Source organism: Bradyrhizobium sp. HKCCYLRH3097, from assembly GCF_051167875.1.
GTDB lineage: Bacteria > Pseudomonadota > Alphaproteobacteria > Rhizobiales > Xanthobacteraceae > Bradyrhizobium.
In genome coordinates this window covers 114,580-170,339 of the sequence record NZ_JBNPTX010000016.1, presented here as the reverse complement: position 1 = coordinate 170,339, position 55,760 = coordinate 114,580, and the positions used below count along the sequence as shown (strand labels likewise).

The 55,760-nt window shown below is 64.8% G+C and carries 54 protein-coding genes (2 of these 54 only partly in view); 29 read left to right on the top strand and 25 right to left on the bottom strand.

Annotated elements, in window-relative coordinates:
• The 5 genes from ACQR0U_RS30070 to ACQR0U_RS30050 form a co-directional block, all read right to left on the bottom strand.
• Window positions 1-1,560, bottom strand: the 5' portion of a protein-coding gene (locus ACQR0U_RS30070) for a GMC family oxidoreductase (protein ID WP_434842840.1). It extends 75 nt beyond the left edge of the window; 1,560 of the gene's 1,635 nt are visible here — the first part of the coding sequence; it begins with the start codon at window positions 1,558-1,560; the stop codon falls past the left edge of the window.
• A 63-nt stretch (window positions 1,561-1,623) separates the two neighbouring features.
• Window positions 1,624-2,217, bottom strand: coding sequence for a GNAT family N-acetyltransferase (locus tag ACQR0U_RS30065; RefSeq protein WP_316186792.1), 594 nt, complete (start codon window positions 2,215-2,217; stop codon window positions 1,624-1,626).
• 112 nt (window positions 2,218-2,329) lie between these two features.
• Complete coding sequence (locus ACQR0U_RS30060) at window positions 2,330-3,256, bottom strand: SMP-30/gluconolactonase/LRE family protein (RefSeq protein ID WP_315828293.1); 927 nt, start codon at window positions 3,254-3,256, stop codon at window positions 2,330-2,332.
• 171 nt (window positions 3,257-3,427) lie between these two features.
• Window positions 3,428-4,267 (bottom strand): AraC family transcriptional regulator, encoded by an 840-nt coding sequence (locus ACQR0U_RS30055; protein ID WP_316169158.1) that lies wholly within the window; start codon window positions 4,265-4,267, stop codon window positions 3,428-3,430.
• Window positions 4,268-4,345: 78 nt separating this feature from the next.
• Window positions 4,346-4,723: a hypothetical protein gene (locus tag ACQR0U_RS30050; protein WP_315718055.1), complete on the bottom strand. Its 378-nt coding sequence runs from the start codon at window positions 4,721-4,723 to the stop codon at window positions 4,346-4,348.
• Between the two features lie 134 nt (window positions 4,724-4,857).
• Here ACQR0U_RS30050 and ACQR0U_RS30045 point away from each other — a divergent pair, with 134 nt between their 5' ends.
• The gene (locus ACQR0U_RS30045; protein ID WP_315718054.1) at window positions 4,858-5,130 is read left to right on the top strand and encodes a hypothetical protein; all 273 of its coding nucleotides are present in this window, start codon (window positions 4,858-4,860) and stop codon (window positions 5,128-5,130) included.
• A 23-nt stretch (window positions 5,131-5,153) separates the two neighbouring features.
• Here ACQR0U_RS30045 and ACQR0U_RS30040 read toward each other — a convergent pair whose 3' ends face one another.
• From ACQR0U_RS30040 to ACQR0U_RS30030, 3 genes are all read right to left on the bottom strand, one after another.
• A complete protein-coding gene (locus ACQR0U_RS30040; RefSeq protein WP_315750227.1) occupies window positions 5,154-5,630 on the bottom strand; it encodes an HXXEE domain-containing protein in 477 nt (158 codons plus the stop codon).
• Window positions 5,631-5,938: 308 nt separating this feature from the next.
• Window positions 5,939-6,373: a cupin domain-containing protein gene (locus tag ACQR0U_RS30035; RefSeq protein ID WP_434842839.1), complete on the bottom strand. Its 435-nt coding sequence runs from the start codon at window positions 6,371-6,373 to the stop codon at window positions 5,939-5,941.
• A gap of 349 nt (window positions 6,374-6,722) precedes the next feature.
• Complete coding sequence (locus tag ACQR0U_RS30030) at window positions 6,723-7,376, bottom strand: glutathione S-transferase family protein (protein WP_315718051.1); 654 nt, start codon at window positions 7,374-7,376, stop codon at window positions 6,723-6,725.
• Between the two features lie 190 nt (window positions 7,377-7,566).
• Between ACQR0U_RS30030 and ACQR0U_RS30025 the strand changes: the two genes are divergently transcribed.
• Window positions 7,567-8,787 (top strand): polyhydroxyalkanoate depolymerase, encoded by a 1,221-nt coding sequence (locus tag ACQR0U_RS30025; protein WP_434840593.1) that lies wholly within the window; start codon window positions 7,567-7,569, stop codon window positions 8,785-8,787.
• On the opposite strand, the gene ACQR0U_RS30020 is transcribed toward ACQR0U_RS30025, so the two are convergent.
• On the bottom strand, window positions 8,777-9,820 hold the full coding sequence (locus ACQR0U_RS30020; protein WP_316166651.1) for an AraC family transcriptional regulator: 1,044 nt from the start codon (window positions 9,818-9,820) through the stop codon (window positions 8,777-8,779). The genes ACQR0U_RS30025 and ACQR0U_RS30020 overlap by 11 nt on opposite strands.
• Before the next feature lie 131 nt (window positions 9,821-9,951).
• On the opposite strand from ACQR0U_RS30020, the gene ACQR0U_RS30015 reads away from it, so the two are divergent.
• The 3 genes from ACQR0U_RS30015 to ACQR0U_RS30005 all read left to right on the top strand — a co-directional run bounded on the left by ACQR0U_RS30015 (window position 9,952) and on the right by ACQR0U_RS30005 (window position 13,132).
• Window positions 9,952-10,401, top strand: coding sequence for a cupin domain-containing protein (locus ACQR0U_RS30015; RefSeq protein ID WP_315718048.1), 450 nt, complete (start codon window positions 9,952-9,954; stop codon window positions 10,399-10,401).
• Between the two features lie 290 nt (window positions 10,402-10,691).
• Window positions 10,692-12,179 carry a flavin-containing monooxygenase gene (locus ACQR0U_RS30010; RefSeq protein WP_434842838.1) on the top strand — a complete coding sequence of 496 codons (1,488 nt, stop codon included), beginning with the start codon at window positions 10,692-10,694 and terminating at the stop codon, window positions 12,177-12,179.
• Between the two features lie 158 nt (window positions 12,180-12,337).
• Window positions 12,338-13,132, top strand: a complete 795-nt coding sequence (locus tag ACQR0U_RS30005) for a substrate-binding domain-containing protein (RefSeq protein ID WP_315718045.1) — start codon at window positions 12,338-12,340, stop codon at window positions 13,130-13,132.
• Between the two features lie 79 nt (window positions 13,133-13,211).
• Here the strand turns inward: ACQR0U_RS30005 and ACQR0U_RS30000 are convergent, their stop codons facing one another.
• The 4 genes from ACQR0U_RS30000 to ACQR0U_RS29985 all read right to left on the bottom strand — a co-directional run bounded on the left by ACQR0U_RS30000 (window position 13,212) and on the right by ACQR0U_RS29985 (window position 16,878).
• Complete coding sequence (locus ACQR0U_RS30000; protein ID WP_315718044.1) at window positions 13,212-14,009, bottom strand: transporter substrate-binding domain-containing protein; 798 nt, start codon at window positions 14,007-14,009, stop codon at window positions 13,212-13,214.
• 165 nt (window positions 14,010-14,174) lie between these two features.
• Complete coding sequence (locus tag ACQR0U_RS29995; protein WP_315718042.1) at window positions 14,175-14,408, bottom strand: hypothetical protein; 234 nt, start codon at window positions 14,406-14,408, stop codon at window positions 14,175-14,177.
• A gap of 149 nt (window positions 14,409-14,557) precedes the next feature.
• On the bottom strand, window positions 14,558-15,523 hold the full coding sequence (locus tag ACQR0U_RS29990; protein WP_434842837.1) for a hypothetical protein: 966 nt from the start codon (window positions 15,521-15,523) through the stop codon (window positions 14,558-14,560).
• Window positions 15,524-15,684: 161 nt separating this feature from the next.
• Window positions 15,685-16,878 (bottom strand): MFS transporter, encoded by a 1,194-nt coding sequence (locus ACQR0U_RS29985; protein ID WP_316201181.1) that lies wholly within the window; start codon window positions 16,876-16,878, stop codon window positions 15,685-15,687.
• A 62-nt stretch (window positions 16,879-16,940) separates the two neighbouring features.
• On the opposite strand from ACQR0U_RS29985, the gene ACQR0U_RS29980 reads away from it, so the two are divergent.
• Together ACQR0U_RS29980 and ACQR0U_RS29975 are read left to right on the top strand one after the other, a co-directional pair.
• A complete protein-coding gene (locus tag ACQR0U_RS29980; protein ID WP_315750222.1) occupies window positions 16,941-17,747 on the top strand; it encodes an AraC family transcriptional regulator in 807 nt (268 codons plus the stop codon).
• 126 nt (window positions 17,748-17,873) lie between these two features.
• Entirely contained in the window at window positions 17,874-19,223 is a 1,350-nt protein-coding gene (locus ACQR0U_RS29975; RefSeq protein ID WP_315718038.1) for a malonyl-CoA decarboxylase, read from the top strand.
• A gap of 852 nt (window positions 19,224-20,075) precedes the next feature.
• Here ACQR0U_RS29975 and ACQR0U_RS29970 read toward each other — a convergent pair.
• Entirely contained in the window at window positions 20,076-20,492 is a 417-nt protein-coding gene (locus ACQR0U_RS29970; RefSeq protein WP_434842836.1) for an SRPBCC family protein, read from the bottom strand.
• A 239-nt stretch (window positions 20,493-20,731) separates the two neighbouring features.
• Here ACQR0U_RS29970 and ACQR0U_RS29965 point away from each other — a divergent pair, with 239 nt between their 5' ends.
• Window positions 20,732-21,811, top strand: coding sequence for a serine hydrolase domain-containing protein (locus ACQR0U_RS29965; protein ID WP_434842835.1), 1,080 nt, complete (start codon window positions 20,732-20,734; stop codon window positions 21,809-21,811).
• Between the two features lie 46 nt (window positions 21,812-21,857).
• Here the strand turns inward: ACQR0U_RS29965 and ACQR0U_RS29960 are convergent, their stop codons facing one another.
• Window positions 21,858-22,085, bottom strand: a complete 228-nt coding sequence (locus tag ACQR0U_RS29960) for a hypothetical protein (protein ID WP_434842834.1) — start codon at window positions 22,083-22,085, stop codon at window positions 21,858-21,860.
• Between the two features lie 252 nt (window positions 22,086-22,337).
• Between ACQR0U_RS29960 and ACQR0U_RS29955 the strand changes: the two genes are divergently transcribed.
• Entirely contained in the window at window positions 22,338-22,589 is a 252-nt protein-coding gene (locus ACQR0U_RS29955; RefSeq protein WP_434842833.1) for a hypothetical protein, read from the top strand.
• 170 nt (window positions 22,590-22,759) lie between these two features.
• On the opposite strand, the gene ACQR0U_RS29950 is transcribed toward ACQR0U_RS29955, so the two are convergent.
• From ACQR0U_RS29950 to ACQR0U_RS29930, 5 genes are all read right to left on the bottom strand, one after another.
• Window positions 22,760-23,230, bottom strand: coding sequence for a DUF4265 domain-containing protein (locus tag ACQR0U_RS29950; RefSeq protein ID WP_434842832.1), 471 nt, complete (start codon window positions 23,228-23,230; stop codon window positions 22,760-22,762).
• A 92-nt stretch (window positions 23,231-23,322) separates the two neighbouring features.
• Complete coding sequence (locus tag ACQR0U_RS29945) at window positions 23,323-24,378, bottom strand: hypothetical protein (RefSeq protein WP_434842831.1); 1,056 nt, start codon at window positions 24,376-24,378, stop codon at window positions 23,323-23,325.
• A 402-nt stretch (window positions 24,379-24,780) separates the two neighbouring features.
• Window positions 24,781-25,035, bottom strand: coding sequence for a DUF3297 family protein (locus ACQR0U_RS29940; protein WP_315718031.1), 255 nt, complete (start codon window positions 25,033-25,035; stop codon window positions 24,781-24,783).
• Window positions 25,032-25,508 carry a glutathione peroxidase gene (locus tag ACQR0U_RS29935; protein ID WP_316201186.1) on the bottom strand — a complete coding sequence of 159 codons (477 nt, stop codon included), beginning with the start codon at window positions 25,506-25,508 and terminating at the stop codon, window positions 25,032-25,034. The genes ACQR0U_RS29940 and ACQR0U_RS29935 overlap by 4 nt, the downstream gene beginning before the upstream one ends.
• On the bottom strand, window positions 25,508-26,902 hold the full coding sequence (locus ACQR0U_RS29930) for an amidase family protein (RefSeq protein ID WP_434842830.1): 1,395 nt from the start codon (window positions 26,900-26,902) through the stop codon (window positions 25,508-25,510). Before ACQR0U_RS29930 ends, ACQR0U_RS29935 begins: the two co-directional genes overlap by 1 nt.
• A gap of 365 nt (window positions 26,903-27,267) precedes the next feature.
• Between ACQR0U_RS29930 and ACQR0U_RS29925 the strand changes: the two genes are divergently transcribed.
• Window positions 27,268-28,371, top strand: a complete 1,104-nt coding sequence (locus ACQR0U_RS29925) for a lactonase family protein (protein WP_434842829.1) — start codon at window positions 27,268-27,270, stop codon at window positions 28,369-28,371.
• Window positions 28,372-28,451: 80 nt separating this feature from the next.
• A complete protein-coding gene (locus ACQR0U_RS29920; RefSeq protein ID WP_315718027.1) occupies window positions 28,452-28,886 on the top strand; it encodes a group III truncated hemoglobin in 435 nt (144 codons plus the stop codon).
• Between the two features lie 54 nt (window positions 28,887-28,940).
• Here ACQR0U_RS29920 and ACQR0U_RS29915 read toward each other — a convergent pair whose 3' ends face one another.
• Window positions 28,941-29,198 carry a DUF6894 family protein gene (locus tag ACQR0U_RS29915; RefSeq protein ID WP_315718026.1) on the bottom strand — a complete coding sequence of 86 codons (258 nt, stop codon included), beginning with the start codon at window positions 29,196-29,198 and terminating at the stop codon, window positions 28,941-28,943.
• 305 nt (window positions 29,199-29,503) lie between these two features.
• Between ACQR0U_RS29915 and pqqA the strand changes: the two genes are divergently transcribed.
• The 10 genes from pqqA to ACQR0U_RS29865 all read left to right on the top strand — a co-directional run bounded on the left by pqqA (window position 29,504) and on the right by ACQR0U_RS29865 (window position 40,342).
• Entirely contained in the window at window positions 29,504-29,584 is an 81-nt protein-coding gene (pqqA, locus tag ACQR0U_RS29910) for a pyrroloquinoline quinone precursor peptide PqqA (protein ID WP_012029362.1), read from the top strand.
• A gap of 214 nt (window positions 29,585-29,798) precedes the next feature.
• Window positions 29,799-30,728, top strand: a complete 930-nt coding sequence (gene pqqB / locus ACQR0U_RS29905; protein WP_315750213.1) for a pyrroloquinoline quinone biosynthesis protein PqqB — start codon at window positions 29,799-29,801, stop codon at window positions 30,726-30,728.
• A gap of 20 nt (window positions 30,729-30,748) precedes the next feature.
• Window positions 30,749-31,504, top strand: a complete 756-nt coding sequence (gene pqqC / locus ACQR0U_RS29900; RefSeq protein WP_409977980.1) for a pyrroloquinoline-quinone synthase PqqC — start codon at window positions 30,749-30,751, stop codon at window positions 31,502-31,504.
• A 245-nt stretch (window positions 31,505-31,749) separates the two neighbouring features.
• Complete coding sequence (gene pqqD / locus ACQR0U_RS29895) at window positions 31,750-32,058, top strand: pyrroloquinoline quinone biosynthesis peptide chaperone PqqD (RefSeq protein WP_315718023.1); 309 nt, start codon at window positions 31,750-31,752, stop codon at window positions 32,056-32,058.
• The gene (gene pqqE, locus ACQR0U_RS29890; RefSeq protein ID WP_315750211.1) at window positions 32,055-33,248 is read left to right on the top strand and encodes a pyrroloquinoline quinone biosynthesis protein PqqE; all 1,194 of its coding nucleotides are present in this window, start codon (window positions 32,055-32,057) and stop codon (window positions 33,246-33,248) included. Before pqqD ends, pqqE begins: the two co-directional genes overlap by 4 nt.
• Window positions 33,241-34,230: a prolyl aminopeptidase gene (pip, locus tag ACQR0U_RS29885; RefSeq protein ID WP_316172470.1), complete on the top strand. Its 990-nt coding sequence runs from the start codon at window positions 33,241-33,243 to the stop codon at window positions 34,228-34,230. The genes pqqE and pip overlap by 8 nt, the downstream gene beginning before the upstream one ends.
• A 176-nt stretch (window positions 34,231-34,406) precedes the next feature.
• Window positions 34,407-35,078, top strand: coding sequence for a DUF4286 family protein (locus ACQR0U_RS29880; RefSeq protein ID WP_315750210.1), 672 nt, complete (start codon window positions 34,407-34,409; stop codon window positions 35,076-35,078).
• A gap of 458 nt (window positions 35,079-35,536) precedes the next feature.
• Window positions 35,537-37,336: an FAD-dependent oxidoreductase gene (locus ACQR0U_RS29875; RefSeq protein ID WP_316174845.1), complete on the top strand. Its 1,800-nt coding sequence runs from the start codon at window positions 35,537-35,539 to the stop codon at window positions 37,334-37,336.
• Window positions 37,306-39,156: a 2-oxoacid:acceptor oxidoreductase subunit alpha gene (locus tag ACQR0U_RS29870; protein ID WP_434842828.1), complete on the top strand. Its 1,851-nt coding sequence runs from the start codon at window positions 37,306-37,308 to the stop codon at window positions 39,154-39,156. Before ACQR0U_RS29875 ends, ACQR0U_RS29870 begins: the two co-directional genes overlap by 31 nt.
• Before the next feature lie 130 nt (window positions 39,157-39,286).
• Entirely contained in the window at window positions 39,287-40,342 is a 1,056-nt protein-coding gene (locus ACQR0U_RS29865) for a 2-oxoacid:ferredoxin oxidoreductase subunit beta (protein ID WP_315718016.1), read from the top strand.
• Between the two features lie 368 nt (window positions 40,343-40,710).
• Here ACQR0U_RS29865 and ACQR0U_RS29860 read toward each other — a convergent pair whose 3' ends face one another.
• Window positions 40,711-41,982: a TMEM143 family protein gene (locus ACQR0U_RS29860; RefSeq protein ID WP_434842827.1), complete on the bottom strand. Its 1,272-nt coding sequence runs from the start codon at window positions 41,980-41,982 to the stop codon at window positions 40,711-40,713.
• Between the two features lie 258 nt (window positions 41,983-42,240).
• Between ACQR0U_RS29860 and ACQR0U_RS29855 the strand changes: the two genes are divergently transcribed.
• Window positions 42,241-42,540 (top strand): VOC family protein, encoded by a 300-nt coding sequence (locus tag ACQR0U_RS29855; protein WP_434842923.1) that lies wholly within the window; start codon window positions 42,241-42,243, stop codon window positions 42,538-42,540.
• Between the two features lie 25 nt (window positions 42,541-42,565).
• On the opposite strand, the gene ACQR0U_RS29850 is transcribed toward ACQR0U_RS29855, so the two are convergent.
• The 3 genes from ACQR0U_RS29850 to ACQR0U_RS29840 form a co-directional block, all read right to left on the bottom strand.
• Window positions 42,566-44,104 carry a SpoVR family protein gene (locus tag ACQR0U_RS29850; protein ID WP_315750207.1) on the bottom strand — a complete coding sequence of 513 codons (1,539 nt, stop codon included), beginning with the start codon at window positions 44,102-44,104 and terminating at the stop codon, window positions 42,566-42,568.
• Window positions 44,101-45,378 carry a YeaH/YhbH family protein gene (locus tag ACQR0U_RS29845; protein WP_315718011.1) on the bottom strand — a complete coding sequence of 426 codons (1,278 nt, stop codon included), beginning with the start codon at window positions 45,376-45,378 and terminating at the stop codon, window positions 44,101-44,103. The genes ACQR0U_RS29850 and ACQR0U_RS29845 overlap by 4 nt, the downstream gene beginning before the upstream one ends.
• 225 nt (window positions 45,379-45,603) lie before the next feature.
• Window positions 45,604-47,547: a PrkA family serine protein kinase gene (locus ACQR0U_RS29840; protein WP_315718010.1), complete on the bottom strand. Its 1,944-nt coding sequence runs from the start codon at window positions 47,545-47,547 to the stop codon at window positions 45,604-45,606.
• Between the two features lie 602 nt (window positions 47,548-48,149).
• On the opposite strand from ACQR0U_RS29840, the gene ACQR0U_RS29835 reads away from it, so the two are divergent.
• From ACQR0U_RS29835 to ACQR0U_RS29805, 7 genes are all read left to right on the top strand, one after another.
• On the top strand, window positions 48,150-48,599 hold the full coding sequence (locus ACQR0U_RS29835) for a hypothetical protein (RefSeq protein WP_434842826.1): 450 nt from the start codon (window positions 48,150-48,152) through the stop codon (window positions 48,597-48,599).
• 80 nt (window positions 48,600-48,679) lie between these two features.
• Window positions 48,680-51,526, top strand: a complete 2,847-nt coding sequence (locus ACQR0U_RS29830) for a bifunctional transaldolase/phosoglucose isomerase (RefSeq protein ID WP_434842825.1) — start codon at window positions 48,680-48,682, stop codon at window positions 51,524-51,526.
• Window positions 51,527-51,540: 14 nt separating this feature from the next.
• The gene (gene gnd / locus ACQR0U_RS29825) at window positions 51,541-52,578 is read left to right on the top strand and encodes a phosphogluconate dehydrogenase (NAD(+)-dependent, decarboxylating) (protein ID WP_434842824.1); all 1,038 of its coding nucleotides are present in this window, start codon (window positions 51,541-51,543) and stop codon (window positions 52,576-52,578) included.
• A complete protein-coding gene (zwf, locus tag ACQR0U_RS29820) occupies window positions 52,575-54,098 on the top strand; it encodes a glucose-6-phosphate dehydrogenase (protein WP_315718006.1) in 1,524 nt (507 codons plus the stop codon). Before gnd ends, zwf begins: the two co-directional genes overlap by 4 nt.
• Window positions 54,099-54,100: 2 nt before the next feature.
• Entirely contained in the window at window positions 54,101-54,850 is a 750-nt protein-coding gene (pgl, locus tag ACQR0U_RS29815) for a 6-phosphogluconolactonase (protein ID WP_315718005.1), read from the top strand.
• A 22-nt stretch (window positions 54,851-54,872) separates the two neighbouring features.
• Complete coding sequence (locus tag ACQR0U_RS29810) at window positions 54,873-55,367, top strand: gluconokinase (protein ID WP_316166626.1); 495 nt, start codon at window positions 54,873-54,875, stop codon at window positions 55,365-55,367.
• Between the two features lie 20 nt (window positions 55,368-55,387).
• Window positions 55,388-55,760, top strand: the 5' portion of a protein-coding gene (locus ACQR0U_RS29805; protein ID WP_434842823.1) for an HAD family hydrolase. The gene runs 452 nt beyond the window's last position; 373 of the gene's 825 nt are visible here — the first part of the coding sequence; the start codon lies at window positions 55,388-55,390; the stop codon falls past the right edge of the window.

Genomic DNA, 55,760 nt, shown 5'->3' with positions numbered 1-55,760 from the left:
CGCGGCGTTGAGGTTGGCGGAGATCATGCGCGGCATGATCGAGGCGTCGGCGACGCGCAGGCCCTCGAGACCATGGACGCGGAGCTGGTCGTCGACCGTTGCCCAGGTCGAGTCCGCTGGGCCCATCCGGCAGGAGCAGCCGGGATGGAAGGTGGTGGTGGCGCGCTGCGTCGCCGCGGCCAGGAACTCGTCGTCGCTGTTCACCTTCGGTCCCGGGAAATCCTCATAGGCGTAGTACGGCGCGAGCGGGGCCGAGGCCAGCAGCCGGCGCGCCAGCTTCATGCCGGCGACGACCACGCGGCGGTCGAGCTCGGCGGTGAGATAGTTGGTCTGGATCAGCGGCGGCGCGAACGGGTCGGCGGAGCGGATGCGGACGTAGCCGCGGCTCTCCGGGCGCTGCTGCCAGGAAGCGACCGTCATGCCGGGCTCGTCCTCGAGCTGGCCCTGCACGCCCTCCTTGTAGCTCGCCGGCGTGAAGGTGAGCTGCAGGTCGGAGCGCTCGGCGGTCTCGCCGGAATGCCAGAAGCAGTAGACCATGGTCGGCGACAGCGACAGGATGCCGCGCCGCGTCACCGCCCATTTCAGCGCCTCGCCCCATAGATTGAGGCCGCGCGCGAGCTCGTTGACGGTCTTGATGTTCTTGACACGCGCCACCGTGCGCGGCGCGTAATGGTCCTGCAGGCCCTCGCCGACGCTGTTGAGCGCATGGCCCACCTCGATGCCATGCTCCTGCAGCAGCGCGGGCGCGCCGATGCCCGAGAGCTGCAAGAGCTGCGGCGAGTTGTAGGCACCACCGGACAGGATCACCTCTTTTCGCGCGCGCACCTCGACCGGCGCCCCGCCGCGCCCGCCGCGGCTGTAACGCACGCCGACCGCGCGTTTGCCTTCCAGCACAACGCCGGTGGCATGGGCGTGGGTGCGAACCTCGACGTTCGGCCGCTTGCTGGCCGGACGCAGGAATGCGGTCGCCGACGACACGCGGCGGCCGTTCTGGATGGTCCGCTGGACGTATGAGACGCCTTCCTGAATGGCGCCGTTGTAGTCCGGGTTGCGCGGGATACCGAGCGAGACAGCGCCATCCATGAAAGCCTCGCACAGCGTGTCCTTCCATTCCATGGTGGTCACGATGAGGTTGCCGTCGCGGCCGCGATACTGGTCCTCGCCGGCGCCGATGCGCTTCTCCATGCGCTTGAAATTCGGCAGCACGTCGGAATAGCTCCAGCCGCGATTGCCCATCTGCGCCCAGGTGTCGAAATCCTGGCGCTGGCCGCGATTGTAGACATGGCCGTTGATCGAGGAGGAGCCGCCGAGCGTCTTGCCGCGCGGCGCGTAGATGCTGCGCCCCGCCGTGTACGGCCCCGGCTCCTGCTGATAGCCCCAGTTGATGCTCTTCATGTAGAAGGTCTTGATGAAGCCGGCGGGCAGATGGATGTAGGGATGCCAGTCGCGCGGCCCCGCCTCCAGCACGCACACCGTGACCTCAGGGTCCTCGCTGAGGCGGCTCGCCAGCACGCAGCCGGCGGAGCCGGCGCCCACGATCACATAGTCGAAGGTATCCATCTGGTCGTTCGTCCCGGTCTCGTCATCATCAGCCGCGCGAGGCGGCAAGCGGCCATAGCGCGGTCAGCGCGGCTTGTCATTCAATTGGTAGTCGAGATGCGCCTTCACGGTCGGCCATTCGGCCGCGGTGATGCTGTAGACGACGGTATCCCGCAGCGTGCCGTTCGGCGCGATCTGGTGGCTGCGCAAAATGCCGTCCTGCTTGGCGCCGAGCCGCTCGATGGCGCGCCGGCTCTGGTGGTTGAAGAAATGGGTGCGGAACTCGACGGCGATACAGTCCATCGCCTCGAAGGCGTGCGCCAGCAGCAGCCGCTTGCACTGCGTGTTGAGCGCGCTGCGCTGCACCCGCTTCGCATACCAGGTCGAGCCGATCTCGACGCGGCGGTTGGCGGCATCGACGTTCATGTAGGTGGTCATGCCGGCGACACGGCCGTCGGCATCGAGCACCGTGAACGGCAGCATGCTTCCCGTGGCGAACAGGCCGAGCCTCCGCTCGATCTCCTTGGCCATGGTCTCGGGTTTCGGAACTGCGGTGTACCACAGCTTCCACAATTCGCCGTCACTTACGGCCTCGACCAGCGCGTCGTGATGGTCCGCCGACAGCGGCACAAGGCTCGCATGCGGGCCGCGAAGGGTGACTGGTTCAAGAAAGGGCATCAGCAGTGTCCGTCATTGCGAGGAGAGCGAGCGACGAAGCAATCCAGAGTCGCATGTGCCGCTCCGGATGGCTTCGCTGACGCTCGCGATGACGGAACTATCACGTAGAGCGTCACTTGTTCAGAAAATTCAGCGCCAGGCCCGGTCGCGGCCAGTCCATCGCCACCAGCTCACCCCTGCCCGACAGCGTGATGTAGGCCGTCTTCAGCTCGGGACCACCGAAGGCGATGTTCGTCGTGACTCGGTCACCGGTCGGCACCTGCTCTACCAGCGTGCCGTCGGGCGCGATGACGCTGATGCAGCCGGTCACCAGCGTGGCGACGCAGACATTGCCGTTCGCCTCGACCGCGAGCGAATCGAACATCTGGTAGCCTCCGAGCCCCGCGATCGGGCGGCCGCGCTCGCCGCGATAGATCACCTCGCGCGGCTTCACGGTGCCGGGCTCGGCGAGATCGTAGGCCCAGAGACGTGCGGTCGGCGTCTCCGCGATGTAGACCGTCTTCTCGTCCGGCGATAGCCCGATGCCGTTGGCCGGCAGAATGCCGTGGACGGCCTCGATGATCTCGCTCATGCCGGGCTTGAGGTAATAGAACGCGCCGACGTCCATGTCGCGGGCGCGGCGCTTGCCGAGGTCCGAGAACCACAGGCCGCCGTGACGGTCGAACACCAGATCGTTCGGCCCGCGCAGCGCGTGCTCGCCGCAGCGGCTGACGACGGTCTCGATCTTGCCGCTCTGCAGATCGACGCGCTGGATCGAGCCGCCGAGATAGTCCTCGGGCTGTGGGCCCGGCATGATCATCTTGCCGGTCGGAATCCAGGAAAAGCCGCCATTGTTGCAGATGTAGATCTTGCCGTCGGGCCCGAGGGCTGCGCCGTTCGGCCCGCCCGGAATCTGCGCCACGATCTCCTTGCGGCCGTCGGGAAACACCCGCGTCAGGCGCTTGCCGCGGATCTCGACCAGCACCACCGAGCCGTCGGGCATCACCACGGGCCCTTCCGGAAATTCCAGATCTGTGGCGAGCACGCGCATGTCGGACATCGGACGACCTCCCGCTTTCGTCGCCGCGCTGCGGCGCATGGTTGTTAGGCGTGAGTTATCGCAAAGCCGGCACGGCTTGCCAAGCAAGCGGCTGAGCGCGAGACCGCAGAGCAGCCCTGCTGAGGGAGACGCTTGCAGCGTGTCGACGCAAGTTGGTACCGCGCGCGATGTTTAGCGGATCACCGGCAGCCAGATTTCCAGGCCGCCATTGCCGGTGAGCGGGTCGAAACGCCGATCATAGCGCTCGAAGTTCGGCGCATCGGCGACCTCATAGCCCGACTGCGGCAACCAGCGATTCCAGATCGTGTGTACAGTGCGGCGGATCGACGAGACGTGGCCGGAATGCGTGAACACGGCGAACGTCGCCGCCGGAACCCGCACGCGGCTGAAGGTCCGAGGCAGGTCGGAAAAATCGGCCACCTCGACGCCCGCGATATAGTCGAAATTGCCGGCATCGTCGCCGTTGCAGCACACGCCATAAGCCACCACGCCGCGGCGCGCCGGAACCTCGTCCACGATCTCGTTGAAGCGACGCCACAAGGCCGGGATGCCGGCGCCATTGTCGACGCTGACGCGGTCGCCGAGGCCGGCGACGAGCAGCGGCTGCGCGGTGACGAAGCGTGGGGCGGCGAGATCATCGAGCGGGGTCTGGTCCATCAGGATCGGCTCCTGCAGTGCGAGGCCATCGAGGCGCGCACGGGCGCGCACCGCTTCCGGCGTGACGCCGAACTGGTCGCGGAACGCGCGCGTGAACGCTTCGTGGGAGCCGTAGTCAGCCTCGAGCGCGAGACTGAGAATGTCGGGTGCGCCAGAGGCCAGAGCCCGTGCCGCCTCGCTGAGACGGCGCAGCCTGACATAGCGCATCACCGAGACGCCGGTCGCCGCCGCGAACGCGCGCACGATGTGGAAGCGCGACACGCCGGCGATGGCCGCGACCTCATCCAGCGTCAATGGCGCCGACAGATGGCTCTCGATGAACCAGAGCGCTTTCTGGGCCGGGTTGGTGGACACGCCTCTCTCCTATCGAAGCGCCCGATCCTGCGCGCGGAGATCCACATGCGCTTGATCGTTGTTGCGCTGCGGGCCGTGCTATTTGCCGGCCGGCTTCGCCGGCGCCGCGTCCTTGGCGGCCGGCGCATCGGCCTTCTTCCTCAGCTCGTCCGCAAGTTTCGCCTGCGACGCCTTGAGTTCGTCGATCAGGCCCTGCTGCGAGATCAGCGCAGCCTTCAGCGCCTGGATCTGCCGATTCGCCGCATCGAGCTTCTGCTGCTGATCGAGCGATTGCTTGGTCATCGTCTTCTGCAGGAAATCGATATTGCTCTGCAGACATGATGTCCGTCGATCCATCGCCTTTTCTGCAGTGCAGATTTCGATGCCCGGAATATCCTGCGCATGTCCGGCAGAACTCACACCTGTCGCGAGCGCGCTCGCGGCAAAGATGATTCGCGCGGCAATGAATTTTCGCATCACAATTTTCTCATTGGCTTGCCCAACACATGATTTTGCGTGGAACTGACGGAGTTTCCTGATTGATACCATACTGAGACCTCAATCGCGCATTGAAGTTCCGGCTGGGACCCGTTTTTAGGGAGATGGACAGAATGGCTACGCGCGAAAAACGGCTGGCGCAATTCGACGGCAGCGGTGAGCCGCCGCCCGGACAGACGGTCGAGGTGCTGTGCGAGGATCACAGCGGCACCTATCAACTGCCGTTCCCCTGCTTCTACATTGATGGCAAATGGCACAACAAGGAATCCGGCGGCGCGCTCGAAGCCACCGTCATCGGCTGGCGGTTCCCGCGCGCGCGATTTGACGAGCGCAATGGACGCCGTCCGCAGCCGAGCTTCGTTGCCGATCGCGCTTCGTCTTATTGATCATGCCGGGCCCTGAGTTCTGCTCAGGGCCGGTCTTGCCGAAAATATGGTTTTGAACGCAGATTGAGCATCACGACCGGATAGGCCATCAGCAGCGAGCCGGCGACGATCGCGAGGGCAGCCGTTCCAACGTCGAGCACACCGTCACCCCACGCTCGCCGCCACATCGCAATTGCAATCGGAAAGAACAGAATCAGCGCCGTCGCCAGCCCCGGCGAGAATCTGCCTCCGCTGCGCAGGAACGGCAGGATGTGGAAGAAGACGGCGTTGATGATCATCAGCGCCGCGTAGGTGAGCGCAGCCGGCGGCCACGTCTCGGCAAGCTCTGCCTGCACCGCGCCGAGCACGACCACCAGCGCGTTCGTCACGTAGAAGTCGCTCCACTCGACCGGCAGCTTCATCACCGCCCGCGCCCAATTGCGCCAATCGAACGTGTATTCCTCGAGAATATGCGCGCCGTAGGCCGCGAGCGCGAGCCAAGCCAATGTGGTCAATGTCATGATCGATGCTCCCCTCGCGGGTGATGGACCGGCGCCAGACCAGTCGCAAGGGGCAATGTAGAGCACCCAGGCGCGAGACAGGCAGCGCGCGTGCCGTGTTTCAAAATGCGACGGCGCTGCCTCGCAGTCTTAATCCTTGGAACGCTGCTGGAACGAATCGCGTCCGAATCGGATGCCGCATCGGGTGCGCGATCTGTTCACGCTAGATGTCGGACACAACGGAGACGACCCACCACATCGTGAGGGGAAGCCTCCGGCCGCTTGCCGCAACCGGATGCCAAAGACTAACGAAGAAGGAGATCGGGCGCTCAGGCCCAGGGCGTGACCGGCGGCACGTTGTCGGTCGCCGGCGGCATCTCGACCGTCTTGAAGTCGGCCGGGCTGACGATCTCCATATATTCCATGTCAGGGGAATAATCGTAGAGGTAGTGCACGATGCCGGAACGCTGGTGCACGACGTCGCCGGCCTTCACCAGGGTCGGCTTGTCCTCGTACATGAAGCGGGCCCAGCCCTTCATCATGATGACGATCTGGAAATCGCAATCATGGCGATGCCAACCTGTGCCATCCACCGGCGGACAATCCGGATTGGCCTTGACGAGGTGGCAGATCACCTGGCCGCCGGTGGCGTCGGCGATGCCGAGATCGCGGTACAGGAAGAAGTCGCGCAACCCACCGCCCTTGTAGTCGGTGTCCTCGGGCTTCACGTGCGAGAACTTGGTCACCACTGCATGCTGGTTCATGACGGCCTCCACCGGTTGATCGCGACATCGGCAACCGTTGCGGCCCAACGATCGGCCACAGCGGCCACCACGTCCGAAAGCGGATTGTGCCATGCGAAAACCACGCCACGCTCTGTCTGCAACGCAGAGATCGGCAGGCCAGGGCGGCATCGTGAGCCGAACTGATTGCCAACAACCGGGTTTTGGCCGACGCCACACGGCAATGGTGACGTGCTGACAGCTCGCGCCACGCGCCGAGAAGACGCAAATCCGGCTTCAAATTGAGCAGCCGCTGCCCGCGGCGTGAGCCGTTCTCGCTGGAGCCGCGGCTGCAAAGGGCCGCGGGCACGCGCCGCTGACGGCAGAACACCTAGTACTCGACCTCCAGCTCCTCGATCTCCTCGGGCTCGGCCTTGGCGGCCTCGATCCATTGCTGCATCTCCGGCATCGCCATGATCAGGTCGGCATAGGCCCTGAGCCGCGGCTCGAGCTTCACGTCATAAGTCACGAAGCGCGTCACCACCGGCGCATACATCGCATCCGCCATGCCACGCTGGCCGAACAGAAATGGGCCGCCGGATATGTCCAGGCAGTCGCGCCAGATCGCCCAGATGCGATCGATGTCGGCCTGCGCCCGCGTCCAGACCTTGAAGCCCGGAAAGTGGCCCTTGAGATTGACCGGCAGCGACGCCCGCAGGGTCGTGAAGCCAGAATGGATCTCGCCCGAAATCGAGCGGCAATGCGCGCGCTGGATGCGGTCGGCTGGCAGCAGGCCCGCCTCCGGAAAGGTCTCGTTGAGGTACTCGCCGATCGCCAGCGTATCCCAGATCGTCGCACCATCGTGGCGCAGGCACGGCACCAGGATCGAGGACGACAGCAGCAGGATCTCGGCGCGAGCCGATGCGTCGTCCGGACCGACGATCACCTCGTCAAAATCCAGTCCGGCAAACCTGGCGAGCAGCCAGCCGCGCAGCGACCACGACGAGTAATTCTTGCTGCTGATGGTCAACGTCGCTTTGGCCATGTCGCCCTACCCTCTTGCCGCATTGTCGTTTGTCGTTCGCCCATCGTGCCGCTCGTGCGACCGGCATCATGCGCGGAGCCGGATACGTCGGAGATATCATCGAGCAAGCGACATGCCAGTTCTTCAGGCAAGACTCGGCCGTTCTGGCTCCGATATTGCATACAGCAATGCATGTAATGGATCGGACGCGATGGCGCTGCTGTACCAAGCCTATCAGAACCACATGGACCTGACCGAGCCGTGGCGCCAGAGCGCGGCAGCCGCCATGCGCTATCTCAACCTGATCCCATCAGGGCTATCCAGCCGCGCCATGCGGCGTCTGTCCGCCGCGCTCGAGCTGATCTCCCGCTCAGCCTTGACCTACGCCCGCCCGGCGTATGGCATCGATAGCGTGATGGTCGGCAACCGCGAACTCGCCGTCACCGAAGAGGTCGCGTTCAAGACGCCGTTCGGCTCGCTCCTGCACTTCAAGAAGGACGCTGCGCCGGAGCAGCCCAAGGTGCTGCTTGTCGCGCCAATGTCCGGCCATTTCGCCACCCTGCTGCGCGGCACCGTGAAGACGCTACTGCAGGATCACGACGTCTATATCACAGACTGGCACAATCCGCGAGACATCCCGCGCGATCATGGCCGCTTCGGTCTGGAAGATTACACCGATCATCTCATCAGTTTTCTCAGCCAGCTCGGTCCGCGGCCGCACATGGTCGCGATCTGCCAACCGTCGGTGTCGGCACTCGCGGCCACCGCCGTGATGTGCGAGGACGACCATCCGTCGCGCCCCGCCACCTTGACCTTGATGGCCGGACCGATCGACACGCGGATCCAGCCGACCAAGGTCAACGAGTTCGCCAAGAGCAAGCCGATCGACTGGTTCGAGGACAACCTGATCCACTACGTGCCCTTTCAATGCAGGGGCGCCTTCCGAAAGGTCTATCCTGGCTTCGTGCAGCTCACGGCCTTCGTCTCGATGAATCTCGAGCGCCACGTCAAGCAGCACATGGATCTCGCCAACCATCTCGCCAAAGGCGAGGTCGAGAAGGCCGAAACGATCAAGACCTTCTACGACGAGTACTTCGCGGTGATGGATCTGCCGGCGGAGTTCTACATCGAGACGGTGCGCGACGTTTTCCAAGAGCATCTGCTGCCGCAAGGCAGACTGATGCATCGCGGCCGTCCCGTCGACCCGAAAGCAGTCCGGCGCATCGGCCTGATGACGGTCGAGGGCGAGCGTGACGACATCTGCTCGATCGGCCAGACGCTCTCGGCGCAGGACATCTGCACCAACGTACGCGCCTATCGCCGCGTCCATCACATGCAGGCCGGCGTCGGCCATTACGGCGTGTTCAGCGGCAAGAAGTGGAATAACGAGATCTATCCGCTGCTGCGGGATTTCGTGCACGTCAATTCGTGAAGCGACCGCGCTGCACGCGTTGCAGCGTGGCCGACGGCGCCTCCCCGAACTTGTTGCGATAGGCCCCCGCCATCCGCCCGAGATGGGTGAAGCCAAGGTCGAAAGCGATGTCGATGATCCGCGCCTCCGGTGGAGCCGCCATCAATTGCGCATTGAGCCGCGCCAGCCGGATGTCGAGCAGCATGTCGGAGATCGACATCCCGAAATGGCGGCGAAAGCCGCCCTGCAGCGCCCGGATCCCCACGCCTGACGACGCCGCAAGTTGCGCCAGATCGAGCGGTTCGGCTGCGTGCGCTGCCAGAAGATCACGCGCCCGGCGGACGGCCTGCGGCAATGTCTCGACCCGGCCGGAATGCAGCCTGATCGCCTCCGCCAGGCCATTGCCGGGCTGCTCGAACAGAATGTCCAGCAGCGTCTCGCGCCAATTGGCTGCCGCAACCGGTGGCAGGCCGCGCCCACCGCCGAGACGCTCGGCGAGGTCCGCGAGCTCGAGCATGTGAGCCCGGAGCCGCGAGCCAGGACATCCCGACAACGCGATTGCGGGATCGAATTCGATCGGTTGCACCGCGCGCCCGGACAGCGCTGCTGCGCGCTGTTCCACGAGACGGCGGTCGAGCAACAGGATCAACTGAGCGCAAGCGTCCCAGACCATCCGCGTGGGCAATGTCGGCGACAGCAGTGATGCCGCATGGTCTGGCGCCGTCGCGACCTCGCCGGCCCCGGCAAAGACCCGCGCGGTCCCCGCCAGCGGGAGCTGCAGCAGAAAGAAGCGGTCGAGACAGCCCGGATCGATGGTTACCGCACCGCCATAGGCGACGTAGTTGATGGAAAAGCCATCGAATGCCGCGCAATTATGCAGAGCGAGGAAATCGCGCGCAGTATCCGCCTCCGGTTGCAGCCCATGCGGACAGAAGATGCGGCCTATTTGTTCAGCCGCCTCATCGACATCGTGCGTTGCAACACGGCCATAGGCTGTAAGCCGCGGCACAGCCGGAGACTTCCAACTACGATCAGCGGCTGCATCTGCAGTCATGGCCTACGTCGCCCGTCGAGATCGTTTGAAACCTATAATAATTAGCAACTGACGTCGAGGGATTCGTTTTCTGGATAGACTCGGCGTCGCCCCGGCTTGATCCTTCCACGCGTGCAGCAAGGAGATCCGCCATGATCACACTCGAAAAAGGCATCACGCGCGCAGGTACCGGCTATGCCGGCAAGACCTGGAATATCCTGGGTCAGCTCTATTATCCGAAAGCCGTCACCGACTCCACGTTCGCCTTCGAGACCAACAGCGAGCCCGGGCAGTTCGTGCCGGTTCACGTTCATCCCACCCAGGACGAGTTCATCCTGGTGCAGGAAGGCGTCCTCGACCTCAAGCTCGACGGCGTCTGGGTCAAGGCGAATGCCGGCGACCTCGTGCGCATGCCGCGCGGCATTCCGCATGGCTACTTCAACAAATCCGACAAGCCGGCGCGCGCGCTGTTCTGGGTCTCCCCGATGCAGAAGCTGGAAGCGCTGTTCAACATGCTCGATAATCTCGCCGATCCAGCCGAAGTGGTGCGGATCTCGGCGGAACACGAGGTCGACTTCCTGCCGCCGGAGGCCAACGACTAGGCGGCAGCGCGGGCCCCAGCGGGCGCTCCCGCCCTTTGTTGCGGTACGAACGGCGCGCGATCATCGCTATCGGCTCCGTGCGCCTGCAGCATGAGCAGCGGCTGCGCTCCAACGAGATGCGATCGGCGAGATCCTTCTCGCCCTGATTTCGATGCTGCCGCATCCGTGGGCATCGCACGTCTCGGTCGCGCCGGGCGACCTTCGTCACCATCAAACTCTCGCGGGCTTCTGCAGCGCGGCGGGCGAATGCCGCCCGAACGCGGCTGCGCGCTCGACAACAAGGAGGTCCCATGATCAGCCGAAAGAATGTCTGTGTGATCGGCGCCGGTGTCTCCGGCCTGGCTGCAGCCAAAGCATTCACCGCCCGCGGGCACGACGTCGCCATCCTCGAGCGGAGCGCCGATCTCGGCGGCGTCTGGGAGCCCGCGCGGTCCTATCCCGACGTGCAGACGCAGAGCCCCAAGGAGCTCTATCGCTACACCGACAAGGCGATGCCGGATCACTACCCCGAATGGCCGAAGGGACCACAGGTCCATGCCTATCTTGCCGACTACGCGAAATCCCACGACCTCATCCGCCTGATGCGGTTGAACACGACCGTGCTTGCGATGCAGCGCCGCAGTGACGGCAAGCCTGGATGGAGCCTCGACCTCAAAACCGGAGACCGGACGAGCCGGGAGGATTTCGATTTCGTCGCCGTCTGCACCGGTCAGTTCAACGAGCCGCAGACGTTGTCGCTTGGCGGCGAAGATCAATTCGTGGCCGCCGGCGGCTTGATCCTGCATTCCTCGAAATACAACGATGCCGCGCTCACGAAGGGGCGCGACGTGGTGGTCCTCGGCGGCTCGAAATCGGCAACCGACATCGCGGTCAACGCCGTGCGCTCCGGCGCGCGCTCGGTCACGATCGTGCTTCGTGAAGCGGTGTGGCGCATTCCCTACTTCGTCGGCGGTCTGATCAACTTCAAGCGCATCCTCTATATCCGCGCCCAGGAGCAGATGTTCCCAAGCTGGGGCATCGGCCCGCTCTCGCGCCTTGCCCATCTGCTGGCCAAGCCGCTCGTCTGGGCCAATTGGCGCGGCCTGGAGAGCCTGCTCAAGACGCAGTTGAAGCTCGCCAAATGCAACATGGTGCCGAAGGGCAGGATCGAGGACGGCGTGAACTGCTCCGTCCCGATCGCGACGCCCGACTTCTTCCCGATGGTCGCAGACGGCCGGATCAAGGCCGTCTACGGCACCTTCGGCCATTACGAGCCGAACACCATCGTGACCAGCGGCGGTGAACGAATTCCGGCCGACGTCGCGATCCTCGCCATCGGCTACAAGCTCGGGGTCCCGTTTCTGTCGGATGCCGACCGCGCCAGACTGGTCGATCCGGACGGGCAGTACCGGCTCTATCGGCTGATCGCCAATCCCGATCTTCCCGACATGGGATTCGTCGGCTTCAATTCGAGCTTCTGCACCGTGCTCTGTGCGGACATGGCCGCCAACTGGCTGGTGCGGTATGCCGACAAACAGCTGGCGCATCAACCGAGCGAGCGCGAGATGCGCGACAACATCGAGATGATGCTGCATTTCAAGCGGATCGAGCGCCCTGCCGCGGGCGTGTATGGCGGACTTTGCGTCGCGCCCTATCACTTCAAGCATTTCGATGAACTGCTTGCCGACATCGGCGCTCAGCGCCGACGGCGCAATCCATTGGCCGAGATGTTCACGCCGCCCGATGCGGACGCGTATAACGACTTTCTCGCATCCGCGCCGGCCTATCAGGCCGGCTGAGGTGGCGGCGAACAGTCTCGCCGCGCTGCAGACACAGTGACGCCGCAAGCGCGACGCATTGCAGAGGGATGGCCGGCCCTGTGGAGCGCTGGCCTTCCCGACAAAGTCGGGCTATCCAAGGCGCCCCCGGCCTCCAGCCGTTCGCCTCGGAGCCTGCCATGATCCTCTCGACCCATCTCCGCACCATCGGTCTCGCCGCTTCGGCCGCGTTCCTCCTGACCACCGCGGCCCAAGCCGCAGAAGTCCACGTCATGATCTCCGGCGGCATGACCGCTGCGTTCAAATCCCTGGTGCCGGAATTCGAGCGGCGCTCGGGTCACAAGGTCACGATTGCCTACGGCCCGTCGATGGGAACAACCACGAATGCGATTCCCGTTCGCCTCGAGCGCGGCGAACCTGCCGATGTCCTCATCATGGTGGGCTACGCACTCAGCGATCTCACCACCAAGGGCAAGGTGACGCCGGATAGCCGCGCGGACCTCGCCAACTCGCCGATCGGCGTCGCGGTCAAGTCGGGGACGCCGCATCCCGATATTTCGAACGCGGAAGCCGTGAGACGCATGCTGATCGCCGCCAAGACCATCGCCTATTCGGACAGCGCGAGCGGCGTCTACGTCTCCACCGAGATGTTCGACAAGCTTGGCATCAAGGACGAGATGAAAGGCAAGGCGCGGATGATTCCGGCCACTCCCGTCGGCGAGATCGTCGCCCAGGGCGAAGCGGAGATCGGCTTTCAGCAGATCAGCGAGCTCAAGCCGGTGAAGGGCATCGACATCGTCGGGCCGCTGCCGGCCGGACTGCAGAAGATCACCGTGTTCTCCGCCGGCATCGCTACGGCCGCCAAGGAGCCGGAGGCCGGCGAGGCGCTCATCAAGTTCCTGCAATCACCGGACGCGCGTCACGTCATCGCGGAAAGCGGCCTCGATCCGATTGTGAGGCGGGCGCCGAACTGACGATGAAGCGTGCCGGCTGAGACGATGGCTCTCCCCCGCCGGTGGCGTGGGAGAGTCGGCCACGCAGCGTCGGGTGCGCTTACTGGGTGAGCAAAGTCGACTCGCTCAGATTGTTGGCGCCGTAGGCCTTCTTGAGCAGACCGTTCGCTTTGGAATCCGTCATGAACTTGGTGACGAAGGCCAGCGACTGCGGATGCTTCAGCGGCACCGCGACCGCGGTGTCCGTCTTCTTGAAGGTCTCGGCGAGCACCTTGGTGCCGGAAATCTGCTTGGCGATGAGATTCAATTGATCGCGCGCCAGCGCGAGCGCGTCGATCTCGCCGGCGCTGAGCAGCGCATAGACTTCCTCGTAGGATTTGAAGCCGGTGACGGTCGCCTTCTTCAGGAAAGCCTTGGCACCGCGCAGCACGGTCGTGTCGTTGATGGCCGCAACCTCGGTGCCGGCCTGGTCCAGCGCCGCGATGTTGGCGACGTCGAGACCGGCGCGGATGATGAAGGTGGTCTCGACCGAATCGTAGACCGGACCGAACGAGACCTTGGTTTCGCGCTCCGCGTCCTTCGGCATGAAGGCCACATCCCAGACGCCCCGAGCAGCTTCATCGGTGATCGCATTGGAATTCGGATGCTCGACGAACTCGACGGGCACACCGACCTGCGCGGCCATGGCCTTGCCGAGTTCGACCGGAACGCCTGAATAGCCGCTGTCCGACTTGACGCACCAGAACGCACCGCCGGCGGGGCCAACGGCAATGGCGACACGAAGCTTGCCGGTCGGCGCGATTTCTTCCTTCAAGCCGGCTGCGCCGGCGGCGTTGCCGGCAAACGTGACTACCGCAGCTGCCAGGGCTGCGTCACGCAGCCAGCGCCAAAACGCCATGGCCCTCTCCCATTGGATTGCAGGTTGGATACGAGCCGCACCTTGCCGGGAGCACCGTTAAATACAACTTACCTCGCTTGCGCAAAGCAGCATGCGACGCGCAAAACTTGCGCGTCGCAATTACGGTTTCAAATAACTCGATACCGAAAACCGATTAAGCGTCGCTTAAACGCAGCGCCGAACCGCGACGCCATTGACGATGACAGTGCGGCACGCCGCAGCCGCCACCGGCGGCTTGCGAACCACCACGGCGCCCGCCGCACCGGCGCAGCCGGCCCGCACGACGCCCCGAGCGCAGACCACGGCGTTGGCATCCGACATCGACACGAACGGCATCGCCGCCAGGATGAACAATCCGCACAGCGTGGAAATAATGGCACGTGAGACAATGGCGCTCATCTTCAAACTCCTGATCATGATCTCATTGGTCAAATATCCACCCCGTCGCGACCTTGCCTGGGACTTCCCCGCCCGACAATTGTGACAATTTGGGTGGATCGCGCTCGTATGCATCTCGGATGGTAACCATGGACGGCAGCCGCTCCGCATCAGCGATTGGCCGCGAACTGCGCGAGCATGCCCTTGCAGCCAGGCGTCAGCGCGCCGGCATTGGCCGCGAGGCACTGCGCGATTCGACCGCCACCCGGCTCGATGCCGCTGCACAACGCCCGCGCGTCGGCGCCGCAGGCGGCCCTCACGATGCGCAACTCCTCGAGCGGCCGCAGCGGTCGCAGCACCAGCGCCGGCGCCAGCGCCGGCGGTGCAGCAGTGGTTGTCACCGCGGGCGCGGCGACAGCCGCAGTCGCCGGCGCGGCGCCGCCGCGCGAAGACGCCATCGCCTGGGCGCAGGGAGCGGACAGCTTGGCCTTGTTCTGCTCCAGGCATTGCAGCGCCGCGGCGCCGCCCGGCGGCACGCTGCTGCAGACCTTGCGGTAATCGGAGCCGCAGGCACTCCGGATCGCGGCCACCTGCGCCTCGCTCGGTTGGGCTGCAGGCGCTGACGCCGCTGCAGCCGGCTTGGCCGCCGGGGACTGCGTAGGCACGGCCGCAACGGCCGCGGCCGGCTGCGCCGCGGCCTTCGGAGGCTCGGGAGGCTTGCTCGCCTCGGCGACGGCCGGCTTGGTCGGGGCGGACGGTACCGAAGCCGGCTTGGCTTCCGCGGCAGGCTTGGTTTCCGCCGGCGGCTTGGCTTCCGCCGAGGGCCTGGTCTCTGCCGTGGGCTTGACCTCTGCCGCGGGCTTGGCCTCTGCCGCGGGCTTGGCCTCCGCGGCAGGCTCGAGCGCCTTGACCGCCGTCTGACAAGATGAGGACAGGCTCGCGATGTTCTTCTGCAGGCATTGGAACGCCGCCGTGCCGCCGGGCGGCACGCTCGCGCATTTCGCCATGTAGTCGGACCGGCACGCCGACTTGATCGCATTGCGCTGCGCATCGCTCTGCGCCAGCGCCTGCGTTGCTGCAAGGCCGGCCGCCGCGGCCATCCCGAGCACCAGCATTCTCCTGAAGCGATTGATCATCGGTCGATCCTCAATGGTGTCGTGCTTCAATGACTTGTCGCCAGCGCAGCCGCCCGCATGGTGGCCAATCGGGTCTCATCAGTATGCGCACGCGCATATCGGCCCAGGCTGCGCCGGCGGCGGATGCCTGGCAATTGGGAAAATTTGGGTGGATCGCATTCTCACTCCGCCGGCGCCGGCCGCAGCGCCGGCTGCGCCGCCGGAAGCTCCGGCGGCAGGATCAGCGCGGCGATGACCGCAACCAGGCAGAGCGCGGCGAAGGCCTGCAGCATGGTGACGAAGCCGCCGCGCTCATACAGCCAGGCGACGAGGCCGACCGAGGCGCCGGCCGCGGTGAAGCCGATGAAATAGCGCACCGCATAGGCGCGCGAACGCCATTCCTCGGCCGTGTACTTGCCGACCATGGCGTCATTCACGGTGACCTGCCCGAACGCACCCATGACGATGCCGATCGAGGCCACGATCAGCGCCCAGTCGCGCGCGTCGGCGGCGAGATACAGCAGCGGCGCCAGCACCAGCGACAGCGGCAGCGCGATCGTCTTCAGCGCGTGGCGATCGAGCAGCCGCCCGATCGTGTACTGCGTCATCGCGCCGAACACGTAGACGCCGGCCGCGATCACGCCGAGCAGCGCCGGGCTCTGCGTCAACCCGGCCAGCCGCTCCGCGAACAGCTTTGGCAGCGCCACGGTGATCGCGTTGAACGTCGTGGAGATCGCGATCACCACCAGCAGCAGCGCCAGCACCACGCGCCACATCTGGTCGCGCGCGACACGGGCCTGCGCCGCCGCCTGCTTCGATCCGCGGCGGTCCTCATGCACGACCGACAGCGCGAACACCACGCCGATCGCCACCGTGATCACCCCGGGCACGATGAAGGCGAAGCGCCAGCCGAGATATTGCCCGACCACGCCGGTGACCAGCGCCGACGAGGCGACGCCGAGATTTCCGAACACCCCGTTCAGCCCCATGTCGCGGCCGAGCCGGTCGGCGTAGGACACCAGCATCGCGGTTCCCACCGGGTGATAGATCGAGGCGAACAGCCCGATCGCGAGCAGCGCCGCGCCGAGCTGCCACGGCGTCTGCACCAAGCCGACCGAGATCATCGACAAGCCGATGCCGAGATAGAAGATCAGCATCATGTGCCGCCGGCTCCAGCGGTCGCCGAGCCAGCCGGTCAGGAGCGACCCGGCGCCGAAGGCGATGAAGCCCGGCGTCGCATAGGGCAAGAGCTCCGCATAGGCCATGCCGAGCGCCGGGCCCATGATGATGACCGCGGCTGCGAAGATCAGCATCGCATAATGGTCGATGAAATGGGCCGCGTTGACGAAGCCGATGACGCGGCGGGCGCTGTTCATGGGAGCTGTCCTCGATTCCTGACGGATCGGTTATAGTCGACGCGACCAACGAGAAGCCGCCAATGACCATCGTGGACACGCCATTGAAGCCGCTCGGCGCCGACCGGGTGACGACCGAGCCCGGCGTCCATCTGATCGCGCGCCTCTATCAAAAAGGTGCGCGGCTCGATCCGCACATGCACCGTGAATCCCAGTTGATCTACGCCTCGCGCGGCACGATGCAGGTGACGACGCCGCGGGGACGCTGGCTGGTGCCACCGGACCGCGCGGTCTGGGTGCCGGCGCGCCATGGCCACGCCATCGACATGCTGGCCGACAGCCAGATGCGGACGCTGTATTTCGAGCTGGACTGGCTGAAGCGGGAGACACGGGGCGCGCGGCTCGACCGCGAATTCGTCGTGCAGGTGTCGCCGCTGCTGCATCAGGCGATCCTGGCGCTGTTCGCGGCGGACGGCGGGCCGGAGCGCACGGCGCTGCTGGTGCGGCTCGCTCTGCTCGAATTGCGCCGCGCCGAGGATTCCTCGACCTTCATCCCCTTGCCGCAGGATCCGCGCGCGAGACGTGCCGCCCAGCTCGTCCTCGCCTCTCCCGCGAGCGAGGAGGACCTGGCGACCCTGGCGGGCAAGGTCGGCAGCTCGGCCCGCACTTTGTCGCGGCTGTTCGCGGCGGAGACGCGGCTGAGCTTCAAGGCGTGGTGCCAGCGCGCCCGGATCGCCGCCGCGATCGAGCGGCTGTCCACCGACCGTCACCTCTCCGTCAAGCAGCTCGCCGCCGATCTCGGCTATGCCAGCGTACCGGCGTTTTCGCATGCCTTCAGGCAGGTTACCGGCCGCACTCCGACCGAATTCGCGGAGCAGACAGGTGCATGACTCGCCGGCCGCATATGCACACCGCGACGGCGGCGTTGACGATTTGTTATGTTTGAATGTCGCCAGCTTTGCCATAAATCCATGTAACATCGCCTTCATCACGCTCCGGGATTCGACCGACATCAGATGGCCAACGCCTTTTTCACCGACCTGATCACCACAATTTCCGAGCGAGGCCGGACGCTGCTGCGCGGCGGCGGCGCCCCTGTCGACAAGCATGATGCGAAAAGCCTGGCCGAGCTGTGCGAGGCGCTGGTGTCCGGCGCCGGCGAGGCCTCGGGCACGGCGATGGCCCGCGACGTTCTCGACGGCTATCACGATCTCGACCCCGAGGGCCGCAAGGCGTTCTTCACCGCGCTGGTGCATGATTTCGGGCCGGACAAGGCCAGGCTCGCCAAGGCGATCGACGACTGGCGCGCGACGCCATCGGACGAAGGCGCGAGCGCGCTGCATTTCGCCTCCGAGCCGCGCCGGCAGGAGCTGATCCGCCGGCTCAACCGCGCGCCGGGCGGCACGCCCGAGCTGGTGGCGATGCGCACCGATCTCCTGGATCTCATCAAGGGCAATCCGGAACTCGCTGCGCTCGATCGCGACGTCGTGCATCTCTTGAGCTCATGGTTCAACAGGGGGTTTCTCGTGCTGCGTAAGATCGACTGGTCGACGCCGGCGAACATTCTGGAGCAGATCATCCGCTACGAGGCAGTGCACGAGATCCACGACTGGGACGATCTGCGCCGCCGCATCGATCCGGTCGATCGCCGCTGCTACGCCTTCTTCCATCCCGCGATGCCCGATGCGCCCTTGATCTTCGTCGAGATCGCGCTGACCGAGACCATCCCCGGCGCCATCGCGCCGCTGCTCGCCGTCGATCGTCCGCCGGTGCCGGCCGACCGCGCCCGCACCGCCGTATTCTATTCGATCTCCAACACCCAGCGCGGCCTCGGCGGCATCTCGTTCGGCAACTTCCTGATCAAGCAGGTGGTCGAGGAGCTGAGGCGCGAGCTGCCGAAGCTGGACACCTTCGTCACGCTGTCGCCGGTGCCCGGCTTCATGCACTGGCTGAAGTCGACGACCGATGCGACCGAGGAGGATCGCAACGTGCTCAAGCTGCTGAACGAGCCGCGCTGGGTCGAGGATGCCGAGATGACCGCCGAGCTGCGCCCGGTGATCGAGCCGCTCGCCGCGCACTACTTCCTGAAGGCGCGGACGTCGAAGGGCAAGGTGATCGATCCCGTCGCCCGCTTCCACCTCGGCAACGGCGCGAGACTCGAGCGCATCAACTGGCTCGGCGACCTCTCGTCCAAGGGCCAGCGCGAATCCGCGACCGTGATGGTGAACTACCTGTATCGGCTCGAGGACATCGAGAAGAACCACGAAGCCTATGCCAATGACGGCGAGGTCGTGGCCTCGAGCGCGGTCAAGAAGCTGCTGCGCGCCGAGGGCCGGCGGCTGCTGGATATGCGGCTGTCGTCGTAGGGCTTGCGGCAGACTGCAGCACTGTCTCACATCCACCTCGCGCCATTGCTGGGCACGCCGCCCACTCCAAACTCCGTCGTTGCGAGGAGCGAAGCGACGAAGCAATCCAGAGTCTTTCGCGTCGCCCTGGACTGCTTCGCTTCGCTCGCAATGACGCCCGTGAGAGACTGTGCTTACGCCACAGCCACCGTCGTCATCCCGGCGAACGCCGGGATCCATAACCACAGGTCGTCGTTTGAGGCAGGCCAGTCGTTAGACCTCGCCAAGCCACATCCGCCGCGGCGTATGGGTCCCGGCGTTCGCCGGGACGACGATGAGGTTGGACCGGTTTCACATTTCAAACAGCTTGGGGACGCGCGATCATAGCCTCGCGGCGCATGGCGCCCGAGTTGCTGCGAAGCATGTCCCTCCGACAAATACAGAGGGCGCAGGGAAGACCGGGTGCTGGCCGCAACCCATGGCCCCCGTGCGTGAGAAAGTGCACGGGGCAGGAACCACAGGTACGACCGGTGCATTCCGGCCTTCCCTGCGCGATGGTTTGAACGGTGTCCTTCGTGCTCTCCCTGGGGATCGGCGTTCTTGCCCCCATTTTGCGACAACGCGCCTTTGGCGCGTTGCGCAGACCTCAGCGTCGAGAGGTCAGGACCACACGACTTCTCCGTCCGTAGCGACGCCGGTCGTCCACCGTCGCCGCTGCGGCCACCGCATCCCTGCCCCGACGTTCGTGACGACGCGTACGCCCCTCTGCGAAAAGGACAGGACATGCGCATCATTGCTGATTTTCGGAATTTGTCAAGATGAAAGATTCGGGCGCCGCTCGTGGCGCCCGTCGGGACCACGGCCCCCTCGTCCTCACGACGTCTTGCGTTTCGCCTCCACATGCCGCGCGAAGCTGTCGAGAATGGCCTGCCAGCCACCCTGCTGCTGCTCGATTGAATGGGTCGTTTCGGCATCGAAGGCGACACGAACGACAACGCCCTTCGGGCCGGGCTCGAAGTGGACCTCGGCCTTCCGGTCGCCGAAGGCATATTCGATCAGCTTGTGCTCGACGATCTTCGTGTAGGTCCCGGCAAAGTCGAAGCCCATGCTGCCGTCCTTGGCCTCCATCCGCGACGAGAACGCGCCGCCCTCTCTCAGGTCGACCGTAGCCTTGGTCGTATGCCAATCGTCGGAGGCCGCGTTCCATCTCACGATGTCGGCCGGCGTCGTATAGGCACGCCAGACCTGATCGATCGGGGCTGCGACGGTGGTTTCGACGGTTATCCTCATGAACATTGCTCCTGGTTCGATTTTGACGTCCCACTGCAGCTGTGCAGGAGTTGTGTCCGCCCAAGGACGATCCAGACTGGCCGATCCCGACAAGCCTTAGCGTTCGATGCGTCGCTGCACCGGCCGTCAGACCGACCTTCACCGGAAGGCGCCCGGCTGATATAAGCCGACATCCCGGTGAGGACGTTGTCTCAGTGCCCACTCGTCGCCAGATCCTGTCAGCCATAGGAGCAGCCGCCATGGGATCGCCGATCATGCCGGCGCGCGGGCACCGGGCTGCATTCGATTCCGACACATTCGCAGCCGGCGTCACCCAGCGACTCGATCAGGCGCTCGCTGAGCGGCGCGTGTGGAACATCCACGGCCTTGTCGTTCTGCAGAACGGCACGCTGATCGTCGAGCGCTATTTTGAAGGCCAGGATCGCGAGAGAGGCGTTGGCGATCTCGGGACGGTCAAGTTTACGGCGCAGACGCTCCACGACCTGCGATCCTGCTCGAAGAGCATCGTGGCCTTGCTTTATGGGATCGCTCTTCAGCAAGGCAAGGTCCCGACGCCGGAGGCGAGCCTGCTGTCCGGATTCCCGGAATATCGTGATCTCGTCAACGAGGATCGCTCGCGCTTGACCGTGCATCACGCGCTCTCAATGACCATGGGAACGGATTGGGATGAGAGCAGCTTGCCTTACGCCGATCCCCGCAACAGCGAAATCGCTATGGACGACGCCCCCGACCGCTATCGCTACATTCTGGAGCGGCCGATCGTCGACAGGCCCGGTGCGCACTGGACCTATTGCGGCGGAACAACCGCGTTGCTCGCCCGTTTGATCGCCAAGGGGTCGGGCAAGTCACTGCATGACTTTGCACGCGAGTTTCTTTTCGATCCGCTCGGCATGGGGCCGACACAATGGGCAGCCGGACCAGACGGCGAGCCATTCGCGGCGTCAGGCGCGCGGATGTCGGTCCGCGACTTCTCGCGGATCGGAACGTTGATGCTCTCCGGCGGGCAGTGCGATGGCCGACAGATCGTTCCCGCCGAATGGATCACGCGTTGCACGACGCCGGTGGTCAGCTCCGACGAGCTTCGCCGTTACGGCTATCAATGGTTTCTTCTCGATGTAGCTTTCGGCAAGCCGAAGGGATGGGCGGTCGGGCGCCTGGAGCGCATGTGGATGGCACAGGGCGAGGGCGGCCAGCGCCTGTTCATCATCCCTGCGCTGCAGCTCGTCATCGCCCTCACGGCAGGAAACTACGGCAGCGACGATCAGTGGATTCCGCCGACTCGCGTGCTCCGGGAAATCGTTCTGGCGAGCGTAGGCTAGCCTCGTACGCATCGACATTTCGAGTTGTAGCAGCGCGGCCCCCAACTCACGGCGCTGGACGACGTCCGGGCCGGTAGGTGACCCGCAGCACCTCGACCTCGCCGCCTGCGCGCGCGTTGAAATCATGCTCATGCCAGAACGTGCTCGCGGCGCATTTAAAGGCGATGGCGCCTGACGCCTCCGGACAGGGCTTGCCGCGCGCCCAGCCATAGGGCGCAAAGCCTTCGGGCGTGAGCGGCTCCGTCGTGACGTCTGTGCCAGTCGGCGTGATCAATAGTCCTTACTCATGAAATGGACGTCCAGGACGGCAGCAGGCTGACGCGAAGCAAGGACCGCGGGGGAGCGCGGCCACATCGCCGATCTCGACGAACAGATTTATGCAGCGTCACCGTAACTCGAGCTTGACGGCTCACTGCATGCGTGCAGCATTTGTGTTCGGCCCAAGGACGATCCAGACTGGCCAGTCCCGACAGATGGCAAGAGAATTCTTGCGTCCCGGGGACAGCCCATTGTCGGAGATGTTTGGATGGGGAAAGCCACACGAGCAGGGTTCATCGGCGTCGCAGGCCTGATCGGCTTCGCGCTGGGGGCCGCCATGCTTGGATACGCTGCTCTGGCCATCGGCTTTTTCGCTCTCAGTTTCGCGCCGGGAGGCATTCACAGCGACTGGAGCATCGTCGTGCTGTTGGGCATCGTGGCTGGCGTAGGTCTGGGCAGCCTCTTAGGAACTTGGGCAGCCGTACGGCTCGCCAAATTCCTGCTGAGGGAGAAGCAGTAACTGCGTCGTCTCCAAATGCGAGAGGTTTTGTGCACTGTCACTGATATCTCAGCAGCGTGCTCATCGCGGGGGGTAAGAGGTTGCGTTTCGATCCATAGCCCTGCGGCGGCAGAACGACCTTCACCTCCTCGGGTGTTCGGTGACGTGCTATCGCAATCCCGCCATCGAAATCAATGCGCCCACCAGTTTGTGAAGTTGCCATGATCGTCGTACACGTTCCCGAACTCCCATTGAACGGCGGGACCAGCCACCAAATTCATGATTGACTTGATCTTGTCTAGACCGAGACCGATATGAAGACTGAGAAGCAGGAGTGAGGCATCCTCACTGTTCTTTCCCACTTCGTACTTTCCATTCTCAGAAAGAACCGCATCGATCACCGCGTGCACGTCGGACCTATCAAGTGGTCCCTCGATGAAGACGCGAATAGACACTTGCCCGCTTCGCGACACGACCTCGAAGCGACCGGAATTCGGGTCGACAATTCTGACGATATCGTCCAATGCGACATCATAGGCGAACCCAGGAATGCTCCGGATTACATATTCCCCGTCCTGCCGCGTCATTTCCGCGAGCACGACTTCTCGCTTCATAGGCCCGGACACTGCGGCGATCGGCAGGCGTAGCAGCCGCTCCTCCATATCTACTCCCTCCCGCTACGGTCCACAGCTTCTGCTTAGCGATCGCCACTGGTGTTCGATAGGACGGCCATACATTCAGTTGATTGTCCAGCCTACGCAGCAGCTCGCTGCGGCCGCAACCGCAGCACCGCCGGCGGCAGATTGGCTGCCAGCCATTCCGCAATCGCCCCCTGCTTCCGGTGATACGCCAGTCCCACCGCGACCACCGCGACGCCGATCAGCGACAGTGCGAACGGGAACAGCAGCGAGTCCTTGAAGACGACGTCGGCGAGGTGGCCGAGATACATCGTGATGCCGATGGCGCCGAACACGGCGTAGGCGCGGCGGACGATGATGACGGCGATCGCGAGCAGGCCGACGTTCAGCAGGCAGTAGATGGCCTTGCCCAGCTCGGTCGCGCCTTCCGTGGCGCTGACGCCGCCCCATAAGGCCATCAGGCCGAACAAGTGCAGCCAGAAGCCGAAGTCGCGGCTGTGGCTGGTGTAGTCGACGATCCACGCCACCGCGAGAATGCCGAGGCCGAACCAGATCGACACCACGCGGCGCATCTCCCAGTCGAAATGGCTGACGTTGAAGATCCAGGGCGTGAGGTCCATCGACATGAACCACAGCGCGACCGACATGATCGCGACGATGAAGGGTACGCGATAGAAGCGCAGCGCGATCGCGCCCGCCGCGATGGTGGCGATCTCCATGAACAGCCAACTGCCCTTGATCCAGACGTAGAAGTCATGAACCGTGCCGGGCTTGCCGAACTTGCCCCACCAGCCGAATTCGGCCTGGACGCCGTAGACGGCGAGCGGTGCCATCGACACGGCGATGGCGATCAGCAGGCCGCCGGGGACGCGCAAGCTCCGGCGCCAGAGGTGGTCGCCGGCGAAGCCGAACGCGGCGGCATAGGCGAGCGCGCAGGCCGTCAGGGCGCGGCCCCCCATCTGCGAGAAGGCCACCGTCGAGAACAGGCCCATGGCGCCGATCACGATCAGCGCGCCAGCGTACCAGAGCAGATGCGCGGCATCGAATTTGGCGTGCGCCGCCGGACCCGCCTTCGCCTGTTGCTCGAGGTAGGTCAGCAACCGCTGCAACTCGTCGGGCCCGATCGCGCCTGCACCGGCGGCGGCGCGCAGATCTTGTTCCGAATAGGCCATCGTCATCACCCTCTGTGACCCCGCCGGGAGACGGCACGCAGGGGTCCGATCGCGCAAACGCCTGGGGACGTCGCGCGTCGGGACCGGTGCCGACGGGGCGGATATGGGTGAGTGTAGCGGATTGTGAGCGACGTTCAATATGATTTTGAACGACGCTCAAATATCTACGACCAACGTTCTAAAATACCCATCGCGACGCGGGGGCTAAAGCTGCTTCGACCCCGCCCTTCTCCGCACCGTCATGGCCGGGCTTGTCCCGGCCATCCATGTCGTGCACCTGGAATGACGACGGGGATGCCCGGGACAGGCCCGGGCATGACGAGTCCTGGGTTGGCGGTTTGCCTCATCGCTGAGGGCAGAGGTTGGCGGATACGACCACCAGAGGCCCGCGGCGCAGTCGCCTCAATCCTTGAAATACGGCTCGACCGGGCCGTGGACCTTGATGGTCAGCGGGTTGCCGTGGCGGTCCTTGGCATTCCCCGCGGCGACGCGGATCCAGCCTTCGCTGATGCAGTATTCCTCGACATTGGTCTTCTCGGCGCCCTTGAAGCGGATGCCGACGTCGCGCGACAGGATCTCCGCATTGTAATAGGGGCTCTTCGGATCGACCGACAGCCGGTCAGGAAATGGGGTCGCAGTCGTCTCGTTGTCGCTCACAGCAGTGCCTCGATCTCTTTCTTCAACGCCTCGGGCGTGGTGGTCGGCGCATGGCGCGACACCACATTCCCACGGCGATCGACCAGGAATTTGGTGAAATTCCATTTGATCGCCGAGCCCAAGAGGCCGGTCTTCTCGCCCTTCAGGAACTTGTAGAGCGGATGTGCATCGGTACCGTTGACGTCGATCTTCGCAAACAGCGGGAAGGTGACGTCGTACTTGCCGGCGCAGAACGCGCCGATCTCCTCGGCCGTGCCGGGCTCCTGGGCGCCGAACTGGTTACAGGGAAATCCGAGCACGGCAAAGCCCCTGTCCGCATAGGCGCGGTGCAGCGCCTCGAGGCCGCGATATTGCGGCGTGAAGCCGCAGGCGCTGGCGGTGTTGACGATCAGCAGCACCTGCCCCTCGAAGCGCTTCAGCGGCACCTCCTCGCCCTTCAGCGAGGTCGCGGTGAAATCATAGATGCTGGCCATCAGCCCAGCACCGGATCGATCGGCGACGGCGGGGTACCGCCAGCCTCGATCGCTTCGCCAGCGAGAAGGCACGCGTCCTCGCGAAAGCGCTGGCCGACAAGCTGGACGCCGACCGGGACGCGGCCGACCATGCCGGTCGAGACCGTCAGGCCCGGCAGGCCGAAGAACGGAATCGCGATCTGCGTGAGCTGGGCGTGCCAGACCTGCTGGAACGACTCCTCGTCCTTGCGGTCGAGCTGATCGGCGAACGGCAGCATGCCCGACACCGGCATCAGCAGCAGCGGATGCTGCTCCATGAACAGGAGCCATTGCCGGGTCAGCGCGGCGCGGCGCGCGAGCGTCTGCGACAGGTCGAATGGGTGAACCTTGTCACTGACGCCGCGCAGGCAGGCCAGCGCGCCTGGGTCGCCCTCCTTTTCCGCAGCCGCGAGCTGCGCCTCGTAGCCGTCGCCGAGCCAGAGACGGGTCTGCAGCAGCGCGGCCTCCTGCATCGGCGGCGTGTCCGCGATCTCCTCGACGGTCCAGCCGGCGGCTTCCAGCCGCCTGGCGGCATCGCGCAAGGCGGCCACGACCTCCGGCACAGGGTTCAGCCCGTCCGGGTTGACGCAGAGGGTGACGCGGTTCGGCAGCGGCGGGCCCTCGAGCGGCACCGGCATCCACCAGACATCGCGGACGTCGCGCGCCGACATCGCGGCCAGCGCGATCCTGACGTCGTTGACCGTGCGGGCGAGCGGGCCGGAGACGGCGCTGATCTGCGGGCCGATCGGGCGCTCGGGGAACTGTGTATTGAAGGCCGGGATGCGGCCGACCGTCGGGCGCAGGCCGTGGATGCCGCAGGCGTACGCGGGATAGCGGACGGAGCCGGCGATGTCGGTGCCATGCCCGATATGGCCGATGCCCGCCGCGGTGGCCGATCCTGCGCCGCCCGAGGAGCCGCCCGGCGTGATGCCGGGGTCGCGTGGGTTCTTGGTGTGGCCGTGGATAAGGTTGCTGGTGAACCAGCGATAGGACACCGCCGGGGTGTTGGTGCGGCCGAGCAGCACGGCACCGGCCTTGACCAGGTTGTTGACGACCGGATTGTGAGCCGAGGCGATCGCGTCCTTCTGCAGATTGAGGCCGTTGGTGGTGGCGAAGCCGGCCTGGTCGACATTGACCTTGATCGTCACCGGCACGCCGGCGAGCGGCCCCGGATCCTCGCCGCGCGCCAGCCGGGAGTCGATGGCGTCGGCCTGTTGCAGCACGTCCTCGGGGCGATGGTCGACCACGGCGTTGATCGCGGGGTTCACCGCATCGAGCCGCGCCAGCGCCGCGGTCGCGGCATCGCGGGCGGAGACCTGCTTCGACTTGATGAGGGCGGCGAGGTCGGCAGCCGGCAGGCGCCAGAGATCGGTCATGGGGAGCTCCGTGGTGTCGGGGCTTGTTCTAGCGCGAGCACTTGTCGGGAGAAAGCCGTCGCGGCGCGGCACTCCAGCATAGCTTCGGCAGCAAACCGCATGGGTCTTGTTGCACTCGCCCCCGCCTCCTCGTCATGGCCGGGCTTTGTCCCGGCCATCCACGTCGTGCAGCGCGCGTGGACCGACGTGGATGCCCGGGACAAGCCCGGGCATGACGGAGAGACAAACTGGCCGCGTGTCATGGGTGCGAAGTGCGGTCGCGATCAATACCCATCCTGCATCGATCGATCCGGAATCAGGCTTGGTCAAGCTTCACGTTCGACTTTAAGAGCTGAAGCAAGCACATCACAAAAGGGGGAAACCACATGATCAGACCGGGCACCATCATGGCCGCAACATTCGTTCTCGCCGCTGCAGCAACGCTGGCGCCGCGCGCGGGCCACGCCGAGACCTATGCCTATGTCGGCAACGCCGACAGCAACGACATCAACGTGTTCAAGTTCGATGCCGCGACCGGCGAGATGATCCCGGTGCAGACGGCTTCCTTCGTCGGCGTCGACAAGCCGGGCTCGTCGACCCCGCTCGCGGTCAGCCCGGACAAGACGGTGCTGATCGCCGGAATCCGCTCGCAGCCGTTCCAGGCCGAGAGCTTTGCGATCGATGCCAAGACCGGTCAGCTCAGCCACATCGGCAACGGCCCGCTCGCCGACAGCATGGCCAACATCGCCTTCGACCGCACCGGCAAGGTGCTGTTCAGCGCCTCCTACGGCGGCAACAAGGTGACGGTGAATCCGATCCAGGCCAATGGCGTCGTCGCGGCGCCGAGCCAGGTGATCCCGACCGGGCTGAACGCCCACGCCTTCCTGCCCTCGCCCGACAACCGCTTCGTGTTCGCGACCAATCTCGGCTCCGACCAGGTGCTCGGCTTCGCCTTCGACGGCGCGACGGGCACGCTGACGGCCAGGGAGGCGCTGACGGTGAAGACGCCTGCGAAGTCAGGGCCGCGCCACTTCATCTTCCACCCGAACGGCAAGTTCATCTACCTTCTGCACGAGCTCAACGCGGATCTCGCGGTCTATGCCTATGACGCGGAGAAGGGCAGCTGGAGCGAGCAGCAGCGCACCACCGCCCTGCCCTCAGGCTTCACCGGCAAGCCCTGGGCGGCCGATCTGCACGTGACGCCGGACGGCAAGTTCCTGTACGCCTCGGAGCGCGGCTCGAACACGATTGCCGGGTTCAAGGTCGATGCGGCCAGCGGGCGCCTGAGCCTGATCGGCAGCGTGCCGACCGAGACCCAGCCACGCGGCTTCGCCATCGATCCCACCGGGCGCTATCTCGCCGCCGTCGGCGAAGTGTCGAACGGCATGACGGTGTATCGGATCGACCCGGCCAGCGGCGCGCTCACGAGCCCGAAATCCTACGCCGTGGGCAAGAAGCCGAACTGGGTGGAGTTCGTCAGCCTGCCGTGAGCGAACGACAGGGCCGCCACGAGATCGGACGTGGCGGCCCGGCGTTTCCATCGGCGCCGCGAGTGCCTATATGCAACGCCATGACGATGCCTGCCGCCCAGCCTGACCGCCATCCCCTCGCAGTTCAACATCCGGAACTCGACGACGCCTCGATCCGCCTGCTGGTCGAGACCTTCTACGGGCGCGCACGGGAGGACGAGCTGATCGGCCCGATCTTCAACCGTACCGTGGAGGATTGGGACGACCATATCGGCAGGATCAGCGATTTCTGGTCGTCGATGTTCCTGAAGACCGGCCGCTACAGCGGCGCGCCGATGCGGCCGCATCTGTTGCTATCGTTGCAGGGGCCGCATTTCGACCGCTGGCTGCAACTGTTCGAGGCGACGGCGAAGGACCTGCTCGCGCCGGAGCTCGCGGAGCTCTTCATCGTCCGCGCCCGCCGCATCGCCGACAGTTTCGAGATGGGCATCGCCAGCACGCGCGGCGACATCGCGCGCCCGCGCCATTCGGTCTGATCTCGGCCGCAAGCACGCGGGCGTTCGGGAAGCGGCGATGCGGCCGTTCTGCGCTCAATGGCGCGTCATCGATTGCGCCGGCATGTTGAAGATCGCTTCGGAGAACGGGAACTCCAGCACGATCTCACCGTCCTCGTCGGTAACCTCGATGACGGCCGTCATCAGCGCCGCGTTGCCGCCTTCGGTCCGCAGCAGTTCCTTGATCATGTCGCGCGCGACTTCCCAGGCGCGGTCGGGACTGCGCAGCACCTCGCCGTCGGTGTCGGAGACCAGTTCCTCGCCGATCCGTGTGTTGAAGAAATATCTAGGCATCATCAGCTTCCAATGGGGTCGCGCGCTGGGGTTTTGAAGTCTCGAACATCTCACGACTGCTTTATCCGGCCAGCTCAGCCCCCCAAGCTAGGGACCGAATTGAACGGTGTTGCGAAGCCATCGATCACGAATTCGTTGTTTTCACGGCTCGTTCCGACGAAAACGGCAGCAACTCGCATCTGCAACTTCGCACTGCAATAAACAGGCCTGAGAGGCTCAAACAAAAAGATTCCACTGGCGAACTTTTCGTAGCACGGTAGTTTATTGCTGAGGACGATAACCGTCCCGACTTGAAGGAGAGGACAATGGCCTGGAAAGCACCGAAGATCGTTGAAGTGCCGGTCGGCATGGAAATCAACATGTACGCCTGCGCGGCCCGCAAATAATTCGCGGGTGTGACGTCCAGGTCTCGGCGATCGGGACGTCGACGCTTGAGGGTGGGGATCAGCGACCGCGTATGTGCCAGCCCGTGCGCTGGTCGGATGTCCCACCCTCGTCACCTTCCCGCGGGCGGTCCTGACCGTCGGTCAGCCTGCCTGTCGGTGATCCTGCCGCTGGTAATCGCGTGCGCCACCACAGCTGAATTCCAGGAGACGGCTCATGCTTCGCCTCGTCGTCCTGGGCGCCGCCGCGGGCGGTGGAGTGCCACAGTGGAATTGCGGCTGCGCCGTGTGCCGTGCCGCGCGCACCGATCATCCCGAGATCAGCAACAGCCAGGCCTCGGTCGCGGTCAGCGCTGATGGCGCCAACTGGTTCCTGATCAACGCCTCGCCCGATCTGCGCCAGCAGGTTACCCGCACGCCGCAACTGCATCCGAAGCCCGGCACCCTGCGCCACAGTCCGATCGCCGGCGTGATCCTGACCAATGGCGAGATCGACGCGGTCACGGGGCTGCTGTCGATGCGCGAGAGTTCACCTTTCTCGATCCATGCGCACCCCAAGGTGCTTGCGATCCTCAGATCGAACAACATCTTCGATGTGCTGAAGGACGAGACCGTCAAGCGCGTGCCGATCGTGATCGACGTACCGTTCCGGCCGCTGCTGCAGGACGGCCGGCCCTCGGGCCTGGAGATCACGGCCTTCGCCGTCTCGGGAACGAGCGCGTGGTATCTGCGCGACAAGCAGCATCCCGGCGGCAGCTCCTCGACCGGCGACACGCTGGGCCTAAAGATCGCCGATCTCGAAGGCGGGCAATATTGCTACGTCATCGCCGCCTGTGCCGGCGTGGACGATGATCTGAGAACGAGATTGAGGGGCGCGCCCTTGGTGCTGTTCGACGGCACGGTGTGGCGCGACGACGAGATGATCCAGGCCGGACTCGGCAACAAGACCGGGCAGAGCATGGGACATATCGCGATGTCCGGAGAAAGCGGCGCGATCAAGCAGCTGGCGGACCTCGCGATCGGCAGGAAGGTCTTCCTGCACATCAACAACTCCAATCCGGCGTGGCTGCACGCCTCACCCGAGCGGCAAACGTTGGAACGCGAGGGATGGGAAATCCCCGCTGAAGGGATGGAGATCGTACTGTGAGTGAGGTCAATCTGAGCGGAATGACGGCGCTGTCGATCGGACGCGGCGTGACGCTGAACAGTGCAAGCGAATTGGAAGCAGCACTTCGCCATATCGGCGCGACGCGCTATCACAACCACCACCCGTTTCATAAGCTGCTTCACGGCGGCAAGCTCAACAAGGGCCAGGTGCAGGCCTGGGCGCTCAACCGCTACTACTACCAGTCGACGATCCCGCTGAAGGACGCGATGGTGATGACGCGCTTCCGCGACCGCGCCACGCGGCTGGAATGGCGGCACCGCATCGAGGATCATGATGGCGATGTCGGCAGCGAGGGCGGCATCGAGCGCTGGATCAAACTGACCGAAGGTCTCGGCCTCGACACGGCCTACGTCGAATCGACCGAAGGCATCCTGCCGGCCACCCGCTTCGCGGTCGAAGCCTATGTGCATTTCTGCCGCGACCGCTCGCCGCTGGAGGCGATCGCCTCGTCGTTGACCGAGCTGTTCGCGCCGAGCATCCATGAAGAGCGCATCTCGGGCATGCTCGAGCACTACGATTTCGTCAACAACGACACCATGAGCTACTTCAAGCGCCGTCTCACCCAGGCGCCGCGCGACGCGAACTTCGCGCTGCATTACGTCAAGGAGCACGCCACCACGCCGGAGCAGCGCGCCGCCGTGTGCAACGCGCTGATCTTCAAGACCAACGTGCTGTGGGTGCAGCTCGACGCGCTGTATCATGCCTATGTCGAGGGCCACATCCCGCCCGGCGCCTTCGTGCCGAAGGAGGGCTGAGCGTGGTCTTCGCGGCTCTCTCAAGGGTACCGGTGCCACCCTCCCCTGGAGGGGGAGGGTCGGCTCGCGCGAAGCGCGAGGCGGGGTGGGGTGAAGCCACCTGCCGCGGTGCGCATGGAGAGATCGCCCCACCCCGTTGCGCATCGCGGGCGATGCGCAACGACCCTCCCCCTCCAGGGGAGGGTGGGCACCGCCGATGCCGCGGCATCGGACAGAACGCAACAATCATCGGCTAGAGACCCGCCATGGCCCCGCGTCACATCCAAGTTGCCGAGACCAGCCGCGTGGTGCTGCCGCGGCATGCCAAGCTGAAGTTCGACGAGACCCGGCAGGTCTGGGTGATCCTGGCGCCGGAGCGCGTGCTGGCGCCGGACGAGATCTCAGTCGAGGTGCTCAAGCTGTGCGATGGCGCGCGCAGCGTCGCTGATATCATCGACGAGCTCGCGGCGAAATATGCCGCGCCTCGCGACGTCATCGCGACCGATGTGGTTGCCATGCTGCAGGATCTCGCCGACAAGGGATTCCTGACCGAGGTTCGGGAGACGACATCATGACCGAGCTGACCGACACCTCACCGCCCATCGACAGCAATGACGGTCTCGCCGTGCTGGAGCGGCGCGGTTCCGTGGCCGAAACCTACGGCATTCCGCTCGCCGTGCTGCTCGAACTCACGCATCGCTGTCCGCTGCAATGCCCCTATTGCTCCAACCCGCTGGAACTCGATCGCGCCGGACAGGAGCTGACCACCACGGAATGGAAGAAGGTGCTGTCCGAGCTCGCCGAGATCGGCGTGCTGCAGATCCACTTCTCCGGCGGCGAGCCGACCGCGCGCAAGGATCTGGTCGAGCTGGTGCAGCATGCCAACGACGTCGGCCTCTACACCAACCTGATCACCTCGGCCGTGCTGCTGACGCGGGAGCGGCTGAAGGAGCTGGCCGATGCCGGGCTGTCCCATGTCCAGATCAGCTTCCAGGGCAGCGAGGCCGGCATCGCCGACCGCGTCGGCGGCTACAAGGGCGGCCACGTCAAGAAGCTCGAGGTCGCGCGCTGGACCCGCGAGCTCGACCTGCCGCTGACGGTCAACGCCGTGATGCACCGGCAGAACCTGCATCAGCTGCCCGACATCATCCAGATGGCGATCGATCTCGATGCCGACCGGCTCGAGGTCGCCAACGTGCAATATTACGGCTGGGCGCTGAAGAATCGCGCCAGCCTGATGCCGACCTACGCCCAGCTCGAAGAGACCGACCGCATGGTCGAGGAGGCGCGCGAGCGGCTGAAGGGCACGCTGACGATCGACTACGTCGTGCCGGACTACTACGCGCTGCGGCCGAAGAAGTGCATGGGCGGCTGGGGCCGGCAGTTCTTCAACATCTCTCCCTCGGGCAAGATCCTGCCCTGCCACGCTGCCGAGAGCATCACCGGGCTCGACTTCATGTCCGTGCGGTCGAACCATTCGATCGCCTGGATCTGGCAGAACTCCGAGGCCTTCAACCGCTACCGTGGCACCGGCTGGATGAAGGAGCCGTGCAAATCCTGCGAGTTCCGCGAGATCGATTTCGGCGGCTGCCGCTGCCAGGCGTTCGCGCTGACCGGCGATGCGGGGAATACCGATCCGGCCTGCACGCTGTCGCCGCTGCACGAGAGCATCTTCAAGCAGGCCGAGCGTGACGCGGCCTCGGGCAAGGACCGCTTCCTCTATCGCAACTTCGCCGGCGGCACGCCCGAGAGCAATGATGCCTGACGCCGAAGCCGGCCGCGCCTCCGCGCGCCGCAGCGATCCGTTCGCGCCGCTGACGTCGGAATGGCTGGATGTCTCCGGCGGTCACCAGATCTATGTCGAGAGCAGCGGCTGCGCTGGCGGCATTCCCGCGGTCTATCTGCATGGCGGGCCGGGCTCCGGATGCCAGCCGGATCACCGCCGCCTGTTCGATCCCGAGCGCTTCCATGCCGTGCTGTTCGACCAGCGCGGCGCCGGCCGCTCGCGTCCTGCGCGCAGCCGCGACAACAACACCCTGCCCGACCTGATCGCCGACATGGAGGCGATCCGCGAAAAGTTCGGTTTCGACCGCTGGATCGTCGCCGGCGGCTCCTGGGGCGCCACCTTGGCGCTGGCCTATACGCAGGCGCACCCGACGCGCGTCACGGGGCTGGTGCTGCGGGCAACGTTCCTCGGCACCCGTGCGGAAGTGGAGACGGCCTTCGGCGAGACGCTGGCGCGCTTTCACCCTGCCCTGCACCGCGACTTCCTGGAGATGCTGCCGGAGAACGAACGCGCCAACCCGTGCGACGCCTATTTCCGCCGCATCCTCGATCCCGATCCGGCGATTCATGGCCCGGCTGCGCGCGCCTGGCACGACACCGAGCGGGCGCTGTCCGAGATCAAACCGGCCCGCGCCCATCTGGATCGGCTCGCCATCCGCTCCGGCACCGCCTTGCCGGCGACGCCGTTCATGGAGGCGCATTACTTCTCGCAGGACAGCTTCATGGCGAAAGGCCAGTTGCTGCGTGATGCGAGCAGGCTCAGCGGGATTCCCGGAATCATCGTGCAGGGCCGCTATGACCTGCTCTGTCCGCCCTCCACCTCCGCGCGCCTGGCCGAAATCTGGCGCGACGCCGAAATCCGTGTCGTCGAAGCCGCAGGTCACAATCTTTATGATCCCGGCATCCGCGATGCGGTCATGAAAGCCATCTGCGATATGGCGACGCGCACGACTGCGCCTTAAACACATGGTCATCTCTCCTCGTCCTGAGGAGCCATGCGCAGCATGGCGTCTCAAAGGATGAGGCCCCAGACATCCCCCGCCTCATGGTTCACCAGGCAATGCGCAGCATTGTCCGGGAGACGCGCCAAGTGACGCCCTCACCATGAGGAATTGGCCGCTGAACAAGGACATCTGCAATGCCCATCGCCGGGAAAGGCATGCTTTTGACATCGATGAACATCGATGCTGAGCATGAAGCCGATTTCAACCATTGGTATGACAGCGAGCATCTCGAAGAGCGCGTGGCCATCCCCGGCTTCATCGAGGCGCGACGCTATGTCGCCGAGCAGGGCAGCCCGAAATATCTCTGCCTGTATTCGACCGAAACGATCGACGTGCTCGACAGCGCGGCCTACCGCGCCCGGCTGGAGTCGCCGACGGAATGGTCGAAGGCGGTGATGGCGCGGTTCAAGAACATGATCCGCAGCGTCGCGCGCATCACGATCTCGATCGGCGCCGGTCGCGGCGCCGTGCTGGGCATCATCCGCCTGCGGCCCAAACCCGGGCAGGACAAAGCGTTGCGCGACGCGCTGCAGGTCGAGCTCGACCCAAGCAAGCTGAGGGGCATCATCTCAATGCATCTGCTCGAAGGCGATGCCGACCTCTCCGGTCCCGCGGCCGGAGTTCCTGCGAGCTCGCGCGATGCCGACTGGTTCATCCTCATCGACGGTACCGACAGTCATGCCATCGCCACCTTGATGACCACCCGCTTCGCGGCGATCGACGGTCCGCTGGCGACGCAGATCTCGGCCGGCATCTATCGCCTGATGTGGGACTTGAGCCGCGCCGACATCGCTGCGGCGAAGTGAGTTAGATCCCGCCTCTCTCCACATCGTCCTGGCCGGGCTCGTCCCGGGCGTCCACGTTGTGCGGCATCCTGGGAACGCCGTGGATGCCCGGGACAAGCCCGGGCATGACGGTGGAGCGCGTGGCAGCCCGCGTGCTCCACCCTCCATTCTTTATTTTATCATCGTCCTCGCAATTTATCGTCACCGAACATACCGCATCGCAACACGTGGCAGCATCAGGCCGGCAATGCGGCGCCGCACACTGTGCATGAGGGGCAGCTTTGCAAAATTGCCTTTGTGCGCGCCTTGGAATGGCTCTAGTCTGATAAGACTATTCAATTGAGCCATTCAAAAAACAGAAGGGCGACGAACAGGACCTGCTCCGGACCCACATCGATCCCTAGCCGATCCTGAACAAGCAGTCGTCCTCACGTCAGGAAGGCCGCGCGCTCATGGTTCGCCGCGCGGACAGGGTATGAATGAGAGCGACTGATATCTCGGCCCCCGACTACTTTCACAAAGTGGTCGACTGCCAATGGGCTTGTCCCGCACACACTCCGGTCCCTGAATACATCCGCCTGATCGCTGAGGGTCGCTACAGCGACGCCTACATGATCAATTGGAAATCGAATGTATTCCCGGGCATTCTCGGACGCACCTGCGATCGCCCTTGCGAGCCCGCCTGCCGACGGGGGCGTGTCGAGGAAAGCCCGGTCGCGATCTGCCGCCTGAAGCGCGTTGCGGCCGATTTCAAGGACGACATCCATCAGCGCCTGCCGCGCCCTGCCCCGAAGAACGGCCGGCGCATCGCGCTGGTCGGCGGCGGCCCGGCCTCGCTGACGGTGGCGCGCGATCTCGCGCCGCTCGGCTATCACTGCACCGTGTTCGATGCCGACCCAAAGCCCGGCGGCATGATGCGCTCGCAAATCCCCAAATTCCGCCTGCCCGACAGCGTCATCGACGAGGAGACGGGCTACGTGCTCGGCCTCGGCGTCGACTACAAGGCCGGCCATCGCGTCGACAGCCTCAAGACGCTGCTGGCCGAGAACTATGATGCCATCTTCATCGGCTCCGGCGCGCCACGCGGCCGGGAGCTGAACATTCCCGGACGCAAGGAAGCCGCCGCGAACATCCATCTCGGCATCGACTGGCTCTCCAGCGTCTCGTTCGGACACACCGACAAGATCGGCAGGCGCGTGATCGTGCTCGGCGGCGGCAACACCGCGATGGATTGCTGCCGCACCGCGCGACGGCTCGGCGGCGAGGACGTCAAGGTCATCGTGCGCTCCGGCTTCGAGGAGATGAAGGCGTCGCCCTGGGAGAAGGAGGACGCGCTGCACGAGGACATTCCGATCCTCAACTATCTCGTGCCGGTCGCCTTCGATCACGACAATGGCAGGCTCACCGGCGTCACCTTCCAAAAGGTGAAGGCCGAATATGACGCCAGCGGCCGTCGCTCGCTGGTGCCGTCGGGCGAGCCCGATGTGACCTATGACTGCGACGACGTGCTGGTCGCCGTCGGCCAGGAGAACGCGTTCCCCTGGATCGAGGCCGATTGCGACATCGCGTTCGACAAATGGCACATGCCGGTGGTCGATCCGACAACCTTCGTCTCGACCAACCCGAAAGTGTTCTTCGGCGGCGATGCGGCGTTCGGTCCGAAGAACATCATCTGGGCGGTCGCCCAGGGCCACGAGGCGGCGCTGTCGATCCACCGCCTGCTGTCCGGCGAGGACATCACCGAGCGGCCGCTGCCCGAGGTGCATGTCTCCTCGCAGAAGATGGGCATCCATGAATGGAGCTATGACAACGACGTTTCGTCCGAGAAGCGCTTCAAGGTGCCGCACCGCGACAAGGTGGTCGCGCTGAAGGACATCCGCGCCGAAGTCGAGCTCGGCTACGACGTCAAGCTCGCGCTCGGCGAGGCGCATCGCTGCCTGAATTGCGACGTGCAGACGGTGTTCTCCGACACGCTGTGCATCGAATGCGACGCCTGCGCCGACATCTGTCCGATGGACTGCATCACCTTCACCGACAACGGCGAGGAGGCGGATCTGCGTTCGCGCCTGAAGGCGCCGGCGCCGCATGTCGACCAGAGCCTCTACGTGTCCTCGGATCTGAAGACCGGGCGGGTGATGGTGAAGGACGAGGACGTCTGCCTCCATTGCGGCCTGTGCGCCGAGCGCTGTCCCACCGGTGCGTGGGACATGCAGAAATATTTCATCGAGACGACTCACGCAGGTAACGCATGTCCCAGCAAGCGCCGCTCAGCAGCGTAAACGACTTCGTCGTCCGCTTCGCCAACGTCAACGGCTCCGGCTCGGCCAGCGCGAACGAACTCTTCGCGCGCGCCGTGCTCCGCCACGGCGTGCCGGTCAGCCCGCGCAACATCTTCCCGTCGAACATCCAGGGCCTGCCGACCTGGTACGAGGTGCGCGTCACCGAAGCGGGCCATCTCGGCGCCCGCGGCGGCGGCACTGATCTGATGGTGGCGATGAACCCGCAGACCTGGGACAAGGACGTCGCCGGTATCGCGCCGGGTGGCTATCTGTTCTACGATTCCACCAAGCCGATGCCGGCAACCAAGTTCCGCGACGACATCACCGTCATCGGCGTCCCGCTGACCGCGATCACTAACTCGACCTACTCGGATCCGCGCCAGCGCCAGCTGTTCAAGAACATCATCTATCTCGGCGCGTTGTCGGCGCTGCTCGACATGGATCCGAAGCTGATCGAGCAACTGATCGGCGAGCAGTACAAGGGCAAGGAGAAGCTGCTCTCCTCCAACGTCCACGCGCTGCATCTCGGCCGCGACTGGGCGCTGCAGAATTTGAAGTGCCCGATCGGCCTGCGCATCAAGAAGGCCGACAAGGTCGGCGACCGCATCTTCATCGAGGGCAACAACGCCGCCGCGCTGGGCGCCGTCTATGGCGGCGCCACGGTCTGCGCCTGGTACCCGATCACGCCGTCGTCGTCGCTGGCCGAAGCGTTCAGCAACCACTGCAAGAAACTGCGACACGATCCGGAAACCGGGCAGGCCAAATACGCGATCGTGCAGGCCGAGGACGAGCTCGCCTCGATCGGCATGGTGGTCGGCGCGTCCTGGAACGGCGCCCGCGCCTTTACCACGACATCGGGCCCCGGCGTGTCGCTGATGACCGAGTTCATCGGCCTCTCCTACTTTGCCGAGATCCCGGCCGTGATCATGAACGTGCAGCGCGCCGGCCCCTCGACCGGCATGCCGACGCGGACGCAGCAATGCGACCTGATCGCCTGCGGCTATGCCTCGCACGGTGATACCAAGCACGTGATGCTGTTCCCCGAGGATCCGGCGGAGGCGTTCGAGTTTGCCGCTGCGGCGTTCGATCTTGCCGAGCGGCTGCAGACCACGATCTTCCTGATGCTCGATCTCGACATCGGGATGAACCAGCGGCTGTCCCGACCGCTGAAGTGGGACGATGCCAAGCAGTATGACCGCGGCAAGGTGATGACGGCGGAGATGCTCGAGGAAGGCCGCGACTTCGGCCGCTATCTCGACGTCGACGGCGACGGCATCCCGTTCCGCACCTACCCCGGCACGCATCCGACGAAGGGCTCATACTTCACCCGCGGCACGTCGCGTGACCGCTACGCACGCTATTCCGAGGAAGGCGCCGTCTATGCCGACAACGTGCAGCGCCTGCTGCGCAAGTTCCAGACCGCACAGGACATGGTGCCGCGGCCGCTGCAGGCCAATGCGAGCAAGCCGACCAGATATGGCGTGATCTATTTCGGCTCGACCGCGCCGGCGATGGACGAGGCAATCGGACTGCTCGAGGCGCGCGGCTGCCAGCTCGACCGCCTGCGCATCCGCGCCTTCCCGTTCCATTCGAGCGTGGCGAGCTTCATCGCCGAGCACGACTTCGTCTATGTGGTCGAGCAGAACCGCGACGCGCAGTTGCGCCAGCTCATCGTCACCGAGAACGGCATCGACCCGGTCCGGCTGGTGCCGATCCTGCATTATGACGGCACGCCGATCACGGCGCGCTTCATCGCCGATGCGATCGGCGACCACCAGGACCACATCAAGGTCACGCCGCTGCGCAAGGCGGTGTCATGACTTTACAGCCACTCTCTCCACCGTCATGCCCGGGCTTGACCCGGGCATCCACGCCTCTCTTTCCTCGGACTCCCACGTGGATGGCCGGGACAAGCCCGGCCATGACGGCACTGGGCGACAGGGTGCTCTCATGACCTACATCGCAAAGCCGAAGTTCCAGCATCCCGGCATCAAGAAGAACGCGCTCGGCTACAGCCATCGCGACTACGAGGGCAAGATCTCGACCTTGTGCGCCGGCTGCGGCCACGATTCGATCACGGCCTCGATCATCGAGGCCTGCTTCGAGCTGTCGATCGAGCCGCATCGGGTGGCAAAAATCTCCGGCATCGGCTGCTCGTCGAAGACGCCGGACTACTTTCTCGGCAATTCGCACGGCTTCAACACCGTGCACGGCCGCATGCCCTCGGTGCTGACCGGCGCCAACCTCGCCAACCGCGAGCTGATCTATCTCGGCGTCTCCGGCGACGGCGATTCCGCCTCGATCGGCTTCGGCCAGTTCGCCCACGCGATCCGGCGCGGCGTGAACATGACCTATATCGTCGAGAACAACGGCGTCTACGGCCTGACCAAGGGCCAATTCTCGGCGACCGCCGACCGCGGGTCGAAGTCGAAGAAGGGCGTCACCAACACCGACAATCCGATCGACCTGGTCGGCATCGCGCTGCAGCTCGGGGCCACCTATGTGGCGCGGTCGTTCTCCGGCGACAAGAAGCAGCTGGTGCCGATCATCGAGGGCGCCATCCGGCACAAGGGCGCGGCGTTCATCGACGTCATCAGCCCGTGCATCGCGTTCAACAATCACGCCGGCTCAACCAAGAGCTTCGACTATGTCCGCGAGCACAACGATGCCGTGAACCGGTTGGACGTGCTGACCGGGCGCGATCCGATCGAGATCGACCAGGATCCGGGCACGGTGCAGATCGTCGAGCAGCACGACGGCTCCAGGCTGGCGCTGCGCAAGATCGACGCCGACTACGACCCGCACGACCGGCTCGGAGCCATGACCTTCCTCCAGAAGCATGCCGCGCAAGGCCAGATCGTGACCGGCCTGCTCTATGTCGACCCTGAGGCCGACGATCTGCACAGCCACCTCAACACGGTGGAACGCCCGCTCAACCGGCTGGAGGCGGCGGATCTGTGCCCGGGGCAGGCCGCGCTCGACAAAATCAATGCGAGTCTGCGCTAGGCAGACCGCTGCGTGGAAAGCGTGTGCTCTGTAGCCGTCCTTCGAGACGCCCGCCTCCGGCGGGCTCCTCAGGACAAGGGTGGAGTGCATTGCGCCCGCTTCTGGCGGGGCGATCGCATTTCACAATCGGAGTTTTGCGCTTGTCTATCTCCACGTCATGGCCGGGCTTGTCCCGGCCATCCACGTCGTTCGGCACGCTGATAACCACGTGGATGCCCGGGACAAGCCCGGGCATGACGGAGTCACTAACTGTCAAATCGTTCGTTGCGACAGCTCGGCATATCCTGGTGAGCCGCGCCCTCGCTCCTCATCGTGAGGAGCGCCGCAGGCGCGTCTTGAATCATGAGGCCCGTCATCGTTGATGACGATTACGCCCGCAACGCGCTTGCCCATACGCGATCGAGCTGCGCGATCGCCTCGCGCAACGGCAGCGCCGACAGCGCCTCGTCATCACCGCTGACGAGCCCAAACTCCCGCAGCCTGATCAAGGCCTCCTCGACATTGAACGCGCGGCTCAATCCGAACATCTGCTGCAGCAACTCCTCGACATGGCTGCCCAATGGAGCACGCGAGAGCGGCACCGACGCCAGCAGCAGGCCGCTGTAGGCCAGCATCGCTTCCTTCCAGTCCTGGTCCTCGGCCTCGCCGATCAAATAGTTGAAGATGCCGGAATTGTTGTTGACGTTGCGGAAGTAGATGTTGTCGGTGACCTGCTTCTGATGGATCAGCGACTGGCGATGGAAGTTGCCCCATTGCCGCAGGATGAAGGCGCCGAGCGCGAACAATCCCGACAGCGCCGCCAGCGCCTGCTCCGTATCGTTGTCGTGCACGGTGCCGCTGAGGCCGAGATAAAAGCCGGCGACGATGAACAGCACGGTGAGCGTCGAAGCCAGCTTGAGCAGGATCGGTACGCCGCCGACCAGCGCCGGCACGCCCAGCGTCAGTTGCTCGCGCAGGCCCATGACGACGCGGACGTTCGGCAGCAGCGCCTCGAGGTCGAAGCGCGCGATGTGGCGGAAATATTTGAACAGCACCGCGCCGCCGCGAATCTTGTTGCGGCCACGCCAAGCGGCGGTCTTGCGCTTCTTCTGAGACGGCTCGTCTGGCTTGGTCGCGACCATCAGGATGATGTCGTCGTAGACCTCGATCTCCTGCTTGCGCCGCCGCAGGCCATACAGCATGGGGACCTCGATGGTCTCTTGATGCGTGCCGCGCCGGAACATGCGGACGGCGCGAAAGTCGGAGACCGGCGCCCTCAGCTTGACCCTGACAAGCGCGTGCTCGGCGAAGGCGCGCTCGATCTCATCGTGGCTGATCTCGATGAAGTTCGCTTCGCCCAGCACCCGGACGAATTCGTCGGTGAGGTTGCAATAGGCGGTGTCGAGCTCCTGAGCGGAGCGATGGCGGCCGGCGGGGACCTCGGGATCGAAGTCGAAATAGACGTCGCGCAGCCGATCGAGCTCGTCGAAATATTCGTGGTGCAGGATGGCGCCGAGCATGTGCGCCAGCTGGCGCAGGTCGGCCGCCAAGCCGTCTTCCAGGCCGCCATGCGAAATGACGGCGTCCAGGACGTCGGACTTGCGTATCGGAATGAACCGGTCCCGCCGATCCGTTGCCGCCGTCTGCTTTGGTCCAACCACGCGCCTTACGCCCGAGCTTTGATCATCGTCCGCAACGGCCGGCTGCAACCACCCGGCCAACGGCGGGCACCATAGCGGGCTCATCAGCCTTGCGCCACTCGACGCGGGATGGAAAAGCTCGGTGAGGCCGGCCGGGAGGGAGAGATCATGACCAATGACGTAAAGAGGGTGTCCGCATTTCGCGCCATTCGCGCCATCGACTACACGGTGATCCTCGCCCGCGACTGGGACGTCATGCGGCAGTTCTAGGAGGAGGTCCTGGGCTTTCCGCTGCTCCGGGAACTGTCGCAGGGGTGGATCGAATTTCAGATCGGCGCCAACACGCTCGCGCTCGCTCGGCCGCAGCGGCTGACATCGGACCAGCCGACACCGCCGGGAAGCGCGGCGCTTCAACTCGCCTTCAAGGTGGGACGCGACGACGTCGACCGCTGCGCGGCCGAGCTGGCGGAGAAGGGCGTCGCGCTCCTGGAGCAGCCGAGGGACCAGCCCTTCGGCCATCGGACGCTGTTCTTCAGGGATCCCGACGGCAATCTGCTGGAGATCTTCGCGGAAATCTGACGTCGCTCAGGGCTTGGCGGCCGCGCTAGGCGGCCGCCGGTTGTATCCGGGGATTGAGCACGTACTCCTTCAGCACCTTGTCGGTGGCGGCGTCGACCTCGACCAGCGACACGTCGTAGCTCCAGAGATCGGCGAGATGCTGCAGCACGCGCTTGGTGTCGGTCTCGTTGAGCTGGGCGCCCTTGACCACCGTATGTCGCAGCATCAGGCGGCGATCGCCGGCGAGATCGACATCGACCACCTCGATGTTAGGATCGATGTAGCCGACATCGTACTGTTTCGACAGCTCGCGCCGGATGCGGCGATAGCCGCGCTCGTCGTGGATGGCGTCGACCAGGATGCCGGCGCGTTCGGCCGGATCGTCATGCAAATGGAACAGCTTGAAGCGCCGGATCAGGTTGGGGCTGAGGAACTGGCTGATGAAGCTCTCGTCGCGATAATTCGCCCAGACGTCACGCAGCACCGCCATTTCGTCGCCGGTGCCGGCGATGTCCGGAAACCACTCGCGATCCTCGTCGGTCGGGTCCTTCACGATGCGCTCGATGTCCTGCATGATCGCAAAGCCGAGCGCATACGGGTTGAAGCCGGAGAAGCGCGGATCGTCGAACTCCGGCTGGAACACGACGTTGGTGTGCGACTGCAGGAACTCCAGGAAGTTGCCGTCGGTGAGGCGGCCGTCCTGGTGCAGCCGGTTCATGATGCGATAGTGCACATAGGTCGCCGTGCCCTCGTTCATGACCTTGGTCTGGCCCTGCGGATAGAAATACTGCGCGATGTGGCGAACGATGCGCAGCAACTCGCGCTGCCAGGGCGCCAGCCGCGGCGCGGTCTTCTCCAGGAAATAGAGCAGGTTCTCCTGCGGGAGGCCGAGCAGCGCGCGACGGCGCTCGACGTTCAGCATCGCATTGGTCTTGACCGGGCCGGTCGGCACCGTGCGCCAGAGATCGTTGAACTGGCCCTCCTCGTAGAGCCTGCGCTTGCCGGCGCGCTTCTCCTCCTCGCGGAAGTCGAGCTTCTTCTTGCCCGGATAGCGGTCGACGCCGTGCGACATCAGCGCATGCGCCGCGTCGAGCGTATGCTCGACCGCGAGCCGGCCATAACGCTCCTCGCATTGCGCGATGTAGCCGCGGGCGAAATCGAGATAGTCGAGGATGCCGTCGGCGTCGGTCCACTGCTTGAACAGGTAGTTGTTCTTGAAGAAATGGTTGTGGCCGAACGCCGCGTGCGCGATCACCAAGGTCTGCATCGTCGCCGTGTTCTCCTCCATCAGATAGGAGATACAGGGCGAGGAGTTGATCACGATCTCATAGGCGAGGCCCATCAGGCCCTTGCGGTACGAGGCCTCGTGATAGGCGAAGTGTTTGCCGAACGACCAGTGCTTGTAGAACAGGGGCATGCCGACCGAGGAATAGGCGTCGAGCATCTGCTCGGCCGTGATCACCTCGATCTGGTTGGGATAGGTGTCGAGCCCGAGCTCCTTCTCGGCGACGGCTTCGCAGGCATCGTGGATGCGCTGCAGGGTGAGGAAATTCCAGTCTGCGCCCTCGAACAGCAGCCCGCTCATGACGCCGCCCTCTCCTGCGTGGTGCCGCGACGCTGAAACAGGTCGTGGAACACCGGGAAGATCTCGCTGCGGTCGCGGACCTTGCGCATCGACAGCGGCTCGCCATTGGCGCGCAGCCGCTCATACAGCGACCACAGCGCCGAGTCAGGCATCTCGAACGAATAGGTGCCGGATTCGCCGACCTCGAGATAGGCGAAGAACTGCGACACCGGCAGGATGTTGTCGGTCAAGAGCCGCGCGACGTTCTCGGAATCCGAGGTGGCGTTGTCGCCGTCGGAGGCCTGCGCCGCGTAGATGTTCCAGTCCGAGGGGCGGAAGCGCGAGCGGACGATGTCGTGCATGCATTGCAGGGCGCTCGACACCAAGGTGCCGCCGGACGCCGGTCCGTAGAAGAACGTCTGCTCGTCGACCTCCTCGGCGCGATCGGTATGGCGGATGAAGACGATCTCGACATGGCGGTAGCGCCGGGTCAGGAACACGTAGAGCAGCATGTAGAACCGCTTGGCGAGGTCCTTCATGTGCTCCGACATCGAGCCGGACACGTCCATCAGGCAGAACATCACGGCCTGTGCGATCGGCTTCGGCACGGCCTCGAAGCGCCGGTAGCGGATGTCGATCGGATCGATGAAGGGGATGCGCTTGGCCTTCGCCTTCAGCGCCTCGATCTCGGCCAGAAGCGCGGCGCGCTTGTCGTCGTCGGTCTCCTGCTCCAGCTGGGCTTCGAGTTCGGCAATCGCCTCCGGCCGCGGACGGCGCAGCGCGACGCGGCGGGCCAAGGCGCGGGTGACGGTGCGGCTGATCGAGATATTGGCCGGCGAACCCGAGGTCGAATAGCCCGCGCGTACCAGCCCCTCGCTCTCGGCCTCGGCGAATTTGCGCTTGGCGAGATCGGGCAGCTCGAGATCGTCGAGGAAGAGGTTGACGAACTCCTCCTTGCTCAGCACGAAGCGGAACGCGTCCTCGCTGTCGCCTTGTCCGGGCGCCGACTTGCGGCCGCTGCCGTCGCCGGAGCGCGGCAGGATGTCGCCTTCGACGAACTTCTTGTTGCCGGGCAACACCATGTCGCGGGTGCCGCCCTCGCGGCGGAAGCGAGGCTCGTCCATGCCGTCGAGCGGGATCGAGACCTCGCCGCCCTCCAGCACGTCCTTGATGTCGCGGTCCTGCGAGGTCTTCTTGACCGCTCCCTGAACCAGGGCCTTGGCGCGGCGCAAAAATCGCTGGCGATTTTCGAGACTTTTGCCGCCCGGATTCAGGCGCCGATCAATGATGTGCATGACCACGTTCCATACGCCTCCTGCTGCAGCGGCTTCGACTCCTGCTCTCCCCCGCCGCGATGCCGCGGTGCAGTATCGGACCCGACACTGCAACGGCACCCTCTGCCTGTCCGACGCCTCCCAGCGAAGCTCAGCGTCGAACGTTTCGCTCGTTTCGTAGCCCTGGCGCCGACGTCAGACCGATGGCCTGCCGCACCTGCAGTGAACATCGGCGCCGGACCACGATCAACCCGCCTGCTTCACGCGCATGTACCACTCGACCAGCCGGCGGACCTGCCGCTCGGTGTAGCCGCGTTCGACCATGCGCGCGACGAAGTCGTCGTGCTTCTTCTCGGTCTCGCCGTCCTTCTTGGTACCGAACGAGATGACCGGAAGCAGATCCTCGACCTGCGAGAATATCCTCTTTTCGATGACTTCGCGGATCTTTTCGTAGGAGGTCCAGGACGGATTTTTGCCACCATTCTGGGCCCGGAAGCGCAGCGAGAACTTGACAACCTCGTTGCGGAAATCCTTCGGGTTGGCGATCCCGGCCGGCTTCTCGATCTTGGTCAGCTCCTGGTTCAGCAGCTCGCGATTGAGCAGCTGTCCCGTATCGGGATCCTTGAAGTCCTGATCCTCGATCCAGGCATCGGCGTAGTCGACGTAGCGGTCGAACAGGTTCTGGCCGTAATCGGAGTAGGATTCCAGATAGGCCTTCTGGATCTCGTGACCGATGAACTCGGCGTAGCGCGGCGCCAGATCCGCCTTGATGAATTCGAGGTAGCGCTTCTCGATCTCCTCGGGCAGTTGCTCGCGCTTGATCGACTGTTCCAGCACGTACATCAGATGCACGGCATCGGCCGACACTTCCGCCGTGTCGTGATTGTAGGTCGCAGCCAGCACCTTGAAGGCAAAGCGGGTGGAGATGCCGTCCATGCCCTCGTCGACGCCGGCGGCGTCGCGATATTCCTGCACGCTGCGCGCCTTCGGATCGGACTCCTTGAGGCTCTCGCCGTCATAGACCCGCATCTTGGCGTACAACGTCGAATTCTCGTGCTTGCGCAGGCGCGACATCACCGAGAATCTGGCGAGCGTGTCCAAGGTCGCGGGCGCGCACGGCGCGGCGGAGAGCTCGGAGCCCTGGATCAGCTTCTCATAGATCTTGCGCTCCTCGGTGACGCGCAGGCAGTACGGCACCTTGATGACGCAGATCCGGTCGATGAAGGCCTCGTTGTTCTTGTTGGTCTTGAAGCTCTGCCACTCCGCCTCGTTGGAGTGGGCGAGGATCACGCCATTGTAGGGAATCGCGCCGATGTTCTCGGTGCCGATATAGTTGCCCTCCTGCGTCGCCGTCAGCAGCGGATGCAGCATCTTGATCGGCGCCTTGAACATCTCGACGAATTCGAGGATGCCCTGGTTGGCGCGGTTGAGGCCGCCCGAATAGCTGTAGGCGTCGGGATCGTTTTGCGCGTAGGTCTCGAGCTTGCGGATGTCGACCTTGCCGACCAGCGAGGAGATGTCCTGGTTGTTCTCGTCGCCCGGCTCGGTCTTGGCGATGCCGATCTGGCGCAGCCGCGACGGCTGGATCTTGGCGACGCGGAACTGCGAGATGTCGCCGCCGAAGGCTTCGAGCCGCTTGTAGCACCACGGGCTCATCAGGCCCGACAGGCGGCGGCGCGGAATGCCGTATTTCTCCTCGAGCATCGGGCCCAGCGTGTCGGGATCGAACAGGCCGAGCGGCGACTCGAACACGGGGCTCAACTCATCTCCCGCCTTGAGCACGTAGATCGGATGAGTTTCCATCAACTGCTTCAGCCGTTCGGCGAGCGACGACTTGCCGCCGCCGACCGGTCCGAGCAGATAGAGGATCTGCTTGCGCTCTTCGAGACCCTGCGCGGCGTGCCGGAAGAAGCCGACGATGCGCTCGATCGTGTCTTCCATGCCGTAGAAGCCGGCGAACGCGGGATACAGCCGAACCGTCCGGTTCAAAAAAATACGGCCAAGGCGTGGGTCCTTGGCCGTATCGATCATCTGAGGCTCACCGATCGCAGCTAGTAGTCGTTCAGCGGCGTTCGCGTATCGCATCGGGTCGGTTCGACACGATTCTAGATATTCCTGCATCGACATGTCGGTCTGGCTGCGTGCCTCGAACGACCTTGCGAACGCGTTGAACAACGAATCGTTGTACATGATCCCTCTCCACGTAGGTTCCGCTGCACTGCTGCAACGGGCCGAGATCCAAGTACGTTCCTGCTGATCCCGAACCGACTCAGAGTGAAGCGCGCTAGCCCCCATTGGGCACCGTCTTCGTCCTTTTCCGCAACGCAAAGTGCATGCAGCATATGCCCTATCAACATGCACTTCGCTCAATAGTTCGGCAAAAGCCGGCCGACTCTCTCCATTTGTACCCCATTGTCTCTGCTTCGCAACATCCGCAATACCCCGGCACCGTAGTCTTCCTGCGCCGCACAAGGTGTTGTGAAGCCACGTGAACTGGCGGCGAGACAGCACCGGGATCAGTCTGTCTTCCGGAAGTGAACCGCGAGTGAACGCCAACGGTCGCGCAGCTGCGCCAGGCAGCGAATGTCTCATTCGCGGAGCGACATGATGCGCGCCGGCCACGGTGGTCGAACAGATGGCCCCGCTGCGAGCACATCAACCATCGCTCACGCGACGCCATCGTGATCAGGCGAGCGATGAACGCGCGCATCTCACAGCCATCTGCACACATGTTCACCGCTAGAACCGAATGCCGTGACGTAACGCGCGGCCGAAACCGGACGGATCACTCGATGCTGATCATTGCCATGATCAGGTTGCGGCTCGCCACCGAATGTCTGCAAGCAGAAAGCATCATGGGTTATCCGCCGATCACGAGCCGCAGCCGACGCGACAATCGCAAGACGCTCGCCTTGATCCGTGACGTGAGGCACCATTACCCAGAACACATGTGGCCGCTTTCCGGCATTGCAAGGCGGAGAAGGTTTGATCGACGGCATTTGCTCGCCACGATGGGAGACCTCCGGCACGCGGGAGTCGCGGAGGCCGACGCGAGCCGAACGCTGGCCGCGCTTGGCGAACCTTCCCCACGCCTTGGTCGAACGGTCGGCAGCAGGCTTCAGGCTGCCTGCACGCCTCCCGCGGGCGCGCGCCGCCGGCACGTCGAGCCCGGCGCGAAGCTCTTGGGATTCCAGAGGGATCAATCCATTATGAATGGCGTTCTCCTGTGGGCTGGCGCATAGTTGTTCATGTGAGGTCCACGACTTGGCAGGCCGCCAGGCGGGAACCCGAAAAAGCAAGCCGACGCACATAGATAGGCATCATGAATCCGGTCAAAGCTCTCGAAGAACACGGCCAGGCGGTCTGGCTCGATTTCCTCGCACGCGGCTTCGTCGCCAAAGGCGACCTCAAGCGGCTGATCGATGAGGATGGCGTCAAGGGCGTCACCTCGAATCCCGCGATTTTCGAGAAGGCGATCGGCAGCTCCGATGAATATGACGCGCCGATCGCCACGGCGCTGAAGAACGGCGATCGATCGCCGACGCAGCTGTTCGAGGCCGTCGCCGTCGAGGATATCCAGAATGCTGCCGACGTGTTGCGGCCGGTCTACGACCGCTTCGATGGCAATGACGGCTTCGTCAGCCTCGAAGTCTCGCCCTATCTGGCGATGGACAGCAAAGCGACCATCACCGAGGCCGAACAGCTCTGGAAGGCGGTCGACCGCAGGAATCTGATGATCAAGGTGCCGGCGACCGACGCCTGCCTGCCGGCCATCCAGCACCTGATCTCCAAGGGCATCAGCGTCAACATCACCCTGCTGTTTTCGCAAGACGTCTACCGGCAGGTCGCCGAAGCCTACATTGCCGGCCTCGAGGCCTACGTCGGCGCCGGCGGCGATCCGTCGCATGTCGCCAGCGTGGCGTCGTTCTTCGTCAGCCGCATCGACAGCGTGGTCGACAAGCAACTGGACGAGAAGATCGCCCAGGCCAACGATCCCTCGGAGAAGGAGCGGCTGGCGGCGCTCAAGGGCAGGATCGCCATCGCCAACGCCAAGATGGCGTATCAGGATTACAAGCGGCTGTTCGCAGGCGCGCGCTGGGAGCGGCTGGCCGAGCAAGGCGCCAAGCCGCAGCGGCTGCTCTGGGCCTCCACAGGTACCAAGAACAAGGATTACAGCGATGTCCTCTATGTCGAGGAGCTGATCGGGCCGAACACCGTCAACACCGTGCCGCCGGCCACGCTGGACGCCTTCCGCGATCACGGAGAGGTGCGCGACAGCCTGGAGGAAGACGTCGATGCCGCCCAGGCCGCCCTGGAGGATCTGGCGAAGACCGGCATCTCGCTCGACGACATCACCGCAGATCTCGTGGTCGACGGCGTCAGGCAGTTCGCCGACGCCGCCGACAAGCTCTACGGCGCGGTTGCGCACAAGCGCGCCGTCGTGCTGGGGACAGGACTTGGGCAGCAGACGATCGCCGTTGCTGCTGATCTCGAGAAGAAGGTCGCCTCCGCTACCGAGGACTGGCGCAAGGACGCCAGGATCCGCCGGCTCTGGCATAAGGATGCGACCGTCTGGACCGGCCATGACGAGCACAAATGGCTGGGCTGGCTGACCAGCGCGGAGAAAGCCGATATCGGCGATTATGAGGACTATGCGCAGCGGGTGAAGGGACAGAAGTTTTCCGACGCCGTGGTCCTCGGCATGGGCGGCTCCAGCCTCGGGCCGGAAGTGCTCGCCGAGACGTTCCCGCGCAGGGCCGGCTTCCCCAGGCTGCACGTACTCGATTCCACCGACCCCGCGCAGGTGCGCGCGATGGAGAAGGCGATCGACATCACCCGTACGGTGTTCATCGTCTCCTCGAAGTCGGGCGGCACCACCGAGCCGAACGCGATGAAGGACTACTTCTTCGCGCGCGTCTCCGAGGCGATCGGGCCGAAGAAGGCCGGCCATCGCTTCATTGCCGTGACCGATCCCGGCTCGTCGCTGGAGAAGGCGGCCAAGGCGCAAGGCTTCGCCCGCATCTTCCACGGCGAGCCGACCATCGGCGGCCGCTATTCGGTGCTGTCGCCGTTCGGCCTGGTGCCGGCCGCGACCGCCGGCATCGACGTGCGCAGGCTGATCACGCAGGCGCTGTCGATGGTGCGCTCCTGCGGGCCCGACGTGCCGCCGCTGCAGAACCCGGGCGTTCAGCTCGGCTTGACGATGGGTCTCGCCGGCCTCGAAGGCCGCGACAAGATAACGATCTTCGCCTCGCCCAAGATCGCCGATTTCGGTGCCTGGGCCGAGCAGTTGATCGCGGAGTCCACGGGCAAGGAAGGCAAGGGCCTCATCCCGATCGATGGCGAGCCAGTCGCCTCGCCCGAGGTCTACGGTCATGATCGCTTCTTCATCGACATCAGGATCGGCGGCGACGACGTGGCCGGCCATGATGCAAAGCTCGCCGCGCTCGAGGAGGCCGGCCATCCGGTCGTGCGCATCGTCATGAAGTCGATCGACCAGCTCGGCCAGGAATTCTTCCGCTTCGAAATGGCGACCGCCGTTGCCGGCGCCGTGCTCGGCATCAACCCGTTCGACCAGCCCGACGTCGAATCGGCCAAGATCAAGACCCGCGAACTGACGGCGGCGTTCGAGCAGAGCGGCGCGCTGCCGGCCGAGGAGCCGGTGGTCTCGATCAAGGGCTGCGAGCTCTACACGGATGCACAGAACGTCGAGAGCCTGCGCGAGCATGGCGCCGACGGCACGCTCGCGTCCTGGCTGAAGGCGCATCTCGGCCGCGCCGGCGACGGCGACTACATCGCCCTGCTCGGCTATATCGACCGCAACGCAGGCAATATCGACACGCTGCAGCGGATCCGGCTGAGGCTGCGCGATGCCAAGCACCTCGCCACCTGCGCCGAGTTCGGTCCGCGCTTCCTGCACTCGACCGGCCAGGCCTACAAGGGCGGTCCGGACAGCGGCGTGTTTCTCCAGATCACGGCCGACGATGCCCAGGATCTGCCGATCCCCGGGCAGAAGGCGAGCTTCGGCGTGATCAAGGCGGCGCAGGCGCGCGGCGACTTCGACGTGCTCACCGAGCGCGGGCGCAGGGCTCTTCGGGTCCATCTCAAGGGCAATCTGAAATCGGGCCTGAAGATGCTCGACAGCGCGATCAGTGAAGCGCTGAGCTAGGAAGGGCATCGTCGATGCAATTGGGAATGATCGGTCTCGGGCGGATGGGCGGCAACATCGTGCGCCGCCTGATGCGCGCCGGACACGCCTGCGTGGTCTATGATCGCGACGCAAAGGCCGTCGCCGCGCTGGTTTCCGAGGGCGCCACCGGCGCCGCGAGCCTCGAGGAGTTCGTCGGCAAACTCGCCCTCCCGCGGCACGCCTGGGTCATGCTGCCGGCCGGCAAGATCACGGAAGCCACCGTCGAGCAGCTCACCAAGCTGATGAGCCGAGACGACGTCGTCATCGACGGCGGCAACAGTTTCTGGCAGGACGACGTCCGCCGCGGCAAGGCGCTCAAGGAGCGCGGTCTGCACTACGTCGACGTCGGCACCTCCGGCGGAGTCTGGGGCCTCGACCGCGGCTACTGCATGATGATCGGCGGCGACAAGCCGGTCGTCGACCGACTCGATCCGATCTTCGCGACGCTAGCGCCAGGCATGGGCGACATCCCGCGCACACCGGGCCGTGACGGCCGCGACCCGCGCGTCGAACAGGGCTACATCCATGCGGGGCCGACTGGCGCCGGCCATTTCGTCAAGATGATCCACAACGGCATCGAATATGGCCTGATGCAGGCCTATGCCGAGGGCTTCGACATCCTCAGGAATGCGAACAGCGCGGCGCTGCCCGAGGCGCATCGCTTCGACTTCGATCTCGCTGACATCGCCGAGGTGTGGCGCCGCGGCAGCGTCATTCCGTCCTGGCTGCTCGACCTCACCGCCAGCGCGCTCGCGCGGCAGCCCGGTCTGGAGAAATATTCCGGCTATGTCGAGGATTCCGGCGAGGGCCGCTGGACCGTGAATGCGGCGATCGACGAAGCGGTGCCGGCCGAGGTGTTGACCGCCGCCTTGTTCGCCCGTTTCCGCTCGCGCCAGGAGCACACCTTCGCGGAAAAGATTCTCTCGGCGATGCGCGAAGGCTTTGGCGGGCACAAGGAGCCTGAACAGCACCCAGACCCGGCGCGCCAGAGCGCGCCCGAGATCGTCAAGCCCAGGGACGACCGCGCGTGACCCCGCTGCATCCGCACCAGCCGCAACATCAGAAGCCTGACGCTTGCGCCTTCGTGATCTTCGGTGTGACCGGCGATCTGACCCATCGGCTCGTCTTGCCATCGCTTTACAATCTCGCGGCCAATCATCTGCTGCCGGACAGGTTCTGCATCGTCGGCATTGCCCGCAAGGGCACGTCGAGCGAGCAACTGCGCGACAATCTCATGGAAGGCCTACGCAAATACGCCACACGCCCGATCGAGGATGAGATCGCGCAGCGCCTGTTGCAATGCGTGACTGCGATTGAGGCCGATCCGAAGGAGCCGGAAAGCTTCGATCAGTTGAAGGCGAAGCTGGAAAAGCTGGAAGCCGCGCGGGAGACCCACGGCAATCGGCTGTTCTATCTCGCGACGCCGCCGAGCGCCTTTGCGCCGATCGCGCAACAGCTCGGGCGCGTCGGGTTGCTGCGCGAGGACGGCAAGGCTTGGCGCCGCCTCGTGGTGGAAAAGCCGTTCGGCACCGACCTCGCCTCGGCCAAGAAGCTGAACGACGAGCTTCTGCAGCTCGTGACCGAGCACCAGATCTACCGGATCGATCATTACCTCGGCAAGGAGACGGTGCAGAACATCCTGGTGCTGCGTTTCGCCAATGGCATGTTCGAGCCGATCTGGAACAGGCATCACATCGACCACGTGCAGATCACCGTCGAGGAGAAGCTCGGCGTCGGCACGCGCGGCAGCTTCTACGACGCGACCGGCGCGCTGCGCGACATGGTCCCCAACCATCTCTTCCAATTGCTGTCGCTGGTGGCGATGGAGCCGCCGGCACGGTTCGATGCGCATACCGTCCGCTCCGAGAAGGCGGAGGTGCTGTCGGCGATCCAGCCGTTGAGCGAACGGGAGGCGCTGCTCAATTCGGTGCGCGGCCAGTACACGGCTGGCATGATCGGCGACGCCGAGCTGCCCGACTATCTGAGGAGCAAGGACGTCCGCCCCAACAGCACCACCGAGACCTATGCCGCCTTCAAGCTCACGATCGACAATTGGCGCTGGGCCGGCGTTCCGTTCTATCTGCGCACCGGCAAGGCGCTCGGCGCCAAGCGCACCGAGGTCGCGATCAAGTTCCGCCAGGCGCCGTTCGCGATGTTCAGTTGCACGCCGATCGAGACCCTGGCCGAGAACTATCTGGTCATCGGCATCGAGCCGACCCAGAGCATCACGCTGCAGTTCAACACCAAGGTGCCCGGCCCCACCATCCGCACCGATGGCGTGCAGATGAAGTTCAATTACAAGGACTATTTCCAGGCCGAGCCCGCCACCGGCTACGAGACGCTGATCTATGACTGCATGATCGGCGACAACATCCTGTTCCAGCGCGCCGACAGCGTCGAGGCCGGCTGGAAGGCCGTCGAGCCGTTCATCGGGGCGTGGAAGAAGGCCGGCCGCGATGGCCTGCATTCCTACGCGGCCGGCAGCGAGGGACCTGAGGCGGCGGCCGATCTCCTGGCCCGCGACGGCCGCAGCTGGCGCAAGCTGATTTAGCCGTGGCCGGGCCGCAGAACCGCAAACTCGTGCGAGTCGCGGACCAGGCGACGATGGCGAGGGTCGCGGCCGAACATCTCCTGGCCCGCATCGACGCAAATCCGGGGACCATAGCCGTCTGCCTCACCGGGGGATCGAGCCCGAGGCAGCTTTATCAGCTGCTGGCGACGGACGCCTATCGCGAGCGGATTGCATGGCCGCGCGTGCACTGGTTCATCGGCGACGAGCGCTATGTTCCGGCCGGAGATCCCCTGCACAACATGACCATGGCCCGCCACGCGTTCCTCGATGCCTGCGCGCCGGCCGCCAACATCCACCCGATCGCGACCGATAGGTCGGACCCGGAGGCCAGTGCCCGCGACTATCAGCGCACGCTGGAAGCGTTCTACGGCGCCGGGCGGCTCGCCCCCGCGCGGCCGCTGTTCGACCTTGTGCTGCTCGGCATCGGCCCCGACGGCCATGTCGCGTCGCTATTCCCCGGTTTTCCCGCCGTTGATGTCGCCGATCGCTGGGTCGTCGGCGTCGACAAGGCTCACGTCGCTCCCTTCGTGCCGCGGATCAGCCTGACCTTGCCTGCGCTCGCCTCCTGCCGAACCATGCTGTTTGAGATCGCCGGTACCGACAAGCGCGCGATCATGACGCGGGTGCTGGCCGGTGAGGACCTGCCGGCCAATCGCGCCCGCTCAAATCGGGAGACGATCCTGCTCATCGACAGCGAGGCCTGGCCGGAGGGGCGAAGTGGCGACATCTGACCTGCCCCATGCGCTCGTCATCATGGGCGTGTCCGGCTCCGGCAAGAGCACGATCGGGAAAACATTGGGGCAACGCCTCGGCTGGCGCTTCGAGGATGGCGACAGCTTTCACCCGCCCGCAAACGTCGCCAAGATGAGCGCCGGCCACCCGCTCACGGACGAGGATCGCTGGCCCTGGCTGCAGGCGATTGCCCAGGAGATCGCGCGTTGCCGTACTGCGGGCCAGCACATCATCATCGCCTGCTCTGCACTCAAGAAGGCCTATCGCGATATCCTGGTCGGCGGCTGTAACGATGTCCGCATGGTCTATCTCCAAGGCAGTCAGGAGCTGATCGGCAGACGGATGAGCCATCGCAAGGGGCACTTCATGCCGCCGGGCCTGCTCGCCAGCCAATTCGCCACCCTGGAACCACCTGACGCCGCCGAGCGTCCCATTACAGTCTCGGTCGACGCGCCAGTCGCGGCGATCGTGGACGACATCATGCAACAGCTTCACGCCGGTCGGGGCTGCGCCTGACCCGCGAACAGGAAGGGCTCATGACCCGCATCGCTCTCGTCGTATCCGACGTCGACGGCACGCTGCTGACCAAGGACAAGGTTCTGACCGAGCGGGCCGCGAAGGTGGCGCGACGGCTGCACGAATGTGGCGTCGCCTTCACGCTCACCTCGAGCCGCCCAGCGATCGGAATGCGCTTTCTGATCGAGCCGCTGCAGATCAGCCTTCCGGTCGGCCCGTTCAACGGCAGCTCGATCATCGACGCCGATATGCGCCCGCTCGAGCAGAGCCTGATCCCGCCCGCCGCCGCCGCGCGCTGCGTCGATCTTCTCCAACAATCCAGGGTCGACATCTGGGTCTTCACCAATGATGCCTGGCTGACGCGCAATCCGGACGGCGAATACGTCCCGAACG

What these genes read in the sequence shown, in the direction of transcription:
- ACQR0U_RS30065 (WP_316186792.1), bottom strand. Translation starts at nt 2,217, where the DNA reads ATGCCCTTTCTTGAACCAGTCACCCTTCGCGGCCCGCATGCGAGCCTT.
- ACQR0U_RS30060 (WP_315828293.1), bottom strand. Translation starts at nt 3,256, where the DNA reads ATGTCCGACATGCGCGTGCTCGCCACAGATCTGGAATTTCCGGAAGGG.
- ACQR0U_RS30050 (WP_315718055.1), bottom strand. Translation starts at nt 4,723, where the DNA reads ATGCGAAAATTCATTGCCGCGCGAATCATCTTTGCCGCGAGCGCGCTC.
- ACQR0U_RS30045 (WP_315718054.1), top strand. Translation starts at nt 4,858, where the DNA reads ATGGCTACGCGCGAAAAACGGCTGGCGCAATTCGACGGCAGCGGTGAG.
- ACQR0U_RS30040 (WP_315750227.1), bottom strand. Translation starts at nt 5,630, where the DNA reads ATGACATTGACCACATTGGCTTGGCTCGCGCTCGCGGCCTACGGCGCG.
- ACQR0U_RS30035 (WP_434842839.1), bottom strand. Translation starts at nt 6,373, where the DNA reads ATGAACCAGCATGCAGTGGTGACCAAGTTCTCGCACGTGAAGCCCGAG.
- ACQR0U_RS30030 (WP_315718051.1), bottom strand. Translation starts at nt 7,376, where the DNA reads ATGGCCAAAGCGACGTTGACCATCAGCAGCAAGAATTACTCGTCGTGG.
- ACQR0U_RS30025 (WP_434840593.1), top strand. Translation starts at nt 7,567, where the DNA reads ATGGCGCTGCTGTACCAAGCCTATCAGAACCACATGGACCTGACCGAG.
- ACQR0U_RS30020 (WP_316166651.1), bottom strand. Translation starts at nt 9,820, where the DNA reads ATGACTGCAGATGCAGCCGCTGATCGTAGTTGGAAGTCTCCGGCTGTG.
- ACQR0U_RS30015 (WP_315718048.1), top strand. Translation starts at nt 9,952, where the DNA reads ATGATCACACTCGAAAAAGGCATCACGCGCGCAGGTACCGGCTATGCC.
- ACQR0U_RS30010 (WP_434842838.1), top strand. Translation starts at nt 10,692, where the DNA reads ATGATCAGCCGAAAGAATGTCTGTGTGATCGGCGCCGGTGTCTCCGGC.
- ACQR0U_RS30005 (WP_315718045.1), top strand. Translation starts at nt 12,338, where the DNA reads ATGATCCTCTCGACCCATCTCCGCACCATCGGTCTCGCCGCTTCGGCC.
- ACQR0U_RS30000 (WP_315718044.1), bottom strand. Translation starts at nt 14,009, where the DNA reads ATGGCGTTTTGGCGCTGGCTGCGTGACGCAGCCCTGGCAGCTGCGGTA.
- ACQR0U_RS29995 (WP_315718042.1), bottom strand. Translation starts at nt 14,408, where the DNA reads ATGAGCGCCATTGTCTCACGTGCCATTATTTCCACGCTGTGCGGATTG.
- ACQR0U_RS29990 (WP_434842837.1), bottom strand. Translation starts at nt 15,523, where the DNA reads ATGATCAATCGCTTCAGGAGAATGCTGGTGCTCGGGATGGCCGCGGCG.
- ACQR0U_RS29985 (WP_316201181.1), bottom strand. Translation starts at nt 16,878, where the DNA reads ATGAACAGCGCCCGCCGCGTCATCGGCTTCGTCAACGCGGCCCATTTC.
- ACQR0U_RS29980 (WP_315750222.1), top strand. Translation starts at nt 16,941, where the DNA reads ATGACCATCGTGGACACGCCATTGAAGCCGCTCGGCGCCGACCGGGTG.
- ACQR0U_RS29975 (WP_315718038.1), top strand. Translation starts at nt 17,874, where the DNA reads ATGGCCAACGCCTTTTTCACCGACCTGATCACCACAATTTCCGAGCGA.
- ACQR0U_RS29970 (WP_434842836.1), bottom strand. Translation starts at nt 20,492, where the DNA reads ATGAGGATAACCGTCGAAACCACCGTCGCAGCCCCGATCGATCAGGTC.
- ACQR0U_RS29965 (WP_434842835.1), top strand. Translation starts at nt 20,732, where the DNA reads ATGGGATCGCCGATCATGCCGGCGCGCGGGCACCGGGCTGCATTCGAT.
- ACQR0U_RS29955 (WP_434842833.1), top strand. Translation starts at nt 22,338, where the DNA reads ATGGGGAAAGCCACACGAGCAGGGTTCATCGGCGTCGCAGGCCTGATC.
- ACQR0U_RS29950 (WP_434842832.1), bottom strand. Translation starts at nt 23,230, where the DNA reads ATGGAGGAGCGGCTGCTACGCCTGCCGATCGCCGCAGTGTCCGGGCCT.
- ACQR0U_RS29945 (WP_434842831.1), bottom strand. Translation starts at nt 24,378, where the DNA reads ATGGCCTATTCGGAACAAGATCTGCGCGCCGCCGCCGGTGCAGGCGCG.
- ACQR0U_RS29935 (WP_316201186.1), bottom strand. Translation starts at nt 25,508, where the DNA reads ATGGCCAGCATCTATGATTTCACCGCGACCTCGCTGAAGGGCGAGGAG.
- ACQR0U_RS29930 (WP_434842830.1), bottom strand. Translation starts at nt 26,902, where the DNA reads ATGACCGATCTCTGGCGCCTGCCGGCTGCCGACCTCGCCGCCCTCATC.
- ACQR0U_RS29925 (WP_434842829.1), top strand. Translation starts at nt 27,268, where the DNA reads ATGATCAGACCGGGCACCATCATGGCCGCAACATTCGTTCTCGCCGCT.
- ACQR0U_RS29920 (WP_315718027.1), top strand. Translation starts at nt 28,452, where the DNA reads ATGACGATGCCTGCCGCCCAGCCTGACCGCCATCCCCTCGCAGTTCAA.
- ACQR0U_RS29915 (WP_315718026.1), bottom strand. Translation starts at nt 29,198, where the DNA reads ATGCCTAGATATTTCTTCAACACACGGATCGGCGAGGAACTGGTCTCC.
- pqqA (WP_012029362.1), top strand. Translation starts at nt 29,504, where the DNA reads ATGGCCTGGAAAGCACCGAAGATCGTTGAAGTGCCGGTCGGCATGGAA.
- pqqB (WP_315750213.1), top strand. Translation starts at nt 29,799, where the DNA reads ATGCTTCGCCTCGTCGTCCTGGGCGCCGCCGCGGGCGGTGGAGTGCCA.
- pqqC (WP_409977980.1), top strand. Translation starts at nt 30,749, where the DNA reads ATGACGGCGCTGTCGATCGGACGCGGCGTGACGCTGAACAGTGCAAGC.
- pqqD (WP_315718023.1), top strand. Translation starts at nt 31,750, where the DNA reads ATGGCCCCGCGTCACATCCAAGTTGCCGAGACCAGCCGCGTGGTGCTG.
- pqqE (WP_315750211.1), top strand. Translation starts at nt 32,055, where the DNA reads ATGACCGAGCTGACCGACACCTCACCGCCCATCGACAGCAATGACGGT.
- pip (WP_316172470.1), top strand. Translation starts at nt 33,241, where the DNA reads ATGCCTGACGCCGAAGCCGGCCGCGCCTCCGCGCGCCGCAGCGATCCG.
- ACQR0U_RS29880 (WP_315750210.1), top strand. Translation starts at nt 34,407, where the DNA reads ATGCCCATCGCCGGGAAAGGCATGCTTTTGACATCGATGAACATCGAT.
- ACQR0U_RS29875 (WP_316174845.1), top strand. Translation starts at nt 35,537, where the DNA reads ATGAGAGCGACTGATATCTCGGCCCCCGACTACTTTCACAAAGTGGTC.
- ACQR0U_RS29870 (WP_434842828.1), top strand. Translation starts at nt 37,306, where the DNA reads ATGTCCCAGCAAGCGCCGCTCAGCAGCGTAAACGACTTCGTCGTCCGC.
- ACQR0U_RS29865 (WP_315718016.1), top strand. Translation starts at nt 39,287, where the DNA reads ATGACCTACATCGCAAAGCCGAAGTTCCAGCATCCCGGCATCAAGAAG.
- ACQR0U_RS29850 (WP_315750207.1), bottom strand. Translation starts at nt 44,104, where the DNA reads ATGAGCGGGCTGCTGTTCGAGGGCGCAGACTGGAATTTCCTCACCCTG.
- ACQR0U_RS29845 (WP_315718011.1), bottom strand. Translation starts at nt 45,378, where the DNA reads ATGCACATCATTGATCGGCGCCTGAATCCGGGCGGCAAAAGTCTCGAA.
- ACQR0U_RS29840 (WP_315718010.1), bottom strand. Translation starts at nt 47,547, where the DNA reads ATGTACAACGATTCGTTGTTCAACGCGTTCGCAAGGTCGTTCGAGGCA.
- ACQR0U_RS29835 (WP_434842826.1), top strand. Translation starts at nt 48,150, where the DNA reads ATGCTGATCATTGCCATGATCAGGTTGCGGCTCGCCACCGAATGTCTG.
- ACQR0U_RS29830 (WP_434842825.1), top strand. Translation starts at nt 48,680, where the DNA reads ATGAATCCGGTCAAAGCTCTCGAAGAACACGGCCAGGCGGTCTGGCTC.
- gnd (WP_434842824.1), top strand. Translation starts at nt 51,541, where the DNA reads ATGCAATTGGGAATGATCGGTCTCGGGCGGATGGGCGGCAACATCGTG.
- ACQR0U_RS29810 (WP_316166626.1), top strand. Translation starts at nt 54,873, where the DNA reads ATGGGCGTGTCCGGCTCCGGCAAGAGCACGATCGGGAAAACATTGGGG.